Consider the following 56,625-nt stretch of genomic DNA (forward strand, 5'->3'; position numbering starts at 1 on the left):
ACCGAGGTCACCGCGGCCGGCGACTTCTGGGAAGCCGAACCGGAACACCAGGACTACCTGCAGCGCTACCCGCACGGCTACACCTGCCACTTCCCCCGTCCCGGCTGGAAGCTCCCCCGGCGCGGATGACCGACTATCCAGCGGCGGCAGTCCCAACCGGACACGTCGAACCGGTGCCCCGGCGAGTGCGCGGTGTGCTCGCCGGGAAGACCGTCGTGGACAGCACGCGGGCCAAATACGTCTGGGAATGGCCCTACTATCCGCAGTTCTATTTCCCGCTCGACGACGTTCTCCCCGGCGCACTGCGCCCCGAGGACGGCGGGCGGCTCTCGCTGCGCGTCGGAGAGGTCGAAAAGCCTGCTGCCGCTTGGGTAGACGACTCTGTCCTGCCCGGACACGTCCGGTTCGGCTGGGACGCGCTGGACGCCTGGTTCGAAGAGGACGAACAGGTTTTCGTCCACCCGCGCAACCCCTACACCCGGGTGGACGCTTTGCGCTCGACGCGGCACGTCCGAGTTCGGTTGAACGGAGTGACGCTGGCGGAATCGTCGTCGCCGGTGCTGCTGTTCGAAACCGGCCTCCCGACGCGGTATTATTTCAACCGCACCGAAGTCGATTTCACGCACCTCGTCGCCGAGCCCGGCACAGTCACCGCCTGCCCGTACAAGGGCGAGACGTCCGGCTACTGGTCCGTCCGCGTCGGCGACGTCCTGCACGAACACCTCGCGTGGACGTACGCCTACCCGGCCGCGGCGGTCCAGCCCATCGCCGGCCTCGTGGCCTTCTACAACGAGATGGTGGACATCGAAGCAGACGGAGAGCTTCTCCCCCGCCCGCGGACGCACTTCTCGCGGTGACTACACCCGCCCGAACGCCTCCACGACCGCGGCCGCCAGCCGGTCCCCGCGCTCGTCGTGCCCGGCGGGCACGGTGATGCAGACGGTGAACCGGTCCGCCCACGTCATGATGCCGACCGCGACCGGAACACCGGGAGCCAGCGACAAGACCGGGTACACGGTGCGGACGAGCGCCCCGTTGAGCACCACCGGCGACCGCGCGCCGGGAAGCACCGAGGCGATGACGCTGAACCACGTGCCGCGGTAGACGAGCTTGGCCGCCCGGCGGTGCAGCGCGGGCGGCAGAATCCCGAGCACGCGCACGACGGCGTTGCCCGCGCGGGGCGCGCCGTGCCCGACTTGGCCGGACAGCATCCGGTCCGTCGCCCGGACCCGCTCCGGCAGCGGCATCGCTCCGGTCGGCAGGTCCACCGAAGCCGCGCCGGTGTGGTTGCCGAGCTGGCGGAAGGTTCCGGTGTCGCGGACCGACATCGGGATCAGCACCCGAAGCCGCTCCGGCGCGGTCCCGCCCAGCTCGCGATGCAAGGCCTCGGCGACGAGCGCGAGGACGAGGTTGGTCGTCGGCACCCCGGCCCGCCGCGCGGCCTTCCGGACTTCCGGGGCGGAGAGGCGGGCCCGCGCGAAATGCCTTCGGGAGCTGTCGATCCGCTGGTCCCAGCCGACCCGGGGTGCGGAACCGGCTCGGGCGAGAGTCCAGACCCCGCGCGCCAGTTCGGCGGCTTGGTTGCGTGAGCCGGGCTTCGAGCGCGCGGGCCCGGCGATGCCGGAACGACCTCCCGCCGGCCGGTCAAGCCCGTGCCAGACCGGGCCCGCCGCGCGAGCGAGCGCCCCGCGCACCGGTGCCGCCAGCGCGGCAAGTCCCGCCCGCACCGCGTTCCGCTCGGGGTGAGACCCGTTGCGCCCCGATGGGGGATTGGGTGCGCCGGATGCTCCCAAGGCGGCATCCGGTGCGTCTGATGCACCCCATGTGGCGTTCGGTGCGCCAGGCGCACCCAAGGCGGCATCGGATGCGCGAGATGCACCCAATGCGGCATCCGGTGCGTCAGACACACCCAAAGCGGCATCCGGTGCGCCGGATGCACCCAAAGCGGCATCGGATGCGCGAGACGCACCCCATGTGGCATCCGGTACACCAGACACACCCAAAGCGGCATCCGGTGCACCAGACGCACCCCATGCCACATCGGGACGCCGCCGCCACCCCTTCCGCCGAGGCACCGCCGCCGGTGCCAGCGGTTTCTTCCCCCGCGCCTGCCCCACCAGCGCGCTGATCACCGCGATCCCGTCACTGGCCGCGTGGTGCAGCGCGATCAGCAACGCCCCCTGCTCCCCCTCGATCCCGGTCACCAGCCGCGCCCGCACCGGATGTTCCGGCGACACCGGGTCCGAGAAGAACGCGTCCATCTCCCGCGTCAACGCCTCGTCCAGCGGCGCGTCCGGGCCGACCCGCACGGAAGTCAGCACGTCCGCCGACGTCCGCCCCGGATCCTCCTGCCATCGCGCGCGCCACAGCCCGCTGCCGGGCAGCAATCGCGTGCGCAAGCCCGGCGTCGCCGCGAGCAAATGCTCAGCGTCGGCGTGGGTGACCGGCGTGCCGTCCGCCTTGGGGTTGAACACCAGCACCGCCCCGACCTGCTGCGGCACCTCCGGCGTGGCCACGTGCACGAACAGCGCGTCCTCTGGCCGGAGCCGCTGCGTCGGCGGGTTCAACGGCGCGGAAACGAGCGATTCCAGCGCCTCCACCAGCGGGGTGGCGGTTTCGCAATGCCGCGCGACCGCTTCGGCCATCTCCTTGAGCCGTTCCGGTTCGGCCAGCAGCCCCCGCACCGTCTCCGCCAGCTCGCCGTCCTTTGCCGACACCAGAGCGAGCCCGGCCGCGGCCATCAACCGGGCGTTGGCCTTGCCGTGCGCGGCGATCGGATGGTGCATCAGCACCGGGCGCCCGCACGCCAGTGCCTCCAGCGAGGTCGCCCCGCCCGCGTTCGTCACGACGACGTCCGCCGCCAGCGTGTACCGCTCCGGCTGGTCGGTCCACCCGACCACGTGCAGTCGCGGTTCGCCCAGCGCCCGCAACCGGGCGGCCGCCGGGTCGTTGCGTCCGCAGATCGCGATCGGCGCCACCGACGGATCCGCCGCCAGCAGCTCCCGCACTGTCGTCTCGATTTCGCCGAAACCCAGCGAGCCGCACGAAACCAGCGGGACGAACGCGTCCGGCGGCAAGCCCAGTTCCTGGCGCGCCGCCGTCTGGTCCCCTGGCCGGAACACCGCGCGCACCGGCGGCGCGGACACCCCGACGTGCGCCGAGGGGGACGAGCGCAGCGCGGGCGCGACCGCGACGTCGTGCATCACCATGGTGAGATCCGCCGCGCCGTAAACCCAGAACGGATGCGGCGCGAAGTCCGAAACCCACGCACCGATCGGCACGCGCAGTTTTCCCTTGCGGCGCAGCCAGGCCAGGCCCGCGGTGCCCATCGGATACGTCGACAGCACCAGGTCCGGCGCGAATTCGGCGACCGGTTTCGCGAGCCGCCTGCCGCACCACGAGGCGGTGAACCAGCGGGACGCGGCGGCGAACCACGGAATCCGCCAGATCGCGCTGTAAAAGAACTCGTAAAGCCACGGGACGCTTTCCACATTGGCGACGTAAATCCGCTGGAAAAGCCCCTCGAAACCGGGGCCGAGCCGTTCCAGCGCATTGACCCACCGCACGGTGGCGTCCGGCCAGCGCCGCCGTATCGCGTCCTCGAGCGCGCGTCCCGTGGCGTTGTGCCCCTGCCCCATGTTCGCGGACACGATCAGCACGCGCTCCAACGCTGCCCCCTTTTTTCGCTAGCAGGCGGTCCCGGCGAGGCCGTACCCGTCGTCCGGGTCCGAATCAGGCCGTTCGCCGGGTTCTTCCGATGCGGGTTCCTCTTCGGCGGGCGGCGTTTCCGATTCCGCCGACAAATGCGACGCGCGGGTGGACAGGAGTGCGATCCCGACCACGATCACCAGCCCGGCCAGCGCTTCGCCGAACAGCGCGAGCGGCCTTCCGTCGGCCGATTCGCCCATCCACGACAGCCCGATCGCGACGCCGACCAGCGGGTCCAGCGCGGTGATGACGGCGAGCGCGGGCGTCAGGAACCGGCCCTGCTGGAACGTGTTCTGGCTCAACAGGAACCCCAGCGGCCCCACGACGCACACCAGATACAGCGTCCAGTGCCGGAACGGTTCGTCGATCCCCGTCCGGAACTGGCCCGCGACCACCTTCATCAATCCGGCGGTGAGGCCGTAGAGCACGCCGGTCGCGACAGCCAGCCCGAGCACCCGCCAAGATCCCGAATTCGTTGACGCGGCAACAACAAGCGAGACCAGGGTCACCGCGGCGAGCGCGATGCCCAGCGGCAGCAGGTCGCCGCCGCTGACGAGCGTGTCGCTGTTGCCGCTCGGCCGGGCGACGACGAGGAACGCGGCGAGCCCGGCCACGCACAGCAAGCCGCCGGCACTCATCGTGCGGTCCGGGCGGCGGCGCTCCAGCCGGGCGGACGCGAGCCCGGCGAACATGAGCGACGTCACGAGCAGCGGCTGGACCAGCAGCAACGGCCCGAACGCGAGCGCGACGAGCTGCAGGACGAGACCCAGGATGGTCGCGGCGATCCCGATGAGCCACAATGGGCGTCCGACGAGCCGCTTGAAGAGCGTCAGGTCGAGCGGTTTGCCGGTTTCCACCTCTTTGGTCGCCCTGGCCTGCGCTGCGCTCGCGAGTCCCATGCACGCCGCGCCGGCGACGGCGGCGGGGACAGCCACGACCAGCGACATCCCCGTAACTGTCACGGACTCTTCACCTCACACCGTCCCCATCCGCCGTGCTTATGCTCAAGCCTTGTCCGAGGCCGAGTCGCCCGGTTGGCACCGGAGGCAGCAGAACCCGCATGCGACACCCCCATACGATCGACCTCCCCTCGTTCCGCAATCTCGTCGTGGACGGGGGCCGGCACCTGCTGGAGTCGACGCTGGTCCCGGCCGGCCTGTTCTATCTCCTGCTGACCCTGGTGAGCTTCGACAGCGGGGTCATCGCCGCGCTCTGCTGGTCGGTCGCCGTGGTGGGCACCCGGCTGGCGCTGCGCAAGAAAATCCCCGCCGTGCTGCTGCTGACCACTGCGCTGCTGGTCGCGCGCACCGTGCTGGGGCTCGCCACCGGCAGCGCATTCCTGTACTTCCTCCAGCCGACTCTACAGAATTTCCTCGTCGCCAGCCTGTTCCTGGTCTCCGCGCCGTTCAACAAACCGCTGCTCGCGCGGCTGGCCGGCGATTTCTGCGCATTCCCCGATTCACTCTCCGGACACCCCGGAATGCGCCGGTTCTTCCAGCGCGTGTCGGTGCTGTGGGGACTCGTCTTCGCGGTGAACGGCGGCGTGACGCTGCTGATGCTCGCGCGGGAAACAGTCGGCGACTTCCTCATGGTGAGCACCGCGGGCTCGTACTCGATCATCGGGCTGGCCATCGTCGGTTCGCTGTGGTGGTTCCGGCGTTCGCTGCGCTCGGCGGGCATCACGCTGCGCATGGGCCACCGTCCGGCCGCGCTGCCCGCCGCCTGATGGCCCGCACCGCCCTCGTCACCGGCGCGTCGTCGGGCATCGGAACCGCCACCGCGCGGCAGCTCGCCCGCTCCGGCGTCCAGGTTGTGCTGCACGGCCGGAACGAGGACCGGCTGGCCGCCCTCGCCCAGGAAACCGGCGGCACCGCGCTCGCCGCCGACCTCGCGCACCCCGGCGCCGCGGCGGATCTCGCCGAACGCGCGCTGGCGGTCACCGGATCGGTGGATCTGCTCGTCAACAACGCGGGCCTCGGCTGGGCCGGTCCCCTGCCCGAGCTGTCCGAGGAACGGTTGCGACTCCTCGTCACGGTGAACCTGACCGCGCCGCTCGACCTGACTCGCGCGCTGCTGCCCGCGATGCTGGAACGCGACCGCGGGCAGATCGTTTTCGTGTCGTCGATCGCCGGACGCACCGGTGTCGCCGGAGAAGCGGTGTACGCCGCGGCGAAGTCCGGTGTGGACGCTTTCGCCGACAGCCTTCGCTTCGAGTTGCACGGCACCGGAGTAACCGTCGGAATCGTAGTTCCCGGAGTGGTGCGCACGGAATTCTTCGAGCGTCGCGGCCGTCCGTACACCCGCGGCACGCCCCGTCCGGTGAGTGCCGAACGCGTGGCCGCCGCGGTGGTGCGCGCCGCCGCGCGGCCAGGCGACTACTACGTGCCACGCTGGCTGCGTATCCCCGTCGCGCTGCGCGGCACGGCACCCGGCCTGTACCGCGCGCTCGCGACGCGGTTCGGCACCGAAAGCTGACGGGCCCACGCACACCTCCCTCGTGAGTGGCAATGCCGGTTCTCACCGGCATTGCCACTCACGAGACCCAACCACGCCCCCTCCCCTCCCGCATCAGGGAATCTCCCCCATCACCCCTCCGCCTCCCCCGGCGGCCCCCAGGCCAGCGCCAGCACGAGCGACGCGCGCGCGGCCGGGTCGTCCAGCGCCGGCCCGAACAGGTCGTGCAGGCGGCCGAGCCGGTAGGACACCGTCTGCGGATGGATGTGCAGGTCCTCCGCGACCGCCTTGCGGTCCCCCAGATGCAGCAGCCACGACGTGAGCGTGGTGGACAGCCGTTCCCGCGCGGATTCGTTCAGCTCGTCGAGCGGGGCGAGGGCTTGTCTTCGCAGCGCGTCGAGCAGCCGGTCGTCGCGGTGCACGATGATCGCGTCGAGATGCTCGTCGGCGAACACCGGATCGTCGCTGAGCAGGTGGTCCCGGCGCAGTCGCGCGGTCACCTCCGCGATGCGCAGGCTGGCCGGGAGCCGGTCGAGCGGCACCGTCGCGCCGACCACCGCGCCGCCGCCGCGCAGCGCGCGAGCCAGCCACGCGCGCCTGCCGGGACCGCCCGGGTCCGGCACGATCGCCACGACCACGCCGGGCCGGCGCAGCCGCAGGCAGCTGTCTTCGAGGCGGAACACCAATTCCCGGCCCAGCTCGTTTTCGTCCTCCACCAGCACGACCGCGGCGTGCTTGGGCAACCGCCAGTCCGCGCGCACCGCCGCCGCGCGCACCGCGGCCTTGTCCGCCCGGTCGGACAGCAGCAGCGCGGTCAGTTCGTCGCGCAGCCGTTCCCGCGCGCGCACCGCGTCTGACTGCTCCTGCAAGTAACCGCGCAATGACGATTCCGAAAGCTGGTCCACCAGAGCGAACACGGTGGTGGCGAGCGAGGCGAACAGTTCGGCGGGCACCTCAAGATCGAGCGCGGCTTCCGAAACGTACCGCCATGCCACGCGCGCGCCGACCCGGTATGCCGACAGCAGACTCGTGACGCGCCTGCCCTGCTGGTACTGCGCGCGCCCGATTTCCTCGAACACCGTCTGCTCCACGCCGGACCCCAGTTCCGGCAGCCGCTCGTCGGGTTCGGCCGCCATGTCGATCAGCCGCCGGACGAATCCCGCGCTGGCGGCGACGAGGTCGGCGAGTTCTTCGGTCAGGAACTCCGCGTAGTCGGGGTGCTCGTCCGCGAGCTGGTCGCGGACCTCGTTGAGCATGGCGGGCAGCCGGCGGGTCACCACCGTCTCCAGTTCGTCAAGCCGGGTCACCTGATCTGGTCCCATGTGTCCGGGAGTCCTTCCGTCGCAGGCAGCGGTCTCGGGTCGCCTCGGGACATCCTGTCCCCACTTTGGCCTCTCGTGCCAAGTCGAAGCCACCGAAATTCGCTTTCCGGCGGCAGAAGCCGCCCGTCCGGGGGCGCGACACTGGCGGGGATGAGATCAACCTCGGGTGTCGGTCACGCTCCGGATACGTCAGGACTGCGAGAGAAACGGCGCGCGGAAAACTTCCCGGTGGCCCTGCGGGTGCTGCCGGGACAGCTGCGCGCCGACCTCGTCGCGGTCTATTCCGTCGCGCGCACTGTGGACGATCTGGGTGACGAGGCCGAGGGCGACCGGGTGGCGCAGCTCAACGCGTTCTCCGCGGAACTGTCCGCGGCGTTCGGCAACGGGGAACCGGAAGATCCCGCTGTCCGTGGACTTCTCCCCGCGATCCGCGCCGGACGGCTGACCGAGGAACCGTTCCAGCGGCTCGTCCGGGCGAACATCCAAGACCAGCGAGTGCACCGTTACCCGGTTTTCGCGGACTTGCTGGCGTACTGCCAGCTTTCCGCGGATCCCGTCGGGCGGATCGTGCTCGACCTGCTCGGGGTGGCCGGCCCGGCCGCCGCGGAGCTGTCCGACCGGATCTGCACCGGACTCCAGCTCGTGGAGCACTGGCAGGACGTCGGCGAGGACTACCGCAACGGGCGGGTGTACCTGCCGCAGGAGGATCTCGCCGAGTTCGGCGTCGCCGAGGAGGAACTGGGCGCCGCGCACGCGTCGCCCCGGATGAAAGCGCTGATGCGGTGGGAAACCGCCCGCGCCGCCACCCTGCTGGGCGGCGGCGCGGATCTGCTGGGGCTGATGTCCGGCTGGGGGCGGTTCGCGGTGAGCGGCTTCCTCGCCGGCGGGCTCGCGACGGTCGACGCGCTGCGCGCGAGCGGCGGCGACGTGCTGTCCGCACCGGTCCGGCCGAGCCGGGCCGGGCTGCTGAGTTGGCTGGGGTGGCTGCAAGTCGGCACGAGGAGGCGGTCCGGATGACGGCACTGGGCACAGTGGACGAGGCCTACGCGCACTGCGCGGCGGTCACCAAGAAACAAGCTCGTAACTTCTACTACGGAATCCGGTTGCTGCCGCCGGACAAACGCGCGGCGCTGTGCGCGGTGTACGCGCTGGCCCGGATCATCGACGACATCGGCGACGACACCGCGACGTCCGCGGAGGCCAAGCTGCACGGGCTCGCCGGGGTGCGGAAATCGCTCGGCGACCTGTCCTCGGCCACCGATCCGGTGTACGTCGCGCTCGCCGACGCGGCGCGCCGGTACCCGATTCCGCTCGGCGCGTTCGAGGAACTGCTCGACGGCGTCGAGATGGACGTGACCGGCCGCGAGTACGTGCGGTTCGAGGAGCTGGTCGAGTACTGCCGGTGCGTGGCGGGTTCGGTCGGGCGGCTGTGCCTCGGCGTGTTCGGCAGCCGTCCGGAGCCGAACGCGCCGGTGTACGCCGACGAGCTGGGGATTGCCTTGCAGCAGACCAATATCCTCCGCGACATCCGCGAGGACCTGCTGGCCGGCCGGGTGTATCTGCCCAAAGAGGACCTCGACCGGTTCGGCGTCGAACTGTCCGCGGGCCCGGACGGGAGGCTGGCCGATCCCGAAGGCGGGCTCACCGCGCTGATCCACGACAGCGCCGCGCGGGCTCGCGACTGGTACGCCCGCGGTCTCCGCCTGGTGCCCTCTTTGGACGGTCGCAGCGCCGCGTGCTGTACCGCGATGTCGGGCATCTACCGCACTCTGCTGGACCGGATCGACGAACAGCCCGCGCGCGTGTTCGACCGGCGGCTTTCGTTGTCCGGCCGGGAAAAGGCGGTGGTGGCGTTCCGGGCGCTGACCGGGATCGGCCGATGACCGCCCCGGTCGCGGTGGTCGGCGGCGGGCTCGCGGGCATCGCCGCCGCACTCGCCTGCGCCGACGCCGGGCGGCCGGTGACGCTGTTCGAGGCGCGGCCGCACCTGGGCGGGCTCACGCATTCGTTCACCCGCGGCGAGCTGCGGGTCGACAACGGACAGCACGTGTTCCTCCGCTGCTGCACGGCCTATCGCGCGCTGCTCGACCGGCTCGGCGTCGCGGACCGGGTGACCCTGCAGCCTCGGCTGGAGATCCCGATCCGCTTGCCGGGCGCGGCCGAGCCGACCTGGCTGCGCCGCGACGACCTGCCCGCGCCGCTGCACCTGGCCACTTCGCTGCTGCGTTACGACCCGCTGCGCCCGCTCGACCGGGCCCGGTTCGCGCTCGCCGCGCTCGCGTTGCGCCGGGTGGACCCGAAGGCGGACCGCACGGATCGCCAGTCCTTCGGGGAATGGCTGCGGCGGCACGGGCAGAGCGCGGCGGCGATCGAAGCGTTGTGGGATTTGGTCGGCGTGGCAACGCTGAACGCGACGGCCGACGACGCGTCGCTCAGCCTCGCCGCGACGGTGTTCCAGGAGGGCCTGCTCACCGATCCGGCCGCCGCCGACATCGGATGGTCGCTGGTGCCGTTGCGGGAACTGCACGGCGATCCGGCTCGCGAACGGCTGATCGAGGCCGGGGCGGACGTCCGGGTCGGCACGAAGGTGCGCGCGATCGGCGAAGGCAGGCGGGTCGTCACCGATCGCGGCGAGGAGGAGTTCGGCCAGGTCGTGCTCGCCACTCCCCCGCCGGTGACCGAACAGCTCGCGCCCGACGGGGCGATCGGGCTGCCGCCGGGCTGGTCCGGCGGGCTCGGCAGCTCGCCGATCGTGAACGTGCACGTGGTGCTCGACCGGAAGGTTCTCGGCGAACCGTTCGTCGCGGGCGTGCGCACACCGGTGCAGTGGGTGTTCGACCGGACGCGGCAGTCCGGGCTGGACTCCGGGCAGTACCTCGCGATGTCGCTGTCCGCCGCGGACGCGCAGATCGACCTGCCCACCGCGAAACTGCGCGAACAGTTGCTGCCCGAACTGCTGGCGCTGCTGCCCGAAGCACGCGGCGCGCGGGTGCTCGACTTTTTCGTCACCCGCGAGCGGCACGCGACGTTCCGCCCCGGCCCCGGCACCGCCTCGCTGCGCCCGCCCGCGCGCACCGGCCTGCCCGGGCTGTACCTGGCGGGCGCGTGGACCGCGACCGGATGGCCCGCGACGATGGAGGGCGCCGCGCGCAGCGGCGCGGCTGCGGCCGCCGCCCTTCTTCAGCACAACGGTGAGAGGGAGGGAGTCGGAGCATGACAGCCAATCTGTTTTCCGCCGAGAAAACGCGTTCAGCGGTGCCGCCGGTGCTCGGCAGCGCCCGGGACGTCGTGCGGCCAGCGTTGCGCGCCGCCGTCGACCGGCTGGACGACGCCAGCCGCGCGATCAGCGCCTACCACCTCGGCTGGACCGACCCGAACGGCGTGCCGGTGCGGGGCAACGGCGGCAAGGCCGTGCGTTCGGCGCTCGCCGTGGTGTCCGCGCAGGCCGCGGGCGCGCCGGTGGAGGTCGGTGTGCCCGGCGCGGTCGCGGTGGAACTGGTGCACAACTTCTCGCTCGTCCACGACGATCTGATGGACGGCGACACCGAGCGCAGGCACCGGCCGACGGTGTGGGCGCTGTGGGGGTCCGCGAGCGCGATCCTGACCGGGGACGCGATGCTCGCGCTCGCCCAGGAAGCGGTGCTGGACAGCGGTTCCCCGCACGCGGTCGCGGCCGGGCGGCTGATCGCCCAGACCACGCGACGGCTCATCCACGGCCAGTTCCTCGACGTCGCGTTCGAGCAGCGCGACGACGTCGCCCTCGCCGAATGCGTGACGATGGCCGCCGGGAAAACCGGTGCGCTGCTGTCGGCCAGCGCGGCGATCGGGGCGGTGCTCGCCGGTGCGCCCGCCGAGGTGGTCGGCGCACTGGCAGTGTTCGGAGAAGAGATCGGCCTCGCGTTCCAGCTTGTCGACGACGTGCTCGGCATCTGGGGCGACCCGGCGGTCACCGGGAAATCGGTGTACTCCGACCTGCGGGCGCGCAAGAAGTCCCTGCCGATCACCTACGCGACCACACACGGCGGCGCGGCGGGCCGGCGGCTCGCGGAATGGCTGGCCGGGGACGACGACACCGACCTCGCGCGGATCGCCGCCCTGGTGGACGACGCGGGCGGCCGCGAGTGGGCGACGGGGGAAGCGGCGCGGCACGTCGCCGCCGCGGAACAAGCGCTGGCCGCCATCCCGCCGGGCCCGCGCGACGACCTCGTTGCGATCGCCCGTTTCATCGCCGGAAGGGAAGCGTGATGACCCAGACCGTCCCCCGGACCTCCGCGCCCGCCGCCCGCACCGCCGACGGCACTGTCGCCGCGGCCGTCGAGTTCCTGCGCCGCGAGCAGGACCGCGCCGGATGGTGGAAGGGCGAACTCGCCACCAACGTCACGATGGACGCCGAAGACCTCCTGCTGCGGCATTTCCTCGGCATCCTCACGCCGCAGGTCGCCGAGGAGTCCGCGCGCTGGATCCGCTCGCAGCAGCGGGCCGACGGCACCTGGGCGAACTTCCCGGACGGTCCGGCCGACCTGTCCACGACGGTCGAGGCGTGGGTCGCGCTCCGGCTGGCCGGCGATCCGGCGGACGCCCCGTGGCTGGCCGCCGCGGCGGAGTGGATCCGCGAGCACGGCGGGATCGAGGCGACGCGGGTGTTCACCCGGATCTGGCTCGCGATGGTCGGCCAGTGGTCGTGGGACGACCTGCCGAGCCTGCCGCCCGAACTGATCTTCCTGCCGTCGTGGTTCCCGCTCAACGTCTACGACTTCGCCTGCTGGGCGCGGCAGACCATCGTGCCGCTGACCATCGTCGGCACGCTGCGCCCGGTGCGGAAGCTGCCGTTCGACGTTTCCGGACTGCGCACCGGCAAGCGTCCGCCCAAAACGCGCGCGCCGTGGACATGGGACGGCGTGTTCCAGAACCTCGACACCGCGCTGCACGCCTACGCGAAACTGCCGCTCAACCCGGTCCGGAAGCTCGCGATGAAGCAGGCTGCGGAGTGGATCCTGGCCCGGCAGGAGGCGGACGGTTCGTGGGGCGGGATCCAGCCGCCGTGGGTGTACTCGATCCTCGCGCTGCACCTGCTCGGCTATCCGCTCGACCATCCCGCGCTCAAGGCCGGGATCGCCGGGCTCGACGGGTTCACCATCCGGGAGAAGACCGACCAGGGCTGGGTGCGCCGGCTCGAAGCGTGCCAGTCGCCGGTGTGGGACACCGCGCTGGCGATGACCGCGCTGCTCGACGCGGGCGTCTCCCCCGGCGACGAAACCCTGGTGCGCGCCGCGGAGTGGATGCTGGGCGAGGAAATCCGGGTGCCCGGCGACTGGGCGGTGCGGCGGCCTTCGCTGAAGCCGGGCGGGTTCGCGTTCGAGTTCGCCAACGACGGCTACCCCGACACCGACGACACCGCCGAGGTGGTGCTCGCGCTGCGGCGGATGGGCAGGCCGGACCACCTGCGGATCCGCGAGGCGGTCGACCGGAGCGTCGCGTGGCTGGAGGGAATGCAGTCCAGCGACGGCGGCTGGGGCGCGTTCGACGCGGACAACACACAGGTGCTGGCCACTCGCCTGCCGTTCTGCGATTTCGGCGCGGTGATCGATCCCCCTTCGGCGGACGTGACCGCGCACGTGGTCGAAATGCTGGCCGCGGAAGGGAAATCCGGCACTCGTGAATGCCGTCGCGGGATCCGGTGGCTGTGGGACAACCAGGAGGAGGACGGCTCGTGGTTCGGCCGCTGGGGCGCGAACTACGTGTACGGCACCGGTGCGGTGGTGCCCGCGCTGGTCGCGGCCGGGATCCCCGGGAGCGACCGGCGGATCCGGCGCGCGGTGAAGTGGCTGGCCGAGCACCAGAACGACGACGGCGGGTGGGGCGAGGATCTGCGGTCCTACGACGACCGGGCCTGGGCCGGGCGCGGTGATTCGACGCCGTCGCAGACTGCGTGGGCATTGCTGGCGCTGCTCGCCGCCGGGGAGCGGGAGTCCGCTGTGGTCGCCCGGGGCGTCGAGTGGCTGGTCGAACGGCAGCGGCCGGACGGCGGGTGGGACGAGGACAAGCACACCGGGACCGGATTCCCTGGCGACTTCTACCTGTCGTATCACCTGTATCGCGTGGTGTTCCCGCTCTCCGCGCTCGGCCGGTACGTCCGGGGCGGGTCATGACACCCGTTGTGCCGGCCGCCGTGCAGTGCCGGGTCGTAGGGTGTGCCGTTCTGCCAGCGCCACCTGACTCGGACCCAGGCTCGGGCGAGGATGCGTGTGGCGTGGGGATGGCAGTTCCTGCCACAAGCCCCATCGGGGCGCATGCACGGAAGAAGGTGCACTAGTGACCCCGATCGTCTGCACCCCGTTGCGGATCGAGCAGGCCGCGTTGCGCGGTCCCGGTCCGCGGACGGTCCACACCGGACTCGGGCCTCGCCGGGCCGTCGCCGCCGCGACCCGGCTCCCGTCCGGACCGCGGATCGTCGCGGGGATCGGCGGCGGGCTCAGTCCGGAGGTACGGCCGGGGGACATGGTGGTCGCCACCGAGGTGCGCGGTCCTTCCGGCGCGGTGCCGGTGCCCTCCGCACCGTTGCTGGCGGGTGCGTTACGACGTCTCGGGCTCACGGTCCATCTCGGACCCGTGGTGGGCAGTTCGCATGTGGTGCGGGAGCGGGAGCGCGCTTCGCTGGCTTCCAGTGGTGCGCTGGCGGTCGACATGGAGTCCGCGTGGCTCGCGGCCAAAGGTGAACCGTTCGCTGTGGTTCGAGCCATTGTGGACACGGTCGGCGAGCCGCTGCTGCATCCTTCGACTGTCGCTAATGGACTCGCTGGGTTGCGGAGCCTGCGCCGGGCCGCTCCCGCGATCACTGCGTGGGCTGAAGCGGTGGGACCGCGAACGGTGCTGCTGGCCAGTCCGCGATCGTTCTGCGCTGGGGTGGAGCGGGCGATCGAGATCGTCGAGCGCGCGCTGGAGAAGCACGGCGCGCCGGTATACGTGCGTCGCCAGATCGTGCACAACACCCACGTCGTGCACCGGTTGCAAGAGCGCGGTGCGGTGTTCGTGGACGAGGTGGAGGAAGTTCCGGAAGGCGCGACCCTGGTGTTCGCCGCGCACGGCGTCTCTCCGGCGGTTCGGCGCGCCGCGGCGGACCGCGGACTGTCCGTAGTGGACGCGACGTGTCCGTTGGTCACCAAGGTGCACAACGAGGTCCGCCGCTACACCGGTCGCGGCGAGACGGTGTTCCTCATTGGACATGCCGAGCACGAAGAAGTCGAAGGCACCGTCGGAGAAGCGCCCGGCAATGTGGTGGTCGTCGGCGATGTCGCAGCCGCTCGGACAGTCACCGTGCGCGATCCGTCGCGGACCGCCTACACCATGCAGACCACGCTGGCGCTCGACGAAGCCGAAGAGATCGCTTCCGTGCTGCGCGAACGATTCCCCGGCCTTTCCGCACCGCGCAAGGACGACATCTGCTACGCCACCACCAACCGGCAGCAGGCCTTGCGCGCGATCGCCCGCGAAGTGGATCTGGTGCTGGTGGTCGGCTCCGGGAACTCGTCCAACTCGCGGCGGCTGGTGGAGGTCGCCGAACGCGAAGGAACGCCGGCGGTGCTGGTGGACGGCTGCGGCGACGTCGACCTGCGCCGGCTCGCCGGAGCCGGGCGGATCGGGCTCACCGCGGGTGCTTCGGCGCCACCGCGTCTGGTGTCCGAAACAGTCGGGGCCCTGCGCGGATTAGGGCCGGTCAGCGTCGCGGAAAACACGCTGACGGAAGAAGAAATGACGTTCACCCTACCTCGGGAGGTGCTCTGAGCGATGGCCATGCCGTTGCGCCAGTCTCTTCGACTGGGCGGTTATCTGATGAAGCAGAAGCTGCTGCGCAAGGAGAAGTTCCCGCTCCTGGTCGAGCTGGAACCGCTCTTCGCGTGCAATCTCAAATGCGGCGGCTGCGGCAAGATCGCGCAGCCGCACACCCTGCTGAAACAGCGGATGCCGGTGGAGCAGGCGGTCGGGGCGATCGAGGAGAGCGGCGCGCCGATGGTGTCGATCGCGGGCGGCGAGCCGCTGATGCACCCGCAGATCGACGAGATCACCCGGCAGCTGCTCGCCCGCGGCAAGATCATTTTCCTGTGCACCAACGCGCTGCTGCTGCCCAAGCACATCCACAAATTCAAGCCGCACCGCAATTTCGCGTGGATGGTGCACATCGACGGCCTCGAAGACCGGCACGACGCGTCGGTGCGCAAGGAGGGCGGTTTCCAGGCGGCGGTCGACGCGATCAAGCTCGCCAAGGAAAAGGGCTTCCGCGTCATGACGAACACGACGTTCTTCACCGGGGACACCCCGCAGGACGTCATCGACGTGCTCGACTACCTCAACGACCTCGGCGTCGACAACATGCAGATCTCGCCGGGGTACGCGTACGAGAAGGCCCCGGACCAGGACCACTGGCTCGGCGTGCAGCAGACCCGCGAGCTGTTCGCGAAGGCCTTCGGCGGCGGCAACCGGAAACGCTGGCGGCTCAACCATTCCCCGGTGTTCCTCGATTTCCTCGAGGGCAAACGCGACCTGGAATGCACGCCATGGGGCATCCCGTCGTATTCGCTGCTCGGCTGGCAGCGTCCGTGCTACCTGCTGGACGACGGCTACGCGAAGACCTACCGGGAACTCATCGAAACCACCGAATGGGAGAACTTCGGCCGCGGCAAGGACCCGCGCTGCGCCAACTGCATGGCGCACTGCGGCTACGAACCCACCGCGGTGATCGCCACCCTCGGCTCCCTCAAGGAGTCCGTCCGAGCCGCCGTCGGCCACTGACCTGCGGTCGGTGAAGGGCCTCTTGCGGGAATCTGATCCCCGCAAGAGGCCCTTCACCGGCATTTGCCGGGTGGGCGCGGTGGGCGTGCCATGATGGCGGCATGCGTGCGCAGCGATTTCTTCGCCCCCGGAGAGTGCCCGGGGGGCCGCGCGTGCGCGCCGGGTTCCGCCCGCTGACGTCCGCGTCTCCCCACGCTGCCCGGGGGTGAAGTCCAGCACTTCACGACCCGAAGCGAGGAACCCGTGGACCCCCTTGAACCCGCCTCGACGCTGCGCCGGATCGCCGCGCTGACCCAGGCCGCGCTCGCCGATCTCGCCGAGGCAGGCACCCCGGCCGCGGTCGCCGCCGTGCGCCGTTCCGTGCTCGGCAAATCCAGTCCGCTCGCCGCCGTCCGCCGCGACCTCGGCCGCTGCGACCCGGCCTCCCGAAAGCAGCTCGGCCTCGCGCTTTCCGAAGCACACCAACGCATTACCGCCGCGCTGGAGGAGAAGCTCGCCGCGGAAACCGCTCTGGGCCGCCCGCTCGACCCCACCGTCCCCGGCCTCCCGCCGGACTGCACCCGGTCACCCAGCTGAGACACGACCTCGACAACGCCTTCCGCGCACTCAGCTTCGCGGTCGTCGAGGGCCCGGAAATCAGTTCCGCGGACCTGGAATTCGACCGGCCGAACTTCCCCGCCGACCATCCGGCGCGGGAAAGCATGGACACCTACTGGCTGGCCGGCGGCCGCTGCCCGCACCTGACCGGTGCCAGCGTCCGGTACCTGAGCACGCACGAACCGCCGATCCGGATCGCCTACCCGGGCCGCGTTTACCGCAACGAAAGCACCGACACCCGGCACGAGCGCGCGTTCTTCCAGTACGAGGTGCTGGTGGTGGACAAGACCGGTCCCGCTCGCCACCGCCCGGTTCCTCGCCGGTGCCATTCTCGGCACGGTGTCCGGCGAACCAGCGCGCACGCGGATGCCGCGCGGCCGGACGCGGTCCCGCAGCTGACCCGAACCGGACGGCAGGTCCGGGCGACAGCGGCGCAGGCGTTGTCCACCGTGGCCCAGGCCGCGGTCACGATCCTGGGCGGACCGGACGCGGATCTGCTGAAGGAATGCGGCCGACCGGAATGCACGCAGGTTTACCTGGATCATTCGCGCGGGTCACGGCGCGAATGGTGTGCGATGGCCACCTGCGGAAACAAAATGAAAGCGGCGGCTTACCGGGCACGACAGCGAGGAAATCCGCCGCTGACACCCTCCCGGCAATCCTGAACGTTCAGCCGGCGAACAAGCGGCCCAACGCCGCCCGGCCGCCGTCGTCCGCCGCCGGCAGATCGGCACTCGCTGGTCCGGATTCTCCACCGGGGCAAGCCCGAGGAGGGCGCGCGCCTGCTGTTCGACCGTTACGTCGAACGCGGCGGCAACTTCGTCGACACCGCGCCGGCCCCGAACTTCGGCGGATCGCACCGCAAAAGCCTGTTCGCCTCGGCGGAGGCCGGCCCGCGACAGCTGAACACGGACTACCTCGATCAGCTCTGCCTTGCACGACTGGGACTTCACCACGCCGGACGGGGACACCCTGCGCGGCATGGACGACCTCACCCGGCAGGCACAATCCACTACGTCGCGATGTCCGGTGCCCCCGTCCTGGCCGATCTCGCGCAGGCAAACCATCGCCGACCTGCGCGGATGGGCGCCGCTCGTCGCGTTGCAGGTCGAGTACGGCCTCGTCGAGCGCGACCTGCTCCCGATGGCCCGCGAGATGGGCCTCTGCGCGGTCCCCTCCTCCCCGCTGGCCGGCGACGTCCTGACCGGCAAGTACACCCGCGCCGATCAGACCGCGGCCGAGCCGGTCCCGGCGAGAGCTGCGACCTCGCTCTCGGCGGGGTCACCGAACGCAACCTCGGCATCGCCGGGGTCCTGGCCGACGTCGCCGGGGAAATCGGCCGCACCCCCGCCCAGGCCGGGCTCGCCCGGACGCTGCGGAACCCCGCCGTGACCGCGCCGATCGCCGGGGCCCGCACGCCTGACCAGCCGGAAGACAATCTGGCCGCGCTGAGCGTCGAGTTCGCCGAGCCGCACCTGGCCCGGCTCGCCGGGGCCAGCGCGATCCAGCTCGGCATCCCGCGCGACATGCCCGCCAGCGACCACATCCGCACGGTGGCCCGGGGCGACCTGGTCATCGAGGACCGCCGCTGACCGCCGAGCCATTGCCAAGCGCGAACACCAACCATCCAGTTGAGCATTCCCGATCGAATCCGTTCAACCCTCCGGAAGTCGGCAATTGCGAAGACCGGGCAGAATCGCTGCACCAGACCACCCGTCCCGGCGGCTTTCCCTGCGCCCACGCAGCTTCGCACTGTCCATTATAGACATTGCAGGTCGGACGAAATCACGCTGGGTGGCCGTGATCCGCGTGGTGCCACCCGTCCGGCGCAATCCGCGGAAAGCACCACAAGAGACAGTGGCCTGCCGTGACAACGTTGACGGATAACCACTGCCCCGCCTTTCTTTGCCAGCTGTTGACCTTTCCCGAGCCTCGGGCGTATGGTCTAGACCAAGAAGCCCACCCCTTCGCTCCCACCTCGTGCGGGCCGGCTCCCGGAAAGCCGGTGCGTCGCTTTGTCGTACCCGCACCAGGAAACGAGCATTCCCCGAAGGAGCTGTCCATGAAAGCGAACCGGAAACTCGTCGCGGCCGCGGTCGGCACGGCGATCGCCCCGGTGCTCGTGCTGATCAGCCCGGCAGGCATCGCCAGCGCGCACGGGTACGTCAACGCGCCGGCGAGCCGGCAGGCCCAGTGCGCCGAGGGAACCGTTTCCTGCGGCGAGATCAAGTACGAACCGCAGAGCGTCGAAGGGCCGAAGGGGCTGCACAGCTGCAGCGGCGGCAACGCCGAGTTCGCCGAACTGAACGACAACAACAAGGGCTGGACGGCGACCCAGGTCGGCTCTTCGGTGGCCTTCACCTGGAGCTTCACCGCCCGGCACCGCACGTCCAACTACGAGTACTGGATCGGCAACGACAAGATCGCCACCGTGGACGGCGGCGGCCAGCAGCCCCCGGCTACGGTCACCCACAACGTAGACCTCAAGGGGCACACCGGAAGGCAGACGGTCCTCGCTGTCTGGAACATCGTGGACACCGCGAACGCGTTCTACGCCTGCATCGACCTGCAAGTGAGCTGACCCGGGCAGTCCACAACAGACACTGAGGCACGGGCCGTGGCGGCGGCCCGTGCCTCAGCGCGCGTCCGGGGCATCCGCCGGAAATGACAAAACCAGCCAATTTCTCCCGCACTCGTTGACCCGCTTTCCCGGCCGTGACTAGCGTGCCGGTCACCGGAAAAGGGCACGACTCCAGGAGGCGGTTTTCCTTGATTTCCCGGCGGGCATTCCTCGGCGCATCCGCGGCAGCCGCGACATTTCCACTCTGGAACTCCGCGTTCGCCTCCGCGACCACCCCCGACACCGCGAAGGTCGCTTTCGACGACCAGTCCGGCGCCGGCCAGAGCTACGCGTACATCACCGGCACGACGCTGGACAACCGGCTCGTCATCCTGAAAGCCGATGGCACGCCTTACTATCCGCCGTCCCCGGGCAGCGACCACACGCCGCTCGGCGAGGACTGCGCGATCCCGCTGAAGTCGCTTTCCCAGGTCACCGTGCCGAAAATGTACGCGGCCCGGATCTATGTCGCGCTGGAGAACAAACTGGACTTCTTCGTCAACCAGGGCCCGGCGCTCGTGCACCCGAGCTTCCTCGACGCCAACGACCCGAACTACAACCGGACCTGGTCGTTCTGCGAATTCACCTTCAACAACGACGTGCTGTTCGCCAACATCAGCTACGTCGACTTCGTCGCGATCCCGATCGGCCTGCACCTCACCACGACCGGCTCCGGCGACCAGACCGTCCCCGGGCTGCCCGCGCGTTCGCTCGACCCGATCTGCGACGCGCTCAACGCCCAGGGCGGCAAATGGGGCACGCTCATCGAAACCGGCGGCGACGGAAAACCGCTGCGCGCGCTGTCCGCGCATTACCGCGCCGACCAGTTCGGCGGATATCTCGACGGCTACATCGACGAGGCGTGGAAGAAGTACGCCAGCGAGACGCTCACCGTCGACACCCAGGTGCCCGGCCTCGGCGCGTTCACCGGACAGGTCGGCGCGGACGGCGTGCTCGCCTTCGACAACGGCGAACGCTTCGACAAACCCGCCACGCCGGACGTATGGAGTTGCGACAGCGGACCGTTCGCCATCAAGGAAGGCGACAGCGACGCCCGCAAAGCGATCATCCCCCGGCTGGCGGCGGCATTGAACCGCACCACCCTGCGCGACAACCCGAAACAGCCGACCGGCGAGGACCCGGCGAAGTTCTACCAGAACCCGGAAACCAACCACTACGCGCGAATCGTGCACAGCAAACTGCCGGACAATCGCGGGTACGCTTTCCCCTACGACGACGTCTCCCCCGGCCCCGATTTCAGCGGCGCGGTCCAGGCCGGCGACCCGGACACGCTCACCATCACGGTCAACGCTCTGCGCTGAGCCAACGACGTGCCGCGGTCCTTTTCGGACCGCGGCACTGTCATCCGGCGAGATCGCCCTCCCGCTCGTTCTTCGCCGCGTAGAAAGCCAGCTTCTCCTCGTCCACTTCCACGCCGAGCCCCGGCCCGGCCAGCACCCGCAACCGGCCGCCGGAGAGCCGCAACGGCTCGACAATGTCGTCCGCGTGCAGGTAATGCATGCTGTCGATCGCCCGCGACAGCACCGGCGTGCTGGCCACCACCGCCAGATGCGCCGCGAGCGCTTTCGTCGCCGCGATGCCGCCCCATTTGCAGACCTCACCATGGATCACGTCGACCGCACCCAGCCCTACCGCCGGCGCGAAGTTCCTCCAACGCAATCCCGGCACGAATCGAATCCGGCGCGGACCACGCGGCGTTTCCGCACATCGCCGCGAACGTCGCGGGTGCCCTTCAATGTCACCGCCGAGAAGCCGCCCTGGGCGACCACTCCCGCCGCGTGCTCAGCCAAACCCTGCGCGAGTTCCTCCCCTTCGGCACCAGGCGCGTCAGCGCGAGTGATCAACGCCGTGATCGGCACCTCGGTCCGCACCGCCCCACCCAGCCGGTCAGCAACGGACTGCCCCGTGGCCCGCCCCAGCAGATCCCAGCACGCGACGTCCAACCCGGCCAGCGCCGCATACCCCAGATAGCCGTGGAAAAACGGCACCATGTGCTGCCGACGATGAACCGCTTCGAGCGCGAACGGACTGGTCCCGATCATGTCCGCGCCCAGTTTCCGCGTCAGCTCCGCGACCGGACGGCCTCACATCGTCTCGCCCCAGCCCTCGGCCTCGGTGTCCGTGCGCAACCGCACCACCGTGCGGGTTTCACCGGTTCTTGGTCTCAAACGAACTGGTGAACGGATTCGTCAGCGGCAGATTCACGATCCGCACGGCAACGTCGGCGATCTTCATGCCCGCTGCCCCAGCGCCGCCGAAACGACCAGCCGAATCGGTGCCAGTTCGACGTTTTCCACCACCGCCGCAGCCCCCGGCATTTCCTCGACCGCGGGCTCGGCCTTCAGCAACACCCGAAACACCCGCGGCAACACCGTCCGCCCGACGAGATCCTGCGCGAGCACCGCCGCCTCCGGGCCGTCCATTGTGTACTGATCAGCCAGATACCCGGCGAGCCGCTCGTACATCACCGTGAACATCGCGTCGTAGTACGCCTTCGCGCTGTCCGGCAACCGCTCGGCAGCCGAGATGCAGAGCCGGCACGTCCGCGCCTGCGGCTCCCAGGTCAGCAGCTGCTGGAACCGCCCGCAGAACAACGCGACCGCCTCGACCGGGTCGTCCGCGTACGCGTCCGGGGTCATCAGCTTGCCGAGGTACAGCTCGCGGACCAGGTCGAGCACCGCGAGGAACAGCTTGTCCTTGCTCTCGAAGTGCGCGTACAGCGACCGCTTGGACGTCCCCGCGCCGGCCGCGACCGCGTCCATCGACGCCCGCTCGAACCCGGTTTCGAGGAACACGTTCTTCGCCGCAAGCAGGATGTGCTTGCGCAACTCCGCACCCCGCAGCTGCGAACCGCCTTCACGCGCCATCCTTGCCTCCGCCAAAAGTAAACGGTACGGTGGAGTTTACTTCCTCCTCCACCTCTTCGACAGTCTCCTGGAGTGCCCGCATGATCGTCGTCACCGCCCCCACCGGGAACATCGGCAGCCGCGTTCTCGCCGAGATCGCCGACGGTGCGCGCCCCGTCCGCGCGATCGTCCGCGACCCCGCGAAACTGCCTGCCGACCTGCGCGAACGCGTCGACGTCCACGTTGGTTCGCACAGCGATCCCGAGGTGCTCGCCCGCGCCTTCGACGGCGCGGACACCGTGTTCTGGCTAGTCCCGCCCGACCCGCGGGCCGAGAGCGTCGACGCGGCCTACTCCGGCTTCGCACGACCCGCCGTCGAAGCAATCCGCACCCACGGCGTCCGCCGGGTGGTGTCGGTCAGCGCACTCGGCCGCGGCACCGCCTCCGCCGAACGAGCCGGGCACGTGACCGCCACCCTGGCGATGGACGACCTCATCGCCGACACCGGCGTCGCCTTCCGCGCACTGGCGAATCCGACCTTTATGGACAATCTGCTGCGCCAAGCTTCAGTGATCAAAGAACAAGGCGCCTTCTACGACGTCCTGCCGCCGGACTACGCCGCCCCGACCGCCTGCACCCGCGACATCGCCGCAGTCGCTTCCCGGCTCCTGCTCGATCCATTGTGGACCGGCCGGCAAGAGGTACCCGTGCTGGGCCCGCAAGACCTGTCACCCGGCCAGGAAGCTTCCATCGTCAGCGAGGTACTGGGGATTTCGGTTAAGTACCAGCAAATCCCGGTCTCCGCACTCGGCGCACGGGTTCTCGCGAACGGTCACTCCGAAGCGATGGCACAGTCCATGATGGACATGGCGACCGCGAAGCTGAACCATCTGGACGCGGGCGTGACCCGCACTCCGCAGCATGCCGTCGAAACGCCGACGACTTTCCGGCAGTGGTGCGAAGAAGTCCTCAAGCCCGTGGTGGACAAAGCCTGACCCGCCTGTCGCCCGCTGTGGGCCAGCCCCGCCAAGATGTGGTCCGCGGCGAAGGTCCACCTTTCGCAGCGATCATCGGCATGCGTCGTTTCCGCTTCGAGCATGATCCGGCTCAGATACGGACAGCCGCCGCTGCCGATGATCACATCGCCGTACTGCGCCTGCGCCGCCAACCAGGTCGGCCAGCTCGTCGAGGACGTGGCCGCGGACGAAGGTCAGCAACGCGCGCACCTGGGCCAAGACCTCGTCCGCAACCGTACGCCACGTCCAGGCACGCCAGCCTGTTCGGCCCGAGCGCCGGACGGGTCGCGGCCAGACACGGATGCCGCACCACTAGAGCGTGGTACTCCCCGGCGATCGCGCAGGTCCGCCAGTCCCCGGTCGGCGACGGTGGCTCATGCGCCCCGAAAGCGGCGTCGACCATCAAGTCGAACAGCTCGTTCTTCGTGGCGATGTAGCGGTACAGCGTCCTCGTGCCGGTGCCCGTCTCGCCAGCGACCCGGTGCGGGGACACCGCCTCAAGACCTTCCACGGCCGCGAGGTCGGCCCGGCTGTACGCCGGACGCGGGTCCCGCGTTACGCGGCATCCCACACCCGCCGCGCTTCACTGGCCCCTCAATGGCACTCAGTGCACTTCACTTGCCGACCGGCAAGCATCTCACCGAGGCTCGGCGCGCAGCACATCGCCGATCCGGGTCACCACCTCGTGCAACGGCGTCGCAGTGCTGAGCACCGCCACCACCGTGCCCGGCTCCGCCACGCCTGAGCACTTCCCGCCGGAGGTCCCGAACGCGTCCGCGACCAGGGCGAACGCCTCCGTCGCCGCGGCCTCGATGTCGTCCCGGCCGCCGCTGCGCAGCCAGCGCCGCAGAACATGGTTGTTGGCCGCCGCGATCGCCGCCGCGGCCACAGCGGCCCGGAGCGTCGCTGCCTCGTCGCCAGCCGCGGCGAAGCGGTCCTGGAGATAGCGCGCGAGGACACGCTGATACCGGTCGACCGTCGCGACTTCCTTGTCCCGCAACGACGGCACCGTGCGAGTGAGGGTGAACCGCTTGAGCGAGACGTCCAGCTCCGCGGCATAAGACTCCAGCACGAGCGACACCGCCGCGGTCGCCACCTCGATCGGGTCGCGCGCCGGGTCGGCGGTCTCGAAGACCTGCTCCATCTCGGCGACGATCTCGTCGTGATTGGCGAAGAGGACGTCGTCCTTGCTGTCGAAATACCGGAAAAACGTCCGCCGCCCGACGCCCGCCGCGGCGGCGATGTCGTCGATGGTCGTCGCCTCGTACCCGTTGGCGGCGAACAGATCCACGGCCGCCGTAGCGAGCGCACGCCGCAACTGCCGCCGCCCGGCCGGCGTGGCCCCGACCCGGGTGCGCGGCGTCTCCGTCATTCCCGAACGGTAGCAGCCCGGGTTGCTAGTGGCACTGAGTGCCGTTAGCATGAGCGGGCACCCCATGCGAGCGGAAGGCGTCGACGATGACACTCGACCAGCAACTGCGGCCCGACCACCACACCGGCCCAGACCCAGCAGACGCGTATTACGGCGGGGTGTTCGGCTGGTCCGTCCGACGGCAGGGCGCGCGCCTGTTCCTGGCCTTGGAAAACGGCCTGTGCGCAGTCACCCTGCCGAAACTCACCTCGGGCCCGGTACGCAGTCACCTGTCCGCCCTGGGCTGCGAAGGCCCGTCCCTGATCCTCCCCACCCAACACGGCCCCCGCCTGGCCATCCTCGCCGAAACCGACGGCGAACTGCTCCTGCGAGGCACCCTGCCGGCCGACGTAACCGTCCTGGACAGCGGCGCGCTCCTCCCCCTGCCGACCGGTCAGCAAGCACCCGGCACGGGCCCGGAATGGCTGACCGCGCCGGACCCGAGGCACCGCTGGCTGCCGAGCGTGAGCGCAGTGCTGGCCGGAGTGCGCCAGCGCCCCTGATCCCGCCCGCGTGGATTCTCGGGAGCCGCAGCCCCGGAATCCCCGCCCGTGACGACCTCCGACTCCGCGAGGCACCTCACCCCGGTTGAAGTCCGTGAGGGGAACCGTCACGGAATCTGATTCCCTCCGCCCTCACGACCCACCCGCGCGCCGTGAAGGGCCCCTGCACGGACTCAGATTCCCCTCAAGGAGCCCATAACGCCCCACCTCCGCACGCACCCAACGCGGCGTTCGCACCCACTGCCACAGTGAGCCGCTACACCGCCACCCGCGAACCCCACCGCAACCACCCGCCCCAAGCCGCGCACCGCCCCACCCAACGCACCTGCCCAACCAGGTAGCGACACCCCCACCCCGATACGAAGCCAAAAACACGGCGCGGAGGTGCTTGTCAAGGCATCTTTCCCGCCTTGACAAGCACCTCCGCGCCGTAGTCGCACTCAAGCCGAGAGGTGCCCGCGCAGCCACCCGGGCGCGATGTCGCCGCCAGGCGACGAGCCGACCCCCCGCCCCTCAAACACAAACCCCGCCCAAGACAGCCGAGGCCTCCACGACCATCCCGTCCACCTCGCCCGCCAACCGCTCAATCTCCCCCCACCACCGCAAATCCCGCCCCGAATCCGGAATCAGCGAAGTCCCCACCAGCAACAGCAACGTATCCACCTCGTAAGCCCGGTCCGCCAACCGCAACAACGGCACCGGATCCCCGCCGGCCTCCCCCGCCGCGAACCGGCAAGCCGCGTGCCCCAGCCCCCGGCACACCGTCCGCAGCCGCTCCCGCACCGCGTCCGCCCGGGGGTCCGCCCGTGGACCGCCGGTCCGGATATTCCACGCCACCGAAAGCAGACAGCGCCCGGCATCGTCCATCGCCGTGTTCATCACCGGGCGAGTCTGGAAGCACCCTCCCCGCCGCGGGTGACCCGACACGCACAGCTCACCGCATCGAGTGAAGCAACCGCACAGTCGCGTCAAGCGGCAGCCGATCGTCCGCCGCGCGCGCGAGGAAATCCTTGATCCGCTGCCCGTCCGGCGTCAGCGAATCCACGTCGTTGACCTCAGCACTCGCCGCTTCCAAGGTCCCCAGCCCGGCATTGTGGTGCGCGTCCCGGACCGCGTTCCGCAGGACCGCCAATTCCGCCGCCGACGGCCCCCGCTTCTCCGCCCGCAACCGCTCGACAATCCGAAGCACCTGCGGCGAATGCGCGGCCAACGACTGCCGTCCGGCGAACGACGCGACCATCCGCGGCGTCGCCCGCGTCTCGGCAGGCGGCGGGGGCACCTCGACCGCCTCGCCGACCACGCGCAGGCTCTCCAGCGCCGCCGCACGCCGACGTTCGCTCATCCGCACGCGCGCGAGCGGATCCTTGCGCCGGGACGCCGCGACGGAACGAGCGTCCGCCCGGGCCCGCTCCCCCGTCTCGGTCAGGCGCGAGCGCCGTTGATACGTGCCCTCGTCGGCAGCCTGCTTGCGCCGGTTCGCGAGCCAAGCCTCGAAGGTCTGCCCGCGCCGCGGCGGCTCGCGCACTTCGGTCAGGCCGGCGGCCGGCTCGTCAGCGAACCAGGCCTTCATCCGCGAGCGCAGGAAGTCCCCCGGCTTTTCGCCGGCGCGGCGCGGCCGCTGGCGCGTCCCGTCCGGCAGCGCGCTCATCGCGATCAGCAGCGCGTCCGGGCAGTATCCGTTGGAGTACCAGAACTCCAGCTGCCGCTCGACGTCGTCGCGTTCCTCCCGGGTCAGCCGCTCGGACACCCAGCCCATGCGGCGGACCAGCACGCCCGTCGACTGGGCGCGTTCGCGCGCGTCGGCGGGCACGACCGTCGACGGCCACTCCTGATCCGCGATCCGCACCATGCCACACCTCCCTTGCCTACGGACGCCTACGTTATCCCGCCGCACCGACAATTACGCTGCCCGCCGCAGCACCGCCACCGTGTTCGCCGCCACGATCACCCCGGCCGCCGCCCACGCGACAGCGTCGAGCCGCTGGTCCAGCAGCACCAGCCCGACGAGCGCGGCCATCACCGGGTTGACGCTCATGAACGCCCCGAAGAACTGGGTCGGCACCCGGCGCAACGCCACCAGATCGACGAGAAACGGCAGCGCCGACGACAGCAGCCCGGCGGTGAGCGCCGCCGCGAGCGCCCCGGGCGTCGGCGGGTGGTGCAGCATCGCGAACACCCCGATCGGCACGTACAGCAGACCGGACACCCCGGCCGCGGCAGCCGAACCCGCGGCCCCGGGCAGGCGACGGCCCACGGTCCGGTTCAGCAGGATGTAGCAGGCCCAGCACGACGCGGCGACCAGTGCGAGCCCGATCCCGAGGTAGTCGGTGCTGGGCTGCGGCCGCAGCAGCGCGCCGACCGCGACCGCGGCGGCCACCGCGCACGCCAGGTCCGTGCGGCGCCGGGAGCCGGCCAGCGCGATCGCCAGCGGGCCGAGGAATTCCAGCGTCACGGCCAGTCCGAGGCCGATCCGGTCGACCGCGGTGTAGAGCGACAGGTTCATCGTCGCGAACACAGCGGCCAAAGCGAGCACCGGCCACCACTGCCGCGCGGTGAAGGTCCGCAGCCGCGGCCGTCCGACCGCCAGCAGCACCACCGCCGCCACCCACTGGCGGAGCGCCACCACTCCCGGCGGGCCGAGCACCGGGAACGCGAGCGCCGCGGTCGCCGCGCCGACCTGGTTCGACAGCGCGCTTCCGAGCAGCATCGCCGCACCGGCCGCCCGGGCGTCGCCGCGCGTTCGCGGAGCCAGTTCCGTGGTCGCCATGCGGTCGAGCATGCGACCGGCCAATCCATGCGCAAAATGCATTGACCGCATCAGCGATACGCTGGACGCATGGATCTGGAGCTGCGGCAGCTGCGCTGCCTCGTGACGATCGTGGACGCGGGCACGTTCACCGACGCCGCGCTCGAACTCGGCGTCTCGCAGGCGGCCGTATCCCGGAATCTGGCGTCGCTGGAACGGGTTCTCGGCGTGCAGCTGCTGCATCGCACCAGCCGGAGCCTCGCGCCGACGACCGCGGGCGTCCAGGTGCTCGCCCGCGCCCGGCATCTGCTCGCCGAGGCCGACGATCTGGTCCGCGAAGCGACCACCGGGCACACGCGGCTGCGCATGGGCCACGCGTGGTCGGCGATGGGCAGGCACACCGCGGAGTTCCAGCGTCGCTGGGCCGCCCGGTACCCGGACGTCGAACTGCTGCTCGTGCGCGCCAACACCGCGACCGCCGGGCTGGCGGAAGGGCTCGTCGATCTCGCCGTGGTGCGCCACCAGGTGCAGTCGGCCAAGTACGCGCACGCGACGGTCGGCCGCGAGGACCGCTACTGCGCCATGGCCGTCGACGACCCGCTCGCCGGACGCCGCACCGTCACGCTCGCCGATCTCGCGTCCCGGTTGCTGGTGATCGATCCGCGCACTGGCACCACTTCAGCCGAGTTGTGGCCGCCGGAGGCGCGCCCGCGGATCGAGTACACCCACGACGTCGACGACTGGCTCGCCGCCATCGCCACCGGCCGCTGCGTCGGCGTCACCCCGCATTCCACGGTGACGCAGTATCGCCGCGACGGCATTGTTTACCGCCGGGTCCGCGACGCCCCGCCGGTGCCGGTCCGCCTCGCTTGGCGCGCCCACGATCCACATCCGGCCACGCACGCCGCGGTGGCCTTGCTCGGCGAGCTTTACCGCACGCCGCCGAAACGGGAAACCGCTTCCGCGCGCCCGCGATAGTCCACTGTGGATCTTGAACCCGGGGCGATCATTTCCGTTGACGCGGCGGCGCGGGGCGGCAATGATGAAGTCGTCCAGCCACGAAAGGATCCACGGAATGCCGCGTCGCAACGAACGCATGCACCTGTCGGGCATTCCCGGCTCCGCGCCATGACGTGGCCTGCCACGCCGTGAGCGAGGAGCCGCCCGCCGGAACGCCGGCCGGGCGGCTTTTGCGTTCGCGGCCCGTTCAGCCCCGGAAAGGAGGTGCCCGTCGCCATGGGAGTCCTGGTTCTCAACGCCGGCTACGAGCCCCTGCACACCGTCTCGCTCCCCCATGCCATCCGGATGCTGGTCCGCCAGGTCGCGGTCGTCCACGAAAGCCACGGGCCGGACCTCGGCGTCTTCCCGCGGCCGAAGGTGGTGCGGCTGCTGCGCTACGTCGTGATGAAGTGGCGTTATTCCGGGCCGCCGCGCTGGTCCCGTTCCGGCGTGCTGCGGCGTGACCGGCACACGTGCGCCTATTGCGGGCGCCAGGCCACCACGGTCGACCACATCACGCCGGTCTCGCGCGGCGGCGCGCGCACGAGCTGGCTCAACACCGTCGCGGCCTGCGGCGGGTCGGCGCGCAGCTGCAACGCGCGCAAGGCCGATCGCACGCCCGCGGAAGCCGGGCTGACGCTGCGCTTCCCGCCGCGCGTCCCGCGGTGGGAGGAACTGCATCCGCTGGCCGGACTGTCCACTTGAGACTCGCGGTAGGCAGGAACCGGTGAAGGGCTTGCTGCTGCGGCTGTCCGCGGTCGATTCCGGCGCGGAAACAGCGGTGCGCGTCATCGCGTATTTCGACGAGCTGATCGCCCGCCGGGCGACGCTGCCGGAGTTGCTGCGCGCCACGGCTTTTCTCGCGGAATCCGTCGCCGGGTTCGCTGTACCGACGGCACCCTGCTCCGGTACCGGCCGTCCGGCGAACCCGGTGGCGCCGCCCGGTACCGGGCGGGTCTGGCTGGAACGCGCGGGCGAGCCGGGCCCGCTCGACGACCTGGTGCTCGACCCGGTCGAACCGCCGCCCGCCGCACCGCATCTCGCCGACCCGGCGCTGGTCGAACTGGTGCTGGGCGAGCAGGCCGCGGACCGGGCGCTGACCCTGCTCGGCCTGGACACCGCGCCTCCACTGCGGGTGGTGGCGGTCGCTTCGGGCACCGGTCGCGATGCCTGCGCGGGCGCGGCAAACCGCTCGGCGCGCGGGTGACCGTGGTCGGCGGAGTCGCCGCGACGCTGCTGCAGCCGCGAGAGGGCCCCGATTCGGTTGCCCGACGCTGAATGAGACGTTGGCGTTGCGGGCCAAGGACGGCACGCTTCCGGACTCCGTCCGGGTAGGAGTCGGCGACGCGGTCGACGACCTCGAAGCCCGGCGCTCGTAGCCGCAAGCCCGCCTGGCCCAACGATCCGCGGCGACGGCGCGGCCGTCGATCGTGCACGAGGACCTCGGCGCGGTGACGCTGCTGGCGGAGATCCCGGTCGGGCAGCTGCGCGCGCCGCCGGACGTGCTGGCGTTGAACGCGTTCGCCAAGAGCGGCGACCTGGAAACGCTGGAAGCCTTCAGCCGCACGGGTTCCCTCCGCCAGGCGGCGATCGCGCTGCACCGGCACCTCAGTTCGGTGGCGGCGCGGCTGGGCCTCACGAGCACTCCGGCCTCAGCTGCCCTCGACCCCGAGCACCCTGGCCAGCACCGCCCGTCGCTCCGCGGCTTCCCGGCGGCTCACCGTCGTGTGCTGGAGCACCCCGGAACCGTGGAAAGTGCCGGGGAACAAATGCAGTTCCGTAGGCACCCCCGCCGCCAAAAGGCTTTGCGCGTAAGCGATTCCCTCGTCGCGCAGCGGATCGAATTCCATCACCGACACGTACGCGGGCGGCAATCCCGAAAGATCCGCCGCCCTGGCCGGCGCCGCGTAAACCGGGACGTCCGAACCGCCGCGCTTGCCCGGCCCGCCGAGGTAGTAGTCCCAGCTCGCCTCGGCCGCCCCCCGGTGCCAGATCGGCGTGTCCGCGAACCGGCGCATGCTGCCGGTCTCGAGGCGGTCGTCCAGTTCGGGCACGGCGAGGAACTGGAACGCGATCGCCGGGCCGCCCCGGTCGCGGGCCAGCAGAGCCAGCGCCGCGGCCAGTCCGCCGCCCGCGCTCACGCCGTAGAGCACTGTCTTTTCCGGGTCGATGCCCAATTCGTTCGCGTGCTTGACCGACCATTCGAGCGCCGCGTAGCAGTCCTCCAGCCCGGCCGGGTACGGATTCTCCGGTGCGAGCCGGTACTCGACCGACACGATCACGACGCCGAGATCGCGGGCCAGTCCGACATTGGCCGCGTGGTCGACCTCCAGGTCGCCCAGCGCGAAACCGCCCCCGTGGATGTCGAACACCAAGGCATTCGTCGCGACGCGATCAGGGGTGTAAACGCGAACCGGGACGTCCGGCGCGCCTTCGGGACCGGGCACGGAGTCCTCGCGCGTGCGCACGCCGGTTTCGTCGAACTCGCCTTGCATCGAGGCGATCAGTTCGGCCATGCCTGCCCGCGCGGCCGCGACGTCGGCGAGGTCGACCTCGGGCAGCATCGGGACCGCGGCGGCGATTTCAGGATCGAACGGGTAACTCATCGACGGCCTCCGTGTTCCAGGGGAAGACTCCATCGTGCCGAAATCCCCGCCCCGGCAGGCACCGCCACGCGTCGCGTACCGCGCGCATTCCTCCCGCCGGCTGGCGCGGCACACCCGCACCAGTGCCCGGAAACGCACCCGACACTGCCTCCCGGGCCCCCAGCCTCAGCGGCCCGCTCTCTTCCAGATCACCACGATCCCGACGACCGCCGCCACCACCGCCCCCAGCACGATCAGCCCCTTCACGAACAGATCGTGCGCGAGGTGCCGCAGCATCTCGTCCCCGTCGGCGAGCAGCACCGCGTTCACCGGCCGGGCCTCTTCCGTCCCGGATCCTCGTCCAGCCACCGCGCGGCCTGGCGCACGACCTCGCCGCCGACCCGCCCGCGCACGCCCCGCGCCCCGCGCCGGTCCATCGCCCTCGCCGCGGATTTCGCCAGCACCGCCGCGCCTTCCCGCACGCGCTCCCCCTTGCCGCGCCGCCGCAGCGAAACGATCAGCGCGAACGCGCCCAGCCCGACGACCACGACGATCCCGGCGATGATGCCGAACCGGATCAGCAGGATGTTCAGCACCGTCTCCACAGCGCACCCCTTTCTGTCACACCTGTGATACAAACCGTTTCTATCACGCCTGTGATATAAAAGTCCAGTGCCTAGAGTGGTGGACGGGGAAGAGCGGCGCGCGCACATCGCCGACGCGGTGCTGCGGCTGGCCGCGAAGGGCGGGCTGCACGCGGTCTCGCTGCGCGCGGTGGCCGCGGAATCGGGCCTGAACATCGGCTCGGTGCGGCATTACTTCGACAGCCAGCACGAGCTGATGCGGTTCGCCATGCGCACCACCATCGACCGGACGACCGCGCGGCTCGTCGAACGCCGCGAACAGACGGGTCCGCTGTCGGAACTGCCGCCGGGAGAGGTTGTCGGCCAGCTCACCGATTTCCTGTCGGAGCTGCTGCCGCTGGACGAGCGGCGACGCACGGAGGTGACCGTGCTGGTCGAATTCCTGCTGGCCGCGCGCGCCGATCCGGGCCTGGACGACCTGGCCCGGGAAGCGGTCCAGGGCACCGTGACGCTGGCCCGCCGCATCCTCGACGCCCAGGCCCGCAGCGGCCGGTTCGAGCCGAAGGACCCCGAGGTCGAAGCGCCCCGGCTGGCGGCGCTCCTCGACGGGCTCGCGTTCCGGGCCGTGCTGCAGCCGGAACTCACCTCGCCGGAGGAATGCGTCGCGGTCCTTCGCGCGCATCTCGCCGAGTTCGTCCGGCCAGCGGGTGACACTCAGGTGTGAGCGCGGCGGAGACCGGGTAACCGGCGGAACTGGAGCGGTTCCAGATCCCAGGGAGGACTCCGATGCCGGACTCGGCGGCGACGTTGCGGGCAGCCGGCCTGCGGGTCACCAAGCCGCGGCAAGCCGTGCTCGGCTGGCTCGGCGGGCATCCGCACGCGACGGTCGAGGCGATCGCGGCAGGCGTGCGCGAGAGCCTGGGCGCCGTGTCGATCCAGGCGGTCTACGACGTGCTCGCCGCGTGCGGCGACGCGGGTCTCGTCCGCCGGATCGAGCTGTCCGGGCATCCGGCGCGGTTCGAACGGCGGACCGGCGACAACCACCACCACGTGGTGTGCCGCCGCTGCGGGCGGGCCGAGGACGTCGACTGCGTCCGCGGCGAGGCCCCCTGCCTCACGCCGCACGACCGGCACGGGTACGCCGTCGACGAGGCCGAGATCGTCTTCTGGGGTCTGTGCCCCGGCTGCTCCGGCGTTTCCGACCACCACGAGGAGCTCACGAGATGACCGACGAAAAACCCCCGGCCACCACCACGGACGCCGGGATCCCGGCGGAAAGCGACGAGCATTCGCTCACCGTGGGCCCGGGCGGCCCGATCCTGCTGCAGGACCATTACCTGATCGAGCAGATGGCGCAGTTCAACCGGGAACGGGTGCCGGAGCGCCAGCCGCACGCCAAGGGCAGCGGCGCGTTCGGGCACTTCGAGGTGACGAACGACGTCAGCCGCTTCACCAAGGCGGCGGTGTTCCAGCCGGGCGCGAAAACCGAGATGGCCGCCCGGTTCTCGACGGTGGCAGGCGAACGCGGCAGCCCGGACACCTGGCGCGACCCGCGCGGGTTCGCGCTGAAGTTCTACACGTCCGAGGGGAACTACGACCTCGTCGGCAACAACACCCCGGTGTTCTTCATCAAGGACCCGCTGAAGTTCCAGCACTTCATCCGGTCGCAGAAACGCCGCGCGGACAACAACCTGCGCGACCACGACATGCAGTGGGACTTCTGGACGCTGTCCCCCGAATCGGCGCACCAGGTCACCTGGCTGATGGGCGACCGCGGGATCCCGCGCACGTGGCGGCACATGAACGGCTACAGCTCGCACACCTACCTGTGGGTCAACGCCGCGGGCGAGAAGTTCTGGGTCAAGTACCACTTCAAGACCGACCAGGGCATCGAGTTCTTCACCCAGCACGAGGCCGACCAGATGGCGTCCGCGGACACCGACTACCACACCCGCGACCTGTTCGAGGCCATCGAGCGCGGCGACTACCCGAGCTGGACCCTGCACGTCCAGGTCATGCCGTTCGACGACGCGAAGAACTACCGGTTCAACCCGTTCGACCTGACGAAGGTGTGGCCGCACGGGGACTACCCGCTGATCGAGGTCGGGAAGATGACGCTCGACCGCAACCCGACCGACCACCACACCGAGATCGAGCAGGCCGCGTTCGAACCGAACAACATCGTGCCCGGCATCGGCCCGAGCCCGGACCGGATGCTGCTGGGCAGGCTGTTCGCCTACGCCGACGCACACCGGTACCGGATCGGCGCGAACTACAAGCAGCTGCCGGTGAACGCCCCGGCCTCGCCGGTGCACAGCTACAGCAAGGACGGCGCGATGCGCTACGCCAAGGTCTCCGACCCGGTGTACGCGCCGAACTCCAAGGGCGGCCCGCGCGCGGACACCGAACGCTACGGCACGCCCGCGGGCTGGCACGCCGACGGCGAGATGGTCCGCTCGGCCTACGTCGACCACGCCGAGGACGACGACTGGGGCCAGGCGGGCACCATGGTGCGCGAGGTTCTCGACGACGCCGCGCGCGAACGGCTGGTGGACAACATCGTCGGGCACCTGCTGAACGGGGTGTCCGAACCGGTGCTGAAGCGGGCGTTCGAGTACTGGCACAACGTGGACAAGGACCTCGGCGACCGCGTCGAATCCGGCGTGCGCGCGAAGCAGGACGAGAAGGACCCGAAGGCGGGCGAGCAGGCGAACCCGGCACGGGAGAGCATGCAGCGCAAGGCCTGAGCGCTCGTGAGTGGCAATCCCGGTTCGCACCGGGATTGCCACTCACGAGTACAAAACCATGCGGCTTTTCGCCCCGCCCTCGGTAAAGTGCGCGCCCATGGGGCATGTGGAGGCCGCGCATCTGCGCTACGTACTGCCCGACGGACGTCCGCTGCTCGGCGACGTCTCGTTCCGGGTCGGCGAGGGCGCGGTCGTCGCGCTGGCCGGCCCTAACGGCGCGGGCAAGACCACGCTGCTGCGGATGCTGTCGGGAGAGCTGAAGCCGGACGAGGGCTCGGTCACGGTCTCCGGCGGGCTGGGCGTGATGGCGCAGTTCGTCGGATCGGTGCGCGACGAACGCACGGTACGCGATCTGCTGGTTTCCGTTGCCCCGAAACGGGTTCGCGACGCCGCGCTGGCGGCCGACGCGGCCGGGGAGCGGCTGCTGGAGGTCGACGACGAGGCCGCGCAAATGCAGTATGCGCAGGCGCTGAGCGACTGGGCCGAAGCCCGCGGATACGAGTTCGAGACGACCTGGGACATGTGCACGACGGAGGCGCTCGGCATGCCGTTCGACCGCGCGCGCTGGCGGCTCGTGCGCACGCTCAGCGGCGGCGAGCAGAAACGGCTCGTGCTGGAAGCGTTGCTGCGCGGGCCGGACGAGGTGCTGCTGCTGGACGAGCCGGACAACTACCTCGACGTCCCCGGCAAACGCTGGCTCGAAGCCCGGCTGAAGGAAACCCGCAAAACGGTCCTGTTCGTGTCGCACGACCGCGAACTGCTCGCGCGAGCGGCGGACAAGATCGTGAGCGTCGAGCCGGGCGGCGACGGCGCGGACGCCTGGGTGCACGGCGGCGGGTTCAGCACGTATCACGAGGCGCGCCAGGTTCGGTTCGCCCGCTACGACGAACTGCGCCGCCGCTGGGACGAGAAGCACGCCCAGCTCAAACGGCTGGTCCGGGACATGCAGCAGTACGCGGCGCGCAGCGACGAGATGGCGTCGCGGTACAAGGCGGCGCAGACCCGGCTGCGGAAGTTCGAGGAGGCCGGTCCCCCGCCGGAACCGCCGCGGCCGCAGGACATCAGGATGCGGCTGCGCGGCGGCCGCACCGGCGTGCGCGCGGTGACCTGCGAGAACCTCGAACTCACCGGGCTGATGAAGCCGTTCTCGCTGGAGATCTTCTTCGGCGAGCGCGTCGCGGTGCTCGGTTCGAACGGCTCCGGGAAGTCGCATTTCCTGCGGCTGCTCGCGGGCGGCGACGTCGCGCACACTGGCGAATGGAAGACCGGCGCCCGCGTCGTGCCCGGCCATTTCGCGCAAACCCACGCCCGCCCGGAACTCACCGGCCGCACGCTGGTCGACGTGCTGTGGACCGAACACGCGGCCGACCGCGGGGCGGCGATGGCCGCGCTGCGCCGGTACGAACTGCACCGCCAGGGAGAGCAGGCGTTCGACCGGTTGTCCGGCGGACAGCAGGCACGGTTCCAGATCCTGTTGCTGGAACTGGCCGGAACCACCGCGCTGCTGCTGGACGAGCCGACCGACAACCTCGACCTGGAATCGGCCGAGGCGCTGCAGGACGGACTGGAGTCCTACGAGGGCACGGTGCTCGCGGTCACGCACGACCGCTGGTTCGCGCGCTCCTTCGACCGCTACCTGGTCTTCGGCTCGGACGGCGTGGTCCGCGAAACCCCGGAACCGGTCTGGGACGAGCGGCGGGTGGAACGGGTTCGCTAACCCTTGCGCAGCAACGCATCCAGTTCGCGCACCACCTCCCCCGCCCGGCCCCGGCCGCCCGGAGCCGCCGGATACCGCGACAGCACCTCGACCACCACCGGATCAGCCGCCGGGGCCTGAGCCTTCAGCCCGGCCAGTTCGAACGCGTACGCCGCATGCCCGGCCGGGCCGAGGATGTGCCACACCTGCGTCGCCTTCGCGAGCGGATGCAGGAACGCCGCGCCCGCAGCGGCTACAGCGGCCCGCGCCGCCTCGCTCGCTGCGGCCTGACCGGCGTCACGGGTGTCCTGATACGCCCGCTGCGCCGCCCACGCGCCGTCGCGAATCGCCTTGCCGCGCTTGGCTCCCTGAGCAAACGCCCGCGCCGCCTCGATCGCCTCGTGCGGACGGCGGTCATCCGGACGGGCTTGTTCGAAGATCGGCAGCGCGGGCTCCGCACAAGCCACCGCGTAGGCCGTGACGGCGCGAAGCTCGGCCAGGTCCAGTTCGATCTTCTCGATCATGTGCTTGAACTGTATCGTTGAACCGCCGGTTGGCAGTTCACCGTGACTTCCAGCAGGAACCTCAAGCGAAACCCTCAACCGGGGAAGGACGACGGTGGACGAGCGGACGGAATGGTCCGAGGCCGACAAGGCGGCCTACCGCCGGTTCGTGCGCACCCACCACCCGGACGTCGGCGGCGACCCGGACGAGTTCGCCGCCGGGCTCCGCGAGTTCCGGCCCGGCCCGCACCACGAAATCGCCGAGGGGACCGAACCGGCCCCGCCCGGCGAACCCCTGGTGTTCGTGCGCCGGAGCCGAGGCGTGCCCCGGCTCCTGGCGGCTCTGTCCGAACGCAGGCGGCGGAAGCGGAATCCGCGCGTGCGCTAGCGCGTCACATCCCGCCGGTCAGGGCCTGCAGCCCGAGGCTCGACGCGGCGACCGCGACCCACAGGATGGCCCCCATCAGCAGCGGCTTGTGTCCCGCCTTCCGCAGGTCGGACGGTTTGAGCGCCAGGCCGATCCCGGCGAGCGCCATGGTGATCAGGAAGGTGCCGAGCGTCGACAGCGGCGCGTGCCACGATTCCGGGATCCAGCCCGCGCTTTCCACCGCCGCGGCGGCCAGGAAGCCGATCAGGAACGGCGGAACCAGGCGGTGCCAAGGCATGGCACGCAAGGATACCCGGCCGCCGGACTGCTTGCGCGCGACGAGCACGGCGAGGAACAGCACGATCGGGATCAGCGTGAGCGTCCGGGTGAGCTTCACGACGAGGCCGTACGAGCCGGCGTCGCCGCCATAGGCGTAGGAAGCCGCGACGACGGAAGACGTGTCGTTCACCGCGGTTCCGGCCCACAGGCCGAACGCGTGCGGCGACATCCCGAGCGCGTGCCCGAGCGGCGGGAACAGCAGGACCGCGGCGACGTTGAAGGTGAAGATCGTGCCGAGCGCGTAAGCGATATTGGCTTCCTTCGGCTTCAGCACCGCGCTGGTCGCCGCGATCGCGGACGCACCGCAGATGCCGGTGCCGACGCCGATCAGCGTCTGGGTGTCCCCCCGGACGCCGAGCAGCCTGCCGAGCACCCACGCGCCGCCGAGCGCGATCGCGAGCGTGCCGAGCATCACCGGCAGCGACTGCCCGCCGACGTGCACGACCTGCTGGATCGACAGCCCGGTGCCCAGCACGACGATCGACAGCTGGAGCACCGGCCGCGACGCGATCGCGTAGCCCGGGCTGAACCGCCAGCCGCGCAGCCCCGGCACGACCGCGCCGGCGACCGCGCCGAGCAGGATCGCGAGCACCGGCCCGCCGACCACCGGAACGAGCTTGCCGCCCGCCGTCGCCACCGCCGCGACCAGCAGCGCGACCGCGAGCCCCGGCACCGGGCGGGCGAGCTTGGCCCGCCACTGCACCGTCGCGCGCGTCGCTCCCAGCGCCGCGCCGGTCACCGGTTCACTCCTGTGCGCACTTCAGGCCTCCTCGATAATGTACGTACATTTAATCTAAGAGCTGTCCGTACATTTGGCAAGCGGTACTGTTCCCGGCATGGGCGAGGCAGAGCTGGTCCGCACCGGCGGACAGCCCCTGTGGCGGCAGTTGCAGCAGCGGCTGCTGGTGCGCATCCGCGCCGGGGAATTCGACAGCGCGTTCCCCGGGGAGCTCGCGCTCGCCGACGAATACAGCGTCAGCAGGCAGACCGTCCGGCAGGCGCTGCGGGAACTGCGCGCGGACGGCACGCTCATCGCCGAACGCGGACGCCAGCCCCGCGTCGCCGCGGCCGCGGAGATCCAGCAGCCGCTCGGCGCGCTCTACAGCCTCTTCGCCGCGGTCGAGGAGGCCGGGCTCGACCAGCACAGCGTCGTGCGCCGGCTCGACATCCGCGCGGACGCGGTGGTCGCCGAACGCCTGTCGCTGGAGGGCTCGACCCCCCTGCTGTACCTGGAACGCGTGCGGCTGGCCGGAAACGACCCGCTGGCCGTCGACCGGGTGTGGCTGCCCGCCGACCTGGCCCGGCCGCTGCTGGACGCGGATTTCCAGCACACCAGCCTGTACGGCGAGCTCCACCGCCGCACCGGGGTCCGGCTCGACCACGGCGAGGAGCAGATCCGCGCCGTCGTGCCGACCCGGGCCGAACGCACCCTGCTGGGCTGCGGCGAAACGGTCGGCGCGTTCTCCATCGGCCGCCTCGGCACCAGCGCGGGCAAACGGATCGAATGGCGGCACACGCTGGTGCGCGGCGACCGGTTCGCGCTGACCGCGGAGTTCTCCGGGCGCACCGGATACCGGCTGGTCACGACGGGGGCACTGGCCGGAACCCGCTGACCCGGCGGGCACCGGGCCGCCACGCTCCGCGCAGGTCGATCTTCGCGCGGATTCCGCGGGTCTTCTTCATGATCGCCGGGCCAGCATCGGCGCCGGGCTGATCACGGTGCTGATCGCCAGGCCGTATTGGACGTGCGAGGTGTCACGCAACGAACTACACGTCGTGCCGCTCGACCGGCCTAGAGTCCTTCACGAGCTACCACCGGTTCGCGGTGATCGCCGGCGCGCGCCGCAGGACCGTCGAAAACCTGCTGATGCCGATGAACTCGCCCGCGCCGGCGTTCCCGAGTTCGCTGCCGTCCGCGCCCGGTCCGTACCCCGGCTACCCGCAGCAGCAGCCGTCCCCGGGGCAGCAAGTCAGCCGATCCGGATCCCGGCCAGCTGAGTGCCTTGCGCGACCAGGGTCCCGGCGCTGTCCCACACGTGGCAGGACTCGTCGACCCGCCCGTCGCCGATCAGGTGGGCGCGGTGCAGCACACGCACCGGACCGGGAGCCGGACGCGCCCGCACGTAGGCGGTCAGTTCCAGCGTCGGCACCCAGCCCGACGGCGCGATGTCGAAGGTCGCCGGCGGCAGGGCATCGACCGCGAACAGCAGGCTGACCGGGTCGAACGGCTCGTCGCCGGGCAGCGCCAGCAGAGCGCGCAGTTCGCCGCGGCCGCTGGGCCCGTCGGCGATCGGGCGGTCGAAGCGCACGTCGATCTCGTCGCGGATCGCGATGCCGGGCGTCAGCTCGGCATCGCCCCACGGCTCGTCCGCAAAGGCGCCGAACTCCGGCCGCGGCACGCCGTCCTGCCAGAACGGTTCGGCCGCGCCGAGGACGCCCAGCGTCAGCAGAGCCTCGACCTGCGGCACGCCGTCCTTGAGCAGCCGTCCGCGCAGCTGGGTCGCGGTCCGGCCGGTGCGCAGCACCTCGACCTCGATCTCCGCCGGTCCGGGTTCGGGCGAGCGCAGGTAGTGCGCGCTGGCGGCCAGCACGTCCGGATGCCCGGAAACGACGGTCGCCGCGCGGGCGACGGCGGCCAGCAGGTATCCGCCGTTCGGGCGGCCGCCGATGGTCCACGCCGGGCTGAGGTCGACGCTGAACTCGGTGTCCGAACGCTGCTTGACCGCCGACACCGCGGCGAAGGTCGTCGTGCTCACGGATCCCTCCAGGTGAGTTGCTTCCCGCAACCTACCTGCTAGGCCGTTCGGCCGTCCCGGGCACTGAGACCCACGCCACCCGTTCCGCCCGCGCTCGGCGGATTTCCCCGGCACGATGTCCGCGACGCGTGTCGAGGACGGCGCGCGGGTTCCGTTCCCTTGGTGAGCCCGCCCGGAAGCGGCGAGCCGGACACTGGAGGAAACGCCATGCCGAAGTACATGCTGCTGCAGACCTACGCCCAGGGCGAGGACTGCGACGTGCCGTTGCCCGAGTGGGCTCCGGAGGACATTCGCGCGCACATCCAGTTCCAGCACGTGCTCAACGCCGAACTGACCGAAGCCGGGGAACTCGTCGAGGCGGAGGGGCTGGCCGGGCCGGAGGCGGCGAAGACGGTGGTCGCGGACGGCAAGGGCGGCGCGGTCGTCACCGACGGGCCGTTTCCGGAGGGCAAGGAACTGCTCGCCGGATACCGGGTGGTGGACGTCGAATCGGAGGCGCGGGCGCTGGAGATCGCGACCCGGGTCTCGGCCGCACCGGGTCCCCAGGGCGCGCCCCTGCGGGTGCCGATCGAGGTGCGCCAGGTGATGAGCGCGCCGGAGGTGTGATGGCCGAGGTCGAGGACCTGGTGCGCACGCTCGCGCCCCAGGTCCTCGCCGTCCTCGTGCGCCGGTCGGGCGATTTCGGCGCGGCCGAGGACGCGACGCAGGAAGCCCTCCTCGCCGCGGTGCAGCACTGGCCTGCCGAAGGCATCCCGGAGAATCCGCGCGGCTGGCTGTTGCAGACTGCCGGCCGCCGGATGATCGACAGCTTCCGCAGCGACCAGGCCCGGCGGCGGCGCGAGGACACCGTCGCCGCCGAGCCGCCGGGCGCCGAGGTGCCGGATCGGGACGACACGCTGACGCTGTTGTTCCTGTGCGCGCACCCGTCGCTGACGCCGGCGTCGGCGATCGCGCTGACGTTGCGAGCGGTCGGCGGCCTGACCACCGCGGAGATCGCCAGCGCGTTCCTCGTGCCGGAAACCACGATGGCGCAACGGATCAGCCGGGCGAAAGCGAAAATCACGAAGTCCGGCCTGCCGTTCCGGATGCCCGCCGCGCACGAGCGGCAGGCGCGACTGCGGTCCGTGCTGCACGTGCTGTACCTCGTGTTCAACGAGGGCTACACCAGCAGCGGCGGCCGCCGCCTGCACCGGACCGAACTGTCCGCGGAGGCGATCCGGCTGGCACGGCTGGTGCACGCCGCGCTCCCGGACGACGGCGAAGCGGCCGGATTGCTCGCGCTGATGCTGCTCACCGACGCCCGCCGTCCGGCCCGCACCGGACCGGACGGCGACCTCGTCCCGCTCGCCGATCAGGACCGGGCGCGATGGGACCGTTCGCTGATCCGGGAAGGCGTCGCGCTGATCACCGCCGCCCTGGCCCGCGAAGGCGTCGGCGAGTACCGCTTGCAGGCCGCGATCGCGGCGACGCACGACATCGCCTTGCGGGCGGAAGACACCGATTGGCCGCGCGTGCTCACGTTGTACACGCGGCTAGACGCCCTGACCGGTAACCCGGTCGTCACGCTCAACCGCGCGATCGCGACTGCGATGGTGCACGGGCCGGACGCCGGGCTGACGATGCTCGCCGGGCTCGACGACCGGCTCCCCGGCCACCACCGTCTCGCCGCCGCCCGCGCGCACCTGCTGGAGCTGGCCGGCGATCGCGCGGAAGCCATCCGCCACTACACCGCAGCCGCCGCCCGCACCGGAAACACCGCCGAGCAGCGCTATCTGACGCTGCGCGCGGCCCGGCTGCGCGCCAGCCATTCCACAAGTCGCTCGCCGATCGGCACCGAGTAACATCAGGACACTTCACGAGCGGAGCGCACCATGGCGAGCATCGAAGACGCCCGTCGCCGGACCGGGTACGACGTCACCGAGGCGACTGTCGACGACGTGCTCTCCGCCCTGCGCTCCGCCGAACCGCCCGCTCCGGGCGCCGGAGTCGTCTGGTGGCTGTACGCGGGCCGGAAGCCGCGGACACCGTACCTGGTCGCCGGTTTGCGCGGTGCGCGAGGAAGCCTGGCGTGGCACGAAAACGGCGAGATTTTCCTGCCCGCGAACGACACGGGCGACGAGACGGTCGACTACTTCAGCCTCCAGGGCGCGCACTTCCCGCAGCCCTCCGGGAGCGAGGTTTCCGCCGAGGAAGTGCTGCTCGCGGTGCGGGAACTGTGCGAAACCCAGACGCGACCCGCCTGCGTTTCCTGGCAGCCCGCGTAGCCTCTGTCCACATTGGACTTACCGGCGCGGGGCGAAGTCGTCCTTGTGCGCCCGCGCCCACTCGCGGAACGACGTCGCGCGTCCCGCGAACCGTTCCACCGTGTTGTTCACCGGCGCGAGGCGGCCCACCGCTGCCTCCTCCACGTCCATCAGGTGCTCCAGGACCGCCGCGGGCATCCACTCCGGACGCCGCGCCAGCACCTCACTCCGCGTTTCGGTGACCACTTCGATCGAGCGGCCCAATTCCTCCGCCAGGGTCTCCACTATCGCACGCTGCGTCATCGACTCCGGCCCAGTCACCGCGAGCATCCTCCCCGGATAGCTACGCTCCGTGAGCAGTTTCGCGGCCACTGCGGCCACATCCGCCTCGGCCGTCGGCGTGAACTGCGACTCCGGGGAGAGGAGCCGCACCGGTCCCCCGGCCCGGATCGCCGCACCCCAGTCGCGCCGGGTGTTGCCCATCAGCCAGCCCGGATACAGCACTGTGAACGGCAATCCGGACTCCGCCACCGCCGCCTCCGCGGGCAGATGCCCTCGCCGGATCGGGTTGTCCGCCGCCCCCTCCCAGACATCCGGTGACGACAGCAGCACAACGTAGGACACTCCGGCTTTTCGCGCCGCCGCAAGGAAATCCGCCGCACCGTTCGGCCGCGTCGGATACTGGAAGATCGCGTCCACGCCGCGCAGCGCGTCCTCGGACCCGCCCTCCGCGGTGAGATCCAACGACACCGCGTCCGGCAGATCCAGCGCGGCCGCGTCCCGCGCCGACCCGCGCACCTCGTGCCCGCCCTCGCGGAGCACCCGGACGACCTCGCTCCCGACATTCCCGCGCGCCCCCGTCACCAGGATGGTCATCCCCGCACTTCCTTTTCTTTCAAATTAACTTTGTTAGCAAAGCTATATCTGCGACTCACCGCTGTCAATCTCCCGCCTCCAGTACACGGCCGGGCGAGATCGTTGTATGGATCGTGTACGGATCCCTCCCACACTCCCGGCAGTTCGATTCGGACGAGTGAAGGGAGATCCGTCGTGGTCGGGAATGTGACGGTCCGGCGCACAGTCGCCGCACTGCTCGCCGCGGGGGCGGTCACCGCAGTCGCGACGCCCGTGAGCGCCGCCGAGACCGCGGGCGCCTGGCGAGCCGATCTGTCCTCCGTGGACAGCGACGACGTCAATGTCGCCGCGACCAGCGGCACGCTCACGCTGCGGGACGCCGCGTGGAGACCCGCCGACCGGGCCGCCGGCAGCGAGGGCTACCTGCTCTCCGCCGAACGGCGCCTGCCCGCGCCGGTGAACCGGGTAGCCGCCGAGATCTCCGCCGACGCCCCGCAAGGCACCTCGGTCGACGTCGACGTCCGCGGCCGCTCCGGCGCCGGCGACTGGACCGAATGGACCCCTGCCGGCACCGCGCTCCCGCGTGCGGTGAGCGTCGTGCAGACCAGGATCACGCTGTCCAGCACCACCGCCGCCCGCCCCACCGTGCGCGACGTCGAACTGACCGGCTCGCTGTCCCCGCAGGCGAACGCCATCGCCGCGGCCACCCCGCTGACCTACACCATCTACGCCACCCGCGAAGGCCTCACCGGCCACACCACCGCGAACGGCCACGTCATCGCGAGCAACGACCACTTCGTCGCGCTGCCGTCCGGGAAAGCCCTGTCACCGAAGGGAACCGGCAACTACACCGTGCGCGTCTGCAAGACGGACAACAGCCGCTGCGAATACGCGCCGGTCTGGGACGTCGGCCCGTGGAACACCAAGGACGACTACTGGAACCCGTCCTCGGTGCGCGCGGAATACAAAGACCTGCCGCAGGGCCAGCCCGAGGCCTACGCCGCCTACCACAACGGCTACAACGGCGGCCGCGACGACCTCGGGTACAAGGTGGGCAACCCCGCGGGCATCGACCTGGCCGACGGCACCTTCAGCTCAGGCGTCGGCCTCGGCGACAACGGAAACGTGAAGGTCACCTACCTGTGGACAGGCTCCGCCGCAGCGACCGGCCTGGTGCAAACGGCAGGCGACCCGGTGAACGTCCGGTCGGGCGCGCACACGTCCTCGCCGGTGAAGGGCCTGGCGGCGAACTACGCCAAGGTGAACATCGAATGCTACGTCAACGGGGACTCGGTGACCGGGAAGTTCGGGACGAGCAAGATCTGGGACCGCATCGGATCCGGCCACTACATCTCGGACACGTACGTGAAGACCGGCTCGAACGGGCCGGTGGCACCGCTCTGCTGAGTTCTTGGGGGTGCCGGTGCGGAGTCTGGGGCTGACTCCGCACCGGTGGCTCCCGTTCGTGCGTCCGTTGTGCCGAGTTGATCGCGGGTTGCCGGGGCCGTGGACTGGCTCGGCACCGATGGGGCCCATTCGCGCATCCGGTGTGCCAACCTGATCGCGGGTTGCCAGAACCGTGAACTGGCTCCGCACCGATCGGGCCTATTCGCGCATCCGGTGTGCCAACCTGATCGCGGGTTGCCGGGACCGTGAACTGGCTCCGCACCGATGGGGCCCATTCGCGCATCCGGTGTGCCAACCTGATCGCGGGTTGCCAGAACCGTGAACTGGCTCCGCACCGATCGGGCCTATTCGCGCATCCGGTGTGCCAACCTGATCGCGGGTTGCCGGGACCGTGAACTGGCTCCGCACCGATCGGGCCCATTCGCGCATCCGGTGTGCCAACCTGATCGCGGGTTGCCAGAACCGTGAACTGGCTCCGCACCGATCGGGCCTATTCGCGCATCCGGTGTGCCAACCTGATCGCGGGTTGCCAGAACCCTGGACTGCCTCCACACCGATCGGGCCTATTCGCGCATCCGGTGTGCCAACCTGATCGCGGGTTGCCAGAACCCTGGACTGCCTCCACACCGATCGGACCCATTCGCGCATCCGGTGTGCCAACCTGATCGCGGGTTGCCAGAACCCTGGACTGCCTCCACACCGATCGGACCCATTCGCGCATCCGGTGTGCCAACCTGATCGCGGGTTGCCAGAACCCTGGACTGCCTCCACACCGATCGGACCCATTCGCGCATCCGGTGTGCCAACCTGATCGCGGGTTGCCAGAACCCTGGACTGCCTCCACACTGATCGGACCCATTCGCGCATCCGGTGTGCCAACCTGATCGCGGGTTGCCAGAACCCTGGACTGCCTCCACACTGATCGGACCCATTCGCGCATCCGGTCCGCTGAAGCGCGTCCCTGTGCAGGTTCAGGCTGACTCCGCATCGGCGGCCTGCTGCGCCCGCCCGCTCCCGCTGAACCTGGCCGGGTCCCCGGCGCAGCGCATGCGGCCAGCTCCGCACCGGTGGCTCCGGCCAGGACTTCCCTCAGGCCGCCGTTCGAGCACTCCGCTCCTGGGCTGTTCCTCGCCGACGCCAGGTTTCACTCCGAGAATCCCTCTCTCCCTGCCTGCTTCCTCACCACTGCTTCCCGCGAGCCGCGTCTCCGAGTTCCGCTTCCTGAGCCGTTCTTCGCTCCGGCCCCGTCATTCGGCCTCCCCTTCAGCTCTTCTTCACCGCAAGCCTTCTTCCAGCACTCTGCCCGCGATCCCTTTGCCCAAGCCGTGTTTCAGCAGTCGTCCCTAGGTCGCCGGGGGGGGGAGTCCGGACCCGGGCTCCCCCGGTTTCCACCCGGTTCAGCGACGGATTTCCCCCCAACCGCCGGTTAAAGTGGTCTTCGTGCGCTGCCGCAGCCGAGGGGGTCCGCCATGCCACGCCGATTCGCATTCATCGTCGCCGTCGTCCTGTCCGTCATCAGCCTGAGCACCTCCGCCGCCGGGGCCGCTCCGGCCGTCATCGGCGGAGAAAAAGCTTCCCTGGCGCAACATCCGTACGCTGTGTACTTAGTGGACAGTCACGGAACCCAGTTCTGCGGCGGCGTCATCGTCAGCCGCACCGCGGTCGCGACCGCCGCGCACTGCGCCGCCACCGTCCCGGTCGGCGAACTCAGCGTCGTGGCCGGACGGGAAGACAAACGCAGCCAGGACGGCGTCGTCCGCGCCGTGTCCGCCGCCTGGCAACACCCGGATTTCCGCACGCCGCAACAAGGTTCGGACGTCGCCGTCCTGACCGTTCGCGGCTCGCTCCCCTACCGTCCCGCCGGCCTGGCCCGCGATCCGAACCGCTACCCCGCCGGAACCACCGCCACCGTCCTGGGCTGGGGCCGGCTCGCCAACGGCGGCGACCGGTCGGACTACCTGCGCCAAGCCATCGTCCCGTTAGCCGACGACTCCACCTGCCACACCGCATACCCGGAGTACTCCGCGACAAGCATGCTGTGCGCCGGTTACCCGAACGGCGGTATCGACGCCTGCAAAGGAGATTCGGGAGGCCCGCTGGTAGTCGGCGACACGGTGGTCGGCATCGTCTCCTACGGCGACGGATGCGGGAAGCCCGGCAAACCCGGGATGTACACCAGGGTCACGTCCTTCGCCGACGACATCGCCGCCCACGCCGGACTCAGCTGAACCAACCGGCTCCGCACCGCCCGGATCGGCACTCGTCATCCGCCCCGCGCCGGATCCGCCAAGACGAACTGCCACGCACCGAACGCAAGCTCCGACGATCCACGGCGGCCACATCCCCGCGACGCACGCCCTACGACCGGACCGGGTTTTCGCTCCGTACGGAAGAAACAGCAGAACACACGCGACTCTTTGCGCACGGCAAGGTAAGGTCCAGGCCATGACGTCGCCGGAGGCCAGCAGACGGTAGCCGCCCAGCCGCAAGCTGGGCGGCGGAGTGACGGGTGCCGGGTTCACCCGGGCTGGGCTGACCGGCGAAAGCTTCACCACAGACACCGTGCAGGTGAGCTGTGCCCTCAGCAGGCGCTCGTGAGTGTTGATGCCGGTTAGAACCGGCATCAACACTCACGACAGCCAGGCGCAGCCAATCGGCCCGCCGTGCGCGAGCGATCGCGTCGGCGGCAAGGCCAGCCAACCAGCGCCAAGCCTGCGCACGGTGGCCACGTCGTGGTGAAGTCTGACGCCACGGGCAAAGCTTGCCGTTCGAACGCGCTCCGGCGAAGCCTGGGCACAGCAGAGCCACCGGCAAAGCATGCTTGGTGCCGTCGCACCGCTCGCCAAGCGTGCTCAGCACCGGGGCCCTCACTGGCAAGCCCGCTCAACACCGCAGCACCGCTCACCAAGCGTGCTCGGCGCTGCGGGCAAAGCCTGCTCAGCACCGCAGTATTCGGACGAAGCCTGCTCGCAGCCGCCAGGCCGCAGCAAAGCTCCGCCCAGCGCAACTGCGGCCAGGCACCCCGGCCAACCCGCGGGCTGCCGCGCCCGAGCCCGAGGCGCCCCACTCCGCACGCGAACCGTCCTCAGTCCTCCGGCGTCTCCGGCGCCGACAGCTATTCGGAGTCGATTCCTCTTGCCTCCCCTCATTTTCCTCCTAGCCGGCGCAGTCTTCGCCCAAGGCACGTCCGAGTTCGTCCTCTCCGGACTCCTTCCCCAGATCGCCGCGGGCACCGGCGTCTCCCTCGGCACCGCCGGGCTGCTCACGTCGCTCTTCGCGGCCGGAATGGTCGTAGGCGCACCAGTTCTCGCGATGCTCGGCAGCAAATTGCCGCGCAAGCAGGCACTCCTCGCCTTCCTGGGCCTCTTCTCCGCAGTACACGTCATCGGCGCCCTCACCACCGGTTTCCCGGTCCTGCTCGCCACCCGGGCCCTCGCGGCGTTCGCCAACGCTGGGTTTCTCGCGATAGCGCTCGCGTCGCTGCCCGCATTCGTCCCGGCGGACGCAGTCGGGCGGGCGACTTCCGTGCTGTTGTCCGGTGTCACGCTCGCGTGCGTCGTCGGCGTTCCGGCCGGGACAGTCCTCGGCCAGTACGCCGGGTGGCAGGCCGCGTTCTGGGCTATCGCGGCGATCACGTCAGCGGCCGCCGTCGCGCTGACCCCGGCAAAGTTCGACAACCCGCCAGTCACCAGCCCGGTGTATCGCGAGTGGCGGGTCCTCGCGCAGCCGCGCGTCGCGGCCACCGTGGGCAAGGGGGTTCTGGTCAACGGCGGGACGTTCGCGGCCTTCACCTACCTCGGCACGATGACCTCCCCGGCCGGATGGGTTCCGGTCGTGCTGGCGATGTTCGGAGCGGGATCGTTCGCCGGCGTCACGATCGCGGGCAAGGCAGGCCCGGGGATCCTCAAAGCGGGCACGGCAGTGCTGACCGCCGGGTGGGTGGCGGCGTATTTCGCGGCGCAGAGTCTTCCCGGGCTCATCGCAGCGGCATTGCTCACCGGGGCGATGGCGTTCGGCACCGGGTCCGCGTTGATCGCTGCGATCGTCACCTCCGCCGGCAATGACGCACCGCGGGTGGCCGGGGCGATCGCGACCACGGCGTTCAATCTCGGCGCGGTGGTCGGGCCCGCGGTGGCGGGGGCCGTCGTCCTCGATGCGGCGCACGCGCGTGCGGCGTTCTGGGTCAGTGCGGCCTTCACCGCCGCGGCGATGTTCCCGCGAGTGAAGAAATAAAGAAAGGCGGCCCGGGCCAGAACCCGGGCCGCCGCGGAAAAGACAAGTTCAGCGCAGGGTGTCCCAGCCCGCGTAACGAGCCTCGGTGCCCAGCTCCTCCTCGATGCGGATCAGCTGGTTGTACTTCGCCGTGCGGTCCGACCGCGACAGCGAACCTGTCTTGATCTGGCCACAGCCGGTCGCCACCGCGAGGTCGGCGATGGTGGTGTCCTCGGTCTCGCCCGAACGGTGCGACATGACCGCCGAGTAGCCCGCCTTGTGCGCGGTGTCGACGGCGGACAAGGTCTCGGTCAGGGTGCCGATCTGGTTGACCTTGATGAGGATCGAGTTGGCGATGCCGCGCTTGATGCCATCGCGCAGAATCTCGACGTTCGTGCAGAACAGGTCGTCGCCGACAAGCTGCACGCGGTCGCCGATGCCGTCGGTCAGCTGCTTCCAGCCGGCGTAGTCGTCCTGGGCCAGACCGTCCTCGATCGACACGATCGGGAAGCGCTCGGTCAGCTCGGTCAGGTACGCGACGTGCTCCTCGACGCTGCGCTTGCGGCCCTCGCCGGTGTAGTCGTAGACGCCGTCGCGGTAGAACTCCGACGCCGCCGGGTCCAGCAGCAGCGCGATGTCCTTGCCCGGCTCGTACCCGGACTTCTCGACCGCGCGGACCACGAACTCGAGTGCCTCGTCGGCCGACCCCAGCTGCGGCGCGAACCCGCCTTCGTCGCCGACATTCGTGTTGTGTCCCGCTTCGTGCAGCGATTTCCGCAGCGTGTGGAACACCTCCGAGCCCATCCGCACGGCCTCGGCGAACGTCTCCGCGCCGACCGGGCCGATCATGAACTCCTGGAAGTCGATCGGGTTGTCCGCGTGTGCGCCGCCGTTGACGATGTTCATCATCGGCATCGGCAGCAGATGCGCGTACACCCCGCCGACGTAGCGGTACAGCGGCAGCGTGTTCGCCGCGGCGGCCGCCTTCGCCACCGCCAGCGAGACCCCGAGCGTCGCGTTCGCGCCCAGGCGGGCCTTGTTCCCGGTGCCGTCGAGGGCGATCAGCGCGCGGTCGACGTCGGCCTGCGCCTCCGCCTCCATGCCGACCACGGCGTCGGCGATCTCGCCGTTCACCGCGTCGATCGCCTTGCGCACGCCCTTGCCGTGGAACCGCTTCGCGTCGCCGTCCCGCAGCTCCACGGCCTCGCGCGTGCCGGTGGAGGCCCCGGACGGCACCGCCGCGCGGCCCGCCGACCCGTCCGCCAGCACCACGTCGACCTCGACCGTCGGGTTGCCCCGGCTGTCGAGCACCTCACGGCCCCGGACCCGGACGATGCCTGTCATAACGCTCCTCGGAGGTTCGAGCCGAAGCACTCAGCGCACGCTCCGTGAAGCGCCCCGGCAGCAACGCGGCACCACGGCGAGCCGCACGTCACCCCGGAGGCTAGCAGAACTGTTCTGAATCGATCCGGGAAAGCCTCGAAAATCCACTGTGGACAGTCCGGGAACCTTTTCCCGGCAAAGGGAACGAACCGGAACTCCACGCGGGGACACTTCACGTCCCGGACAGCCAGCGTTCATCGACGAGCCCCGCGGCCAGCATAACTTCGGTTCCGCCTGGGAGCCGGAGGAGGCCGTCATGTCCAACACCGTCAGCCGTCGAGGAGCATTAGGCCTCATGGGCGCGAGCGCTGCCGTACCACTGCTGGGCACTGGTACGGCGAGTGCCGCGCCCCTTGCGACGACCGCGGGCGGCGGCGCGACACCAGTGCAGGGTTTGCACCTCACGTTCGGCCGAGATCCCGCGCGGCAGATGGTGGTTTCGTGGCTCACCGACGGCCCGGTCCGCCGTCCCCGCGTCCTCTACGGCACGCTCAACGACGGCTTCGGTTCGTACGCGCCCGCGGTCACCCGCACCTACCTCGACGGCGCTTCCAACCGCACAGTCTGGGTGCACCACGCCGAGATCAACCGCCTCTGCCCGAACACCGAGTACCTCTACATCGCCCAGCACGAAGGTGCGACGCCCGACGCGGGCACGTTCCGCACCGCGCCCAGCGGGCGGTCCGCGTTCACCTTCACCAGCTTCGGCGACCAGTCCGCGCCGCAGGTCACCTGGGACCTCAAGGGCGCGCCCGCGCTCGACTTCTTCTCCACGCCGGCCGCGAAGGACATCGTCACCGGCATCGAGACCGTCGCGCCGCTGTTCCACCTGCTCAACGGCGACCTCTGCTACGCCAACCTCGACGTCGACCGCGTGCGCACCTGGAACAACTTCTTCGCCAACAACGCCCGCTCGGCGCGGTACCGGCCGTGGATGCCCGCCGCGGGCAACCACGAGATCGAGAAGAGCAACGGCGCGCTCGGCATGGACGCCTACCAGGCGTATTTCCAGCTGCCGTCCACCGAAACCGATCCCGAACTGGCCGGGCTCTGGTACGGCTTCACCGTCGGCTCGGTCCGGGTGGTCGTGCTGCAGAACGACGACAACTGCCTGCAAGACGGCGGCGACGTCTACGTCAACGGCTATTCCGGCGGGCGGCAGCTCGCCTGGCTGGAGAAGGAACTCGCCGCGGCACGGGCGTCGCGCGACGTGGACTGGATCGTCGTCGCGATGCACCAGGTCATGATCAGCACGTCCGACGCGAACGGCGCCGACCTCGGCCTGCGCGAGAAGTACGGTCCGCTGTTCGACCGCTACGGCGTCGACCTGGTGCTTTGCGGGCACGAGCACGACTACGAACGCTCCCTCGCCGTGCACGGCGTCGTCGCGGAAAGCGAAACGCTCACGCCGAACCCGGTCTCCGACGCGACCGACGACATCGACACGACGCACGGCACCGTGCACATGGTTCTCGGCGGAGGCGGCGTCTCCGGCACCACCAACGGCAGCTTCTTCGCCGACGGCACCGGAAAGGTGCTGACCGCCGTCGCGGACAAGCGGGATCCGGCCACGGGCAAGCGGAAACCGACCTACGTGCGCGAAAAAGCGGTGTGGAGCGCGGTGCGCGACCTCGACCACCCCTACGGTTTCGCCGCGTTCACAGTGGATCCCGGTCGCCGTCCGGGCGGCACGACGACCATGCACGTGACCTACTACAACGTCGCCAAGCCGACCGGCGAGCTGTCGGTGTTCGAACGGTTCTCGCTGCACCGCAAGCGCGCCGACGGCTGAGGTCAACCCCTTCTCCGGACCACCCCTCAAGCCGGACGGGACGATCCTTAGCCGCGCTACGCTTCCCGCGGACCCGGCGGCCGCAACGGACACCTCCCCCATCGTCCGTCCATTGTGGACTATCGGGCCGCGAGGAGCGCCCATGGACCACGCCGTCACCCCCTTCGTGCTGGACCCGGCGGCGCCGGACGTGCACGGCGAGGGCGCCCGGCTTCGCGCCCGCGGACCGCTGACCGTGGTCGAACTGCCGGGCGGAGTGCTCGCCTGGTCGGTCACCAGCCTGCCGCTGCTGCGCGCCCTGCTCGCCGACCCGCGGGTGTCGAAGGACGCCCGGCGGCACTGGCCCGCCTACCGGGACGGCGAGATCTCCTCCGACTGGCCGCTGCACATCTGGGTTTCGGTGCAGAACATGTTCACCGCCTACGGCGACGAGCACCGGCGGCTGCGGTCGCTGGTGTCCAAGGCTTTCTCGCCCGGCCGGATCGCCGCGCTGCGCCCGGTGGTCGCCGAGATCGTCGACGGCCTGCTCGCCGGCCTCGACGCCGGACCGCCGGAAACCGACCTGCGCGAGCAGTACTGCTACCGGCTGCCGATCGAGGTGATCTGCCGGCTGGTCGGCGTCCCCGAACAAGCGCGGCCGGGCCTGCGCACCGCGGTGGCCGGGATCTTCGCGACGTCGGCGACCGCGGAAGAAGCGACCGCGAACGTCGAGCTGCTGTACGGAATCCTCGCCGACCTCGTCTCGCGGCGGCGCGCCGAGCCCGGCGACGATCTCGCTACCGCACTGATCACCGCGCGTGACTCCGACGGCTCCCGGCTGAGCGAAGCGGAACTGGCGGACACGCTGATCCTGGTGATCACCGCGGGTCACGAGACGACGGTCAACCTGCTCGACCAGGCCGTGACCGCGCTGCTGACTCATCCCGGGCAGCTGCGGCAGGTCCTCGGCGGAAAACGCACCTGGTCGGACGTCGTGGACGAGACTTTGCGCTGGCAGGCCCCGCTTTCGCACCTGCCGCTGCGGTTCGCGCGAGAGGACATCGAGATCGGGGGCACGGTCATCCGCGCGGGCGACCCGATTCTTCCGTCCTTCGGCCCCGCCGGACGCGACGAGGACCACCACGGTCCGGACGCGCACGAGTTCGACCTGGCCCGCGAGGACAAATCAGCGCTCGCGTTCGGCCACGGCGTGCACTATTGCCTCGGTGCGCAGCTCGCCCGGACGGAGGCGGAGCTGGGCCTGCCGGCGTTGTTCGAGAGGTTCCCGGACTTGGCGCTGGCGGTGACCGAGGAGAAGCTGGAGCCGGTGCCGTCGTTCATCACCAACGGGCATGTGACGCTGCCGGTGCGGCTTAAGTCCTCGTGAGTGTTCGTCCCGGTTCTCACCGGGACGAACACTCACGACTCCCAGTCGGCGAGGACGGCCTCGGTGTCCGCGCCCGGCATCGGCGGCGGCGACGGCAAATCCGTTGTGCTGCGCGAAAATCGCGGTGCCGGAGCGGGCTGGACGATGCCGTCGAGCGTGACCAGGCCGGACCGCGCGGCGATGTGCGAGTGCCGGGGAGCCTCGTCGGGGGCGAGGACCGGCGTGACGCACGCGTCGGTGCCGTCGAAGGCCTCGGCCCATTCGTCGCGCGTGCGGCTGAGGAAGGCCCGGGTGAAGGCGGCGCGGAGGGTGGGCCAGCCGTCGCGGTCCAGTTGCGGCGGGAGGTCTTCCGCGGCGAGGCCGAGACCGTTCAGGAGAGCCGCGTAGAACTGCGGTTCCAGGGAACCGACGGCGACGTACCGGCCGTCCGCGCAGACGTACGTGTCGTAGAACGGCGCGCCGCCGTCGAGGAGATTCGTGCCGCGTTCGTCGGACCAGGAACCCAGGCCGCGCAACGCCCACATCATCTGGGCCAGCACGTTCGCTCCGTCGACCATCGCCGCGTCCACGACCTGGCCGCGCCCGGTCCGGCCGCACTCCCACACCGCCGCGAGCACGCCCGCGATCAGGAACATCGACCCGCCGCCGAAGTCGCCGACCAGGTTGAGCGGCGGCACCGGACGTTCGCCCGCGCGGCCGATCGCGTGCAGCACGCCGGTGAGGCCGAGGTAGTTGATGTCGTGCCCGGCGCGCTGGGCGAGCGGGCCGTCCTGGCCCCAGCCGGTCATCCGGCCGTACACCAGGCGGGGATTGCCCGCGAAGCAGTCGTCCGGGCCGACGCCGAGCCGTTCGGCGACGCCCGGGCGCAGGCCTTCGACCAGCACGTCCGCCTTCGCCGCGAGTCGCAGGACGAGTTCGCGGCCCTCGGGGGTCTTGAGGTCCGCGGCGACCGAACGGCGCCCGCGCAGCAGCGGGTCCGGCTTGCCGCCGCTGAGGTCGAGCGATCCGGAAGGCCGTTCCACCCGGACGACGTCCGCGCCCAGGTCGGCGAGCACCATGCACGCGTGCGGCCCCGGCCCGATCCCGGCCAGCTCGACGACCTTCAGCCCGCTCAACGGTCCCGCCACATGTCCTCCTCGGCTCCGGCGCCCCTTGCGGCGGCGACCCTACCGGCCTGCCGGACGCCGGCCCGGGCGTGTGGGGTAACCCACCCGTGGCCCGACCCGGGCAGAACCGGCGCCGAGCCTCACCCGAACCGGGGACTGGCGTCTCACGGCCGCGCCCTTCGGGTACCCGGCTGGTATCCATGGGTCACGAACAGATCAAGGAGGGTTTTCGATGAGCTTTTTCGACCAGGCCAAGGACAAGATTCAGGAATTCGCGGGCAACAACCAGGACAAGGTCGGCGACGGCATCGACAAGGCCGCCGAATTCGCCGACGACAAAACGGGCGGCAAGCACGGCGACCAGATCCGCCAGGGCGCGGACAAGCTGAAGGAGAACTTCGGCGGCGGCCAGGAACAGGGCGGCCAGCCGCAGGGCGGCGGCGAGCAGGGCGGCCAGCCGGGCGAGCAGCAGTGGGGAAACCAGCAGTAGCGAGGGCCGCGTCGGCCTGAGGTCCCGCGTTGCGCGGGAAGGCCGCGCGGATCGCCTCCCCGAGGAGACCTTGCGAACCGCGCGGCCCCGGGAAAAGCCTCGCGAACCGCGCAACTGCGGGAAGCCCGCGCGAATCGCCTTCCCAGGAGACCTCGTGAACCGCGCGGCCCCGGGAAAAGCCTCGCGAACCGCGCGGCCGCAGGAAGCCCGTGCGAATCGCCTCCCCGAGGAGACCTCGCGAACCGCACGACCCCGGAAAGCCTCGCGAACCGCGCAACTGCGGGAAGCCCGCGCGAATCGCCTTCCCAGGAGACCTCGTGAACCGCACGACCCGGGAAAAGCCTCGCGAACCGCGCGGCCGCGGGAAGCCCGTGCGAATTGACGGCGGCGGTCGGTACGATCCGGCCGCCGCCATCAATTGCGCGACAACCGCGCCGGGCGAGGCGGGGTGGCATTTTCCGCACAGTTTCCGGCGTAGTCATCCGGACAGCGCGAAAATGCCGCTCCGTTTCCGGCGACACGGCGCAACACCGAAATTATTTCACGATTCGCTGGCCAGGGCGCGGTTTCCCCGGCTCGCTCAGCCGGGTTTGCGGGCCGAGATCAGGACGTGTTCCTCCGGTTCCGCACCCGGTTTGCCCGGTGCGAACGCTTCCGCCCGGGTTCCGGTCACCTCCAGTCCGGCCGCGCGCACCCGGTCGGCCAGCGCGTCCGCCGGGAAGCTGGTCACCCGGATCGAGTGGCCCAGGAAGGCGACCGGCACATCCTCGACGTCGGCGGGCACGGTGACCAGGGCGAACCTTCCGCCCGGCGCCAGCCAGTCCGCGATCCGGCCGAGCGCGCGCTCCGTTTCGAGCCGGGTCAGCTGCAGGAACGCGAAGAAAGCGCACACGGCGGCCCACCTTCCCGGTTCCGACTCCCATTCCCGCAGGTCAGCTTGCACGAACTCGGCTTCGGGCACCTGTTCGCGGGCGATCCGCACCATCTCCGCGGACACGTCGATCCCCGTCACCCGATGTCCGGCGGCGGCAAGATCTGCCGCGGCGGGGCGGCCGGTTCCGCTGCCGATGTCGAGGACCCGCGCGGCCGGCGGCAGCACCGCGAGCAGCTCCCGCACGGCAGCGTCGACCACCGGCCGACGGCCGAACGCTTCCTCGTACCCGG

55 protein-coding genes and 1 pseudogene (1 of these 56 only partly in view) are annotated in these 56,625 nt (G+C 70.6%); 36 read left to right on the forward strand and 20 right to left on the reverse strand.

All coding sequences use genetic code 11. The features are described from left to right. Together BM362_RS39090 and BM362_RS39095 are read left to right on the forward strand one after the other, a co-directional pair. Positions 1–129 (forward strand): peptide-methionine (S)-S-oxide reductase (locus BM362_RS39090; protein WP_208865474.1); only part of this gene is annotated, 129 nt, incomplete at its 5' end. Beyond that, positions 126–857 (forward strand): DUF427 domain-containing protein, encoded by a 732-nt coding sequence (locus BM362_RS39095; RefSeq protein WP_067587029.1) that lies wholly within the window; start codon positions 126–128, stop codon positions 855–857. The genes BM362_RS39090 and BM362_RS39095, both read left to right, overlap by 4 nt. On the opposite strand, the gene BM362_RS39100 is transcribed toward BM362_RS39095, so the two are convergent. Further along, positions 858–3,659 carry an MGDG synthase family glycosyltransferase gene (locus BM362_RS39100; protein WP_244287434.1) on the reverse strand — a complete coding sequence of 934 codons (2,802 nt, stop codon included), beginning with the start codon at positions 3,657–3,659 and terminating at the stop codon, positions 858–860. 27 nt (positions 3,660–3,686) lie between these two features. Further along, complete coding sequence (locus BM362_RS39105; protein ID WP_232791807.1) at positions 3,687–4,670, reverse strand: DMT family transporter; 984 nt, start codon at positions 4,668–4,670, stop codon at positions 3,687–3,689. A gap of 98 nt (positions 4,671–4,768) precedes the next feature. Between BM362_RS39105 and BM362_RS39110 the strand changes: the two genes are divergently transcribed. Further along, the gene (locus BM362_RS39110) at positions 4,769–5,434 is read left to right on the forward strand and encodes a VC0807 family protein (protein ID WP_093576568.1); all 666 of its coding nucleotides are present in this window, start codon (positions 4,769–4,771) and stop codon (positions 5,432–5,434) included. Beyond that, positions 5,434–6,183 carry an SDR family NAD(P)-dependent oxidoreductase gene (locus tag BM362_RS39115; RefSeq protein ID WP_167545600.1) on the forward strand — a complete coding sequence of 250 codons (750 nt, stop codon included), beginning with the start codon at positions 5,434–5,436 and terminating at the stop codon, positions 6,181–6,183. Before BM362_RS39110 ends, BM362_RS39115 begins: the two co-directional genes overlap by 1 nt. A gap of 110 nt (positions 6,184–6,293) precedes the next feature. Here BM362_RS39115 and BM362_RS39120 read toward each other — a convergent pair whose 3' ends face one another. Next, the gene (locus BM362_RS39120; protein WP_067587015.1) at positions 6,294–7,484 is read right to left on the reverse strand and encodes a PucR family transcriptional regulator; all 1,191 of its coding nucleotides are present in this window, start codon (positions 7,482–7,484) and stop codon (positions 6,294–6,296) included. Positions 7,485–7,634: 150 nt separating this feature from the next. On the opposite strand from BM362_RS39120, the gene hpnC reads away from it, so the two are divergent. The 12 genes and pseudogenes from hpnC to BM362_RS39185 all read left to right on the forward strand — a co-directional run bounded on the left by hpnC (position 7,635) and on the right by BM362_RS39185 (position 20,810). Then, positions 7,635–8,501, forward strand: a complete 867-nt coding sequence (gene hpnC / locus BM362_RS39125; RefSeq protein WP_208865468.1) for a squalene synthase HpnC — start codon at positions 7,635–7,637, stop codon at positions 8,499–8,501. Continuing rightward, a complete protein-coding gene (hpnD, locus tag BM362_RS39130) occupies positions 8,498–9,367 on the forward strand; it encodes a presqualene diphosphate synthase HpnD (RefSeq protein WP_093576570.1) in 870 nt (289 codons plus the stop codon). Before hpnC ends, hpnD begins: the two co-directional genes overlap by 4 nt. Next, positions 9,364–10,701: a hydroxysqualene dehydroxylase HpnE gene (gene hpnE / locus BM362_RS39135; RefSeq protein WP_067587005.1), complete on the forward strand. Its 1,338-nt coding sequence runs from the start codon at positions 9,364–9,366 to the stop codon at positions 10,699–10,701. Before hpnD ends, hpnE begins: the two co-directional genes overlap by 4 nt. Beyond that, a complete protein-coding gene (locus BM362_RS39140) occupies positions 10,698–11,729 on the forward strand; it encodes a polyprenyl synthetase family protein (protein WP_093576571.1) in 1,032 nt (343 codons plus the stop codon). The genes hpnE and BM362_RS39140 overlap by 4 nt, the downstream gene beginning before the upstream one ends. After that, the gene (shc, locus tag BM362_RS39145; RefSeq protein ID WP_093576572.1) at positions 11,729–13,633 is read left to right on the forward strand and encodes a squalene--hopene cyclase; all 1,905 of its coding nucleotides are present in this window, start codon (positions 11,729–11,731) and stop codon (positions 13,631–13,633) included. The genes BM362_RS39140 and shc overlap by 1 nt, the downstream gene beginning before the upstream one ends. 163 nt (positions 13,634–13,796) lie before the next feature. After that, the gene (ispH, locus tag BM362_RS39155) at positions 13,797–15,266 is read left to right on the forward strand and encodes a 4-hydroxy-3-methylbut-2-enyl diphosphate reductase (protein WP_093576574.1); all 1,470 of its coding nucleotides are present in this window, start codon (positions 13,797–13,799) and stop codon (positions 15,264–15,266) included. A gap of 3 nt (positions 15,267–15,269) precedes the next feature. Continuing rightward, positions 15,270–16,271: an adenosyl-hopene transferase HpnH gene (gene hpnH / locus BM362_RS39160; RefSeq protein WP_067586997.1), complete on the forward strand. Its 1,002-nt coding sequence runs from the start codon at positions 15,270–15,272 to the stop codon at positions 16,269–16,271. Between the two features lie 243 nt (positions 16,272–16,514). Next, a complete protein-coding gene (locus tag BM362_RS49610) occupies positions 16,515–16,847 on the forward strand; it encodes a hypothetical protein (protein WP_244287425.1) in 333 nt (110 codons plus the stop codon). Next, positions 16,844–17,533, forward strand: a complete 690-nt coding sequence (locus tag BM362_RS49615; protein ID WP_244287435.1) for a tRNA ligase subunit PheS family protein — start codon at positions 16,844–16,846, stop codon at positions 17,531–17,533. The genes BM362_RS49610 and BM362_RS49615 overlap by 4 nt, the downstream gene beginning before the upstream one ends. A gap of 316 nt (positions 17,534–17,849) precedes the next feature. Then, positions 17,850–18,460 (forward strand): annotated as a pseudogene (locus BM362_RS39175) (aldo/keto reductase). A gap of 470 nt (positions 18,461–18,930) precedes the next feature. Beyond that, positions 18,931–19,449: a lytic polysaccharide monooxygenase auxiliary activity family 9 protein gene (locus BM362_RS39180; protein WP_093576575.1), complete on the forward strand. Its 519-nt coding sequence runs from the start codon at positions 18,931–18,933 to the stop codon at positions 19,447–19,449. A 134-nt stretch (positions 19,450–19,583) separates the two neighbouring features. Further along, the gene (locus BM362_RS39185; RefSeq protein ID WP_425285763.1) at positions 19,584–20,810 is read left to right on the forward strand and encodes a glycoside hydrolase family 64 protein; all 1,227 of its coding nucleotides are present in this window, start codon (positions 19,584–19,586) and stop codon (positions 20,808–20,810) included. Between the two features lie 40 nt (positions 20,811–20,850). Here the strand turns inward: BM362_RS39185 and BM362_RS49620 are convergent, their stop codons facing one another. The 3 genes from BM362_RS49620 to BM362_RS39195 form a co-directional block, all read right to left on the reverse strand. After that, the gene (locus tag BM362_RS49620; RefSeq protein ID WP_244287426.1) at positions 20,851–21,120 is read right to left on the reverse strand and encodes an enolase C-terminal domain-like protein; all 270 of its coding nucleotides are present in this window, start codon (positions 21,118–21,120) and stop codon (positions 20,851–20,853) included. Between the two features lie 17 nt (positions 21,121–21,137). Then, positions 21,138–21,551 (reverse strand): enolase-like domain-containing protein, encoded by a 414-nt coding sequence (locus BM362_RS49625; RefSeq protein WP_244287427.1) that lies wholly within the window; start codon positions 21,549–21,551, stop codon positions 21,138–21,140. 189 nt (positions 21,552–21,740) lie between these two features. Further along, positions 21,741–22,376 carry a TetR/AcrR family transcriptional regulator gene (locus tag BM362_RS39195; protein WP_093576577.1) on the reverse strand — a complete coding sequence of 212 codons (636 nt, stop codon included), beginning with the start codon at positions 22,374–22,376 and terminating at the stop codon, positions 21,741–21,743. Positions 22,377–22,456: 80 nt separating this feature from the next. Here BM362_RS39195 and BM362_RS39200 point away from each other — a divergent pair, with 80 nt between their 5' ends. Beyond that, positions 22,457–23,350 carry an NAD(P)H-binding protein gene (locus BM362_RS39200; protein WP_067586965.1) on the forward strand — a complete coding sequence of 298 codons (894 nt, stop codon included), beginning with the start codon at positions 22,457–22,459 and terminating at the stop codon, positions 23,348–23,350. A gap of 658 nt (positions 23,351–24,008) precedes the next feature. Here the strand turns inward: BM362_RS39200 and BM362_RS39205 are convergent. Next, positions 24,009–24,743, reverse strand: a complete 735-nt coding sequence (locus BM362_RS39205; RefSeq protein WP_093576578.1) for a TetR family transcriptional regulator — start codon at positions 24,741–24,743, stop codon at positions 24,009–24,011. Positions 24,744–24,829: 86 nt separating this feature from the next. Between BM362_RS39205 and BM362_RS39210 the strand changes: the two genes are divergently transcribed. Beyond that, the gene (locus tag BM362_RS39210; protein ID WP_093576579.1) at positions 24,830–25,285 is read left to right on the forward strand and encodes a hypothetical protein; all 456 of its coding nucleotides are present in this window, start codon (positions 24,830–24,832) and stop codon (positions 25,283–25,285) included. A gap of 513 nt (positions 25,286–25,798) precedes the next feature. Here BM362_RS39210 and BM362_RS39215 read toward each other — a convergent pair. From BM362_RS39215 to BM362_RS39225, 3 genes are read right to left on the reverse strand one after another with little or no spacing between them, the layout of a single operon-like run. Continuing rightward, positions 25,799–26,164, reverse strand: coding sequence for a hypothetical protein (locus BM362_RS39215; protein WP_067587088.1), 366 nt, complete (start codon positions 26,162–26,164; stop codon positions 25,799–25,801). 55 nt (positions 26,165–26,219) lie between these two features. Beyond that, the gene (locus BM362_RS39220) at positions 26,220–27,134 is read right to left on the reverse strand and encodes a hypothetical protein (protein ID WP_067586956.1); all 915 of its coding nucleotides are present in this window, start codon (positions 27,132–27,134) and stop codon (positions 26,220–26,222) included. Between the two features lie 51 nt (positions 27,135–27,185). Continuing rightward, a complete protein-coding gene (locus BM362_RS39225) occupies positions 27,186–28,052 on the reverse strand; it encodes an EamA family transporter (RefSeq protein WP_167545601.1) in 867 nt (288 codons plus the stop codon). A gap of 69 nt (positions 28,053–28,121) precedes the next feature. Here BM362_RS39225 and BM362_RS39230 point away from each other — a divergent pair, with 69 nt between their 5' ends. The 3 genes from BM362_RS39230 (at position 28,122) to BM362_RS39240 (ending at position 30,237) form a co-directional block, all read left to right on the forward strand. Beyond that, the gene (locus BM362_RS39230; RefSeq protein WP_093576582.1) at positions 28,122–29,009 is read left to right on the forward strand and encodes a LysR family transcriptional regulator; all 888 of its coding nucleotides are present in this window, start codon (positions 28,122–28,124) and stop codon (positions 29,007–29,009) included. 258 nt (positions 29,010–29,267) lie between these two features. Further along, complete coding sequence (locus BM362_RS39235) at positions 29,268–29,735, forward strand: HNH endonuclease (protein ID WP_093576583.1); 468 nt, start codon at positions 29,268–29,270, stop codon at positions 29,733–29,735. 22 nt (positions 29,736–29,757) lie between these two features. Further along, positions 29,758–30,237 (forward strand): hypothetical protein, encoded by a 480-nt coding sequence (locus BM362_RS39240; protein WP_093576584.1) that lies wholly within the window; start codon positions 29,758–29,760, stop codon positions 30,235–30,237. 445 nt (positions 30,238–30,682) lie between these two features. Here BM362_RS39240 and BM362_RS39245 read toward each other — a convergent pair whose 3' ends face one another. From BM362_RS39245 to BM362_RS39255, 3 genes are all read right to left on the reverse strand, one after another. Further along, positions 30,683–31,636 (reverse strand): alpha/beta hydrolase, encoded by a 954-nt coding sequence (locus tag BM362_RS39245; protein ID WP_167545602.1) that lies wholly within the window; start codon positions 31,634–31,636, stop codon positions 30,683–30,685. A 165-nt stretch (positions 31,637–31,801) separates the two neighbouring features. Beyond that, entirely contained in the window at positions 31,802–31,945 is a 144-nt protein-coding gene (locus tag BM362_RS39250) for a hypothetical protein (protein WP_198545460.1), read from the reverse strand. Further along, a complete protein-coding gene (locus tag BM362_RS39255) occupies positions 31,942–32,220 on the reverse strand; it encodes a hypothetical protein (RefSeq protein ID WP_167545603.1) in 279 nt (92 codons plus the stop codon). The genes BM362_RS39250 and BM362_RS39255 overlap by 4 nt, the downstream gene beginning before the upstream one ends. A gap of 67 nt (positions 32,221–32,287) precedes the next feature. Between BM362_RS39255 and BM362_RS39260 the strand changes: the two genes are divergently transcribed. From BM362_RS39260 to BM362_RS39275, 4 genes are all read left to right on the forward strand, one after another. Continuing rightward, positions 32,288–32,923, forward strand: coding sequence for a TetR/AcrR family transcriptional regulator (locus BM362_RS39260; RefSeq protein ID WP_093576588.1), 636 nt, complete (start codon positions 32,288–32,290; stop codon positions 32,921–32,923). 62 nt (positions 32,924–32,985) lie between these two features. Further along, a complete protein-coding gene (locus BM362_RS39265; RefSeq protein WP_067586921.1) occupies positions 32,986–33,426 on the forward strand; it encodes a Fur family transcriptional regulator in 441 nt (146 codons plus the stop codon). Then, positions 33,423–34,946 (forward strand): catalase, encoded by a 1,524-nt coding sequence (locus BM362_RS39270; protein WP_067586918.1) that lies wholly within the window; start codon positions 33,423–33,425, stop codon positions 34,944–34,946. The genes BM362_RS39265 and BM362_RS39270 overlap by 4 nt, the downstream gene beginning before the upstream one ends. A gap of 97 nt (positions 34,947–35,043) precedes the next feature. Continuing rightward, the gene (locus tag BM362_RS39275; RefSeq protein ID WP_093576589.1) at positions 35,044–36,663 is read left to right on the forward strand and encodes an ABC-F family ATP-binding cassette domain-containing protein; all 1,620 of its coding nucleotides are present in this window, start codon (positions 35,044–35,046) and stop codon (positions 36,661–36,663) included. Here BM362_RS39275 and BM362_RS39280 read toward each other — a convergent pair. After that, positions 36,660–37,166, reverse strand: a complete 507-nt coding sequence (locus BM362_RS39280) for a putative immunity protein (protein ID WP_093576590.1) — start codon at positions 37,164–37,166, stop codon at positions 36,660–36,662. The two genes, BM362_RS39275 and BM362_RS39280, sit on opposite strands and share 4 nt — an antisense overlap. 94 nt (positions 37,167–37,260) lie before the next feature. On the opposite strand from BM362_RS39280, the gene BM362_RS39285 reads away from it, so the two are divergent. Next, entirely contained in the window at positions 37,261–37,533 is a 273-nt protein-coding gene (locus BM362_RS39285) for a hypothetical protein (RefSeq protein WP_067586908.1), read from the forward strand. Between the two features lie 4 nt (positions 37,534–37,537). Here BM362_RS39285 and BM362_RS39290 read toward each other — a convergent pair whose 3' ends face one another. Continuing rightward, positions 37,538–38,590: a YeiH family protein gene (locus tag BM362_RS39290; protein ID WP_093576591.1), complete on the reverse strand. Its 1,053-nt coding sequence runs from the start codon at positions 38,588–38,590 to the stop codon at positions 37,538–37,540. Positions 38,591–38,687: 97 nt separating this feature from the next. On the opposite strand from BM362_RS39290, the gene BM362_RS39295 reads away from it, so the two are divergent. Further along, on the forward strand, positions 38,688–39,464 hold the full coding sequence (locus BM362_RS39295; RefSeq protein WP_009076626.1) for a GntR family transcriptional regulator: 777 nt from the start codon (positions 38,688–38,690) through the stop codon (positions 39,462–39,464). 357 nt (positions 39,465–39,821) lie between these two features. On the opposite strand, the gene BM362_RS39300 is transcribed toward BM362_RS39295, so the two are convergent. Next, complete coding sequence (locus tag BM362_RS39300) at positions 39,822–40,607, reverse strand: thioesterase family protein (protein WP_067586905.1); 786 nt, start codon at positions 40,605–40,607, stop codon at positions 39,822–39,824. Between the two features lie 207 nt (positions 40,608–40,814). Between BM362_RS39300 and BM362_RS39305 the strand changes: the two genes are divergently transcribed. Genes BM362_RS39305 through BM362_RS39315 form a run of 3 tightly spaced genes read left to right on the forward strand, consistent with a single transcriptional unit; the run spans position 40,815 to position 42,871 of the window. Continuing rightward, positions 40,815–41,213, forward strand: a complete 399-nt coding sequence (locus BM362_RS39305; protein WP_093576592.1) for a YciI family protein — start codon at positions 40,815–40,817, stop codon at positions 41,211–41,213. Continuing rightward, a complete protein-coding gene (locus tag BM362_RS39310; RefSeq protein WP_093576593.1) occupies positions 41,213–42,448 on the forward strand; it encodes an RNA polymerase sigma factor in 1,236 nt (411 codons plus the stop codon). The genes BM362_RS39305 and BM362_RS39310 overlap by 1 nt, the downstream gene beginning before the upstream one ends. Positions 42,449–42,478: 30 nt before the next feature. Continuing rightward, positions 42,479–42,871, forward strand: a complete 393-nt coding sequence (locus tag BM362_RS39315; protein WP_067586894.1) for an Imm1 family immunity protein — start codon at positions 42,479–42,481, stop codon at positions 42,869–42,871. An 18-nt stretch (positions 42,872–42,889) separates the two neighbouring features. Here the strand turns inward: BM362_RS39315 and BM362_RS39320 are convergent, their stop codons facing one another. Next, entirely contained in the window at positions 42,890–43,726 is an 837-nt protein-coding gene (locus BM362_RS39320; RefSeq protein WP_093576594.1) for an SDR family oxidoreductase, read from the reverse strand. A 174-nt stretch (positions 43,727–43,900) separates the two neighbouring features. Here BM362_RS39320 and BM362_RS39325 point away from each other — a divergent pair, with 174 nt between their 5' ends. The 3 genes from BM362_RS39325 (at position 43,901) to BM362_RS39335 (ending at position 49,345) form a co-directional block, all read left to right on the forward strand. After that, positions 43,901–45,112, forward strand: a complete 1,212-nt coding sequence (locus tag BM362_RS39325) for a hypothetical protein (RefSeq protein WP_167545604.1) — start codon at positions 43,901–43,903, stop codon at positions 45,110–45,112. 1,469 nt (positions 45,113–46,581) lie between these two features. Continuing rightward, positions 46,582–47,340 carry a S1 family peptidase gene (locus tag BM362_RS39330; protein ID WP_093576595.1) on the forward strand — a complete coding sequence of 253 codons (759 nt, stop codon included), beginning with the start codon at positions 46,582–46,584 and terminating at the stop codon, positions 47,338–47,340. A 907-nt stretch (positions 47,341–48,247) separates the two neighbouring features. Continuing rightward, positions 48,248–49,345 (forward strand): MFS transporter, encoded by a 1,098-nt coding sequence (locus BM362_RS39335; RefSeq protein ID WP_093576596.1) that lies wholly within the window; start codon positions 48,248–48,250, stop codon positions 49,343–49,345. Between the two features lie 48 nt (positions 49,346–49,393). On the opposite strand, the gene eno is transcribed toward BM362_RS39335, so the two are convergent. Further along, positions 49,394–50,668, reverse strand: a complete 1,275-nt coding sequence (gene eno, locus BM362_RS39340; protein WP_093576597.1) for a phosphopyruvate hydratase — start codon at positions 50,666–50,668, stop codon at positions 49,394–49,396. Between the two features lie 295 nt (positions 50,669–50,963). On the opposite strand from eno, the gene BM362_RS39345 reads away from it, so the two are divergent. Together BM362_RS39345 and BM362_RS39350 are read left to right on the forward strand one after the other, a co-directional pair. Then, entirely contained in the window at positions 50,964–52,499 is a 1,536-nt protein-coding gene (locus BM362_RS39345) for a purple acid phosphatase family protein (protein ID WP_093576598.1), read from the forward strand. Positions 52,500–52,641: 142 nt separating this feature from the next. Then, positions 52,642–53,865 carry a cytochrome P450 family protein gene (locus BM362_RS39350; RefSeq protein WP_198545459.1) on the forward strand — a complete coding sequence of 408 codons (1,224 nt, stop codon included), beginning with the start codon at positions 52,642–52,644 and terminating at the stop codon, positions 53,863–53,865. A 32-nt stretch (positions 53,866–53,897) separates the two neighbouring features. Here the strand turns inward: BM362_RS39350 and BM362_RS39355 are convergent, their stop codons facing one another. Then, positions 53,898–54,992 (reverse strand): CaiB/BaiF CoA transferase family protein, encoded by a 1,095-nt coding sequence (locus tag BM362_RS39355; protein WP_093576599.1) that lies wholly within the window; start codon positions 54,990–54,992, stop codon positions 53,898–53,900. Positions 54,993–55,203: 211 nt separating this feature from the next. On the opposite strand from BM362_RS39355, the gene BM362_RS39360 reads away from it, so the two are divergent. Continuing rightward, positions 55,204–55,461, forward strand: coding sequence for an antitoxin (locus BM362_RS39360; RefSeq protein ID WP_093576600.1), 258 nt, complete (start codon positions 55,204–55,206; stop codon positions 55,459–55,461). A 580-nt stretch (positions 55,462–56,041) separates the two neighbouring features. On the opposite strand, the gene BM362_RS39365 is transcribed toward BM362_RS39360, so the two are convergent. Further along, on the reverse strand, positions 56,042–56,625 hold the 3' portion of the coding sequence (locus tag BM362_RS39365) for a class I SAM-dependent DNA methyltransferase (protein ID WP_093576601.1). The gene runs 49 nt beyond the window's last position; the window shows 584 of its 633 coding nt (coding positions 50–633); its start codon lies beyond the right edge, outside the window; its stop codon occupies positions 56,042–56,044.

It is taken from the genome of Amycolatopsis rubida (assembly GCF_900115345.1).
Classification (GTDB): Bacteria; Actinomycetota; Actinomycetes; order Mycobacteriales; family Pseudonocardiaceae; genus Amycolatopsis; species Amycolatopsis rubida.

Bases quoted from the DNA above. Each gene is read 5' to 3' on its own strand.
- BM362_RS39265 (WP_067586921.1), top strand. From the start codon at position 32,986: ATGCCGGACTCGGCGGCGACGTTGCGGGCAGCCGGCCTGCGGGTCACC.
- BM362_RS39295 (WP_009076626.1), top strand. From the start codon at position 38,688: ATGGGCGAGGCAGAGCTGGTCCGCACCGGCGGACAGCCCCTGTGGCGG.
- BM362_RS39140 (WP_093576571.1), top strand. From the start codon at position 10,698: ATGACAGCCAATCTGTTTTCCGCCGAGAAAACGCGTTCAGCGGTGCCG.
- hpnE (WP_067587005.1), top strand. From the start codon at position 9,364: ATGACCGCCCCGGTCGCGGTGGTCGGCGGCGGGCTCGCGGGCATCGCC.
- BM362_RS39225 (WP_167545601.1), bottom strand. From the start codon at position 28,052: ATGGCGACCACGGAACTGGCTCCGCGAACGCGCGGCGACGCCCGGGCG.
- hpnH (WP_067586997.1), top strand. From the start codon at position 15,270: ATGGCCATGCCGTTGCGCCAGTCTCTTCGACTGGGCGGTTATCTGATG.
- BM362_RS39280 (WP_093576590.1), bottom strand. From the start codon at position 37,166: ATGATCGAGAAGATCGAACTGGACCTGGCCGAGCTTCGCGCCGTCACG.
- BM362_RS49625 (WP_244287427.1), bottom strand. From the start codon at position 21,551: ATGATCGGGACCAGTCCGTTCGCGCTCGAAGCGGTTCATCGTCGGCAG.
- BM362_RS39215 (WP_067587088.1), bottom strand. From the start codon at position 26,164: ATGAACACGGCGATGGACGATGCCGGGCGCTGTCTGCTTTCGGTGGCG.
- BM362_RS39360 (WP_093576600.1), top strand. From the start codon at position 55,204: ATGAGCTTTTTCGACCAGGCCAAGGACAAGATTCAGGAATTCGCGGGC.
- BM362_RS39180 (WP_093576575.1), top strand. From the start codon at position 18,931: ATGAAAGCGAACCGGAAACTCGTCGCGGCCGCGGTCGGCACGGCGATC.
- BM362_RS39230 (WP_093576582.1), top strand. From the start codon at position 28,122: ATGGATCTGGAGCTGCGGCAGCTGCGCTGCCTCGTGACGATCGTGGAC.
- BM362_RS39095 (WP_067587029.1), top strand. From the start codon at position 126: ATGACCGACTATCCAGCGGCGGCAGTCCCAACCGGACACGTCGAACCG.
- BM362_RS39320 (WP_093576594.1), bottom strand. From the start codon at position 43,726: ATGACCATCCTGGTGACGGGGGCGCGCGGGAATGTCGGGAGCGAGGTC.
- BM362_RS39310 (WP_093576593.1), top strand. From the start codon at position 41,213: ATGGCCGAGGTCGAGGACCTGGTGCGCACGCTCGCGCCCCAGGTCCTC.
- BM362_RS39345 (WP_093576598.1), top strand. From the start codon at position 50,964: ATGTCCAACACCGTCAGCCGTCGAGGAGCATTAGGCCTCATGGGCGCG.
- BM362_RS39205 (WP_093576578.1), bottom strand. From the start codon at position 24,743: ATGACGGAGACGCCGCGCACCCGGGTCGGGGCCACGCCGGCCGGGCGG.
- BM362_RS39275 (WP_093576589.1), top strand. From the start codon at position 35,044: ATGGGGCATGTGGAGGCCGCGCATCTGCGCTACGTACTGCCCGACGGA.
- eno (WP_093576597.1), bottom strand. From the start codon at position 50,668: ATGACAGGCATCGTCCGGGTCCGGGGCCGTGAGGTGCTCGACAGCCGG.
- BM362_RS39115 (WP_167545600.1), top strand. From the start codon at position 5,434: ATGGCCCGCACCGCCCTCGTCACCGGCGCGTCGTCGGGCATCGGAACC.
- BM362_RS39350 (WP_198545459.1), top strand. From the start codon at position 52,642: ATGGACCACGCCGTCACCCCCTTCGTGCTGGACCCGGCGGCGCCGGAC.
- BM362_RS39315 (WP_067586894.1), top strand. From the start codon at position 42,479: ATGGCGAGCATCGAAGACGCCCGTCGCCGGACCGGGTACGACGTCACC.
- BM362_RS39220 (WP_067586956.1), bottom strand. From the start codon at position 27,134: ATGGTGCGGATCGCGGATCAGGAGTGGCCGTCGACGGTCGTGCCCGCC.
- BM362_RS39210 (WP_093576579.1), top strand. From the start codon at position 24,830: ATGACACTCGACCAGCAACTGCGGCCCGACCACCACACCGGCCCAGAC.
- hpnD (WP_093576570.1), top strand. From the start codon at position 8,498: ATGACGGCACTGGGCACAGTGGACGAGGCCTACGCGCACTGCGCGGCG.
- BM362_RS39305 (WP_093576592.1), top strand. From the start codon at position 40,815: ATGCCGAAGTACATGCTGCTGCAGACCTACGCCCAGGGCGAGGACTGC.
- BM362_RS39120 (WP_067587015.1), bottom strand. From the start codon at position 7,484: ATGGGACCAGATCAGGTGACCCGGCTTGACGAACTGGAGACGGTGGTG.
- BM362_RS39245 (WP_167545602.1), bottom strand. From the start codon at position 31,636: ATGAGTTACCCGTTCGATCCTGAAATCGCCGCCGCGGTCCCGATGCTG.
- BM362_RS39200 (WP_067586965.1), top strand. From the start codon at position 22,457: ATGATCGTCGTCACCGCCCCCACCGGGAACATCGGCAGCCGCGTTCTC.
- hpnC (WP_208865468.1), top strand. From the start codon at position 7,635: ATGAGATCAACCTCGGGTGTCGGTCACGCTCCGGATACGTCAGGACTG.
- BM362_RS39270 (WP_067586918.1), top strand. From the start codon at position 33,423: ATGACCGACGAAAAACCCCCGGCCACCACCACGGACGCCGGGATCCCG.
- BM362_RS39235 (WP_093576583.1), top strand. From the start codon at position 29,268: ATGGGAGTCCTGGTTCTCAACGCCGGCTACGAGCCCCTGCACACCGTC.
- BM362_RS39110 (WP_093576568.1), top strand. From the start codon at position 4,769: ATGCGACACCCCCATACGATCGACCTCCCCTCGTTCCGCAATCTCGTC.
- BM362_RS39195 (WP_093576577.1), bottom strand. From the start codon at position 22,376: ATGGCGCGTGAAGGCGGTTCGCAGCTGCGGGGTGCGGAGTTGCGCAAG.
- BM362_RS39330 (WP_093576595.1), top strand. From the start codon at position 46,582: ATGCCACGCCGATTCGCATTCATCGTCGCCGTCGTCCTGTCCGTCATC.
- shc (WP_093576572.1), top strand. From the start codon at position 11,729: ATGACCCAGACCGTCCCCCGGACCTCCGCGCCCGCCGCCCGCACCGCC.